Consider the following 43375-nt stretch of genomic DNA (forward strand, 5'->3'; position numbering starts at 1 on the left):
GGCTGGGACGGCGCCTGGGGGGCCGCCTGGGGGCCGCTGAGGGTGTGCACGGCGCGCCGCAGCGACTCCTCCAAATCGCGGGCCGGCGGGGCCACGACGGACAGCATCTGGTTGGCGCTGCGCGCGTGGCGGCTCTGGCTCTCCGCGGCCAGCTTGAGCTGGGTGAGGGCCTCGCTGACCAGCCGGCGGGCGTCCTCCAGCTTCTGCCGGGCCTGGTAGTAGGCCACGTCCACCATGTGCTTCTGGAGCGTCAGGCGCTGCTCCTCGGTGATGCCGGAGAGCTTTTCCGCGCGCCGGAGGTAGTAGAGGCCCTGGTCGACCCGGGCCGGCTCGTCCGACGCGATGCGCGGCCGGGCCAGGGCCTCCAGGACGGGGAACAGGGCCTGGTCCAACTCGTCCCGGTCGGTGAACTTGCGCGTCAGGAGGGCCGAGACGTCCTGGCCTTCGATGGCGACGGGCGCATAGGCGTCCGCCAGCCGCGGGTCCCCGGTCCGGTAGGGGACCGCGCCCATGGGGGCGTTGCGGCCCTTCATCACCACCAGTTGCCCGTCCTGGAGGGCCAGGGTGAAGGTGCGCGCGTTGAGCTGGGAGAGGAGGAAGACGACCACGCCGCCCAGGCCCAGGATGAGAGTGAAGACGAGGAGCCGCGTGAAGGTACGCCGCGCCCGATAGCCGAATCCCTGTTGTGCCGTTCCGTTCATGTCGCCTGCCCTCCTGACGTGCGAGCGCGAGGCCCATTTCCAGCCCCGGCGCTTAACTTGGGGCGCGCCTGCCCGGGGGTATACTCCCACTCCCGAACACACCGATGCACCACACATTCCGCCGCTTGGGGCCCAGCGAGCTGCTGCCCCGCTACATTTTCGCGGAGAGCCTCTTCGCCCGTCGACGGGTCCTGGAAGTCGATGCGGTCGCCTCCACCGGGGGCGAGAGCGCACGCTTCCTCGTGGAGAGAGGCGCGCGCGCGGTCGTGTCGTGCGACAGGGATGTAGCGGCGGTCGAGGCCGCGCAAAAGGCGCACGGCGGTCCCGTCTTGCGCTTCCGGGCCAACGTCTACGACGACTTCGAGTCAGGCAGCTTCGATGTGGTGCTGGTCGCGGACCTGGCGCCGTACGTGAAGGCGCCGGAGCTGCTGGCGGAGCTGGCGCGGCTGGTGACGAAGCAGGGCTTCCTCGTGGGCGGCCTGCGCAACGTCGCGGGGCTCGCGTTGCCCCAGTTGCTGGAGGCCGAGGAGGGCGTGCCGCCCACCTATGGTCAACTGCTGGACGCCCTGTCGGTCCACTTCGCCCAGGTGGAGGTGGCCACGCAGTCCCCGGTGCTGGGCTACCAGCTCGCCTTCGAGCGGGGCGAAGGGCTCCAGGTGGACGGCACCCTGGTGAATCACAGCGAGGCCGCCTACTTCCTGGTGGTGGCGGGGCAGGACCCGGCGCGCGTGGTGGACCCGACCTGGGTGCAGCTGCCTCCCGAGCCGCTGGCCTTCACGCGGGGCAAGCTCGATGAAGTGGTGGCGCGCGCGAAGTCCTGGGAGGAGCGCAGCGGCCGGCTGAAGGAGTCGCTGACGAAGCTCCGCGCGGAGCTGACGGACCGGGAGGCGGAGGCGGCGTCGCTGCGTCCCTCCTTGGAGACGGCCCGGGATGAGGTGGCCCGGCTCACCGCGCAGTTGGAGCAGGCGCGAGGGAGCCATGAGGCACAGCGCGAGCGGGACGACCTGTCCGGGAAGCTGCGGCGCCGCGAGCTGGAGCTCCAGGTGGCGCAGGAGCGGCTGGCCGACGCGGACCGGCGGCTGGCGGCGCAGCGGCTGGAGGTGGAGGCCGCGCAGCGTGCCCAGGCGGACGCGGGCGTGCAGGTGTTGGCGGCCCAGGAGTCGCTGCGGCTGGAGCGTGCTCGTCGTGAGGAGACGGCGGCTTCTCTAGAGGAGGCCCGCGAGCGGCTGACGCAGGCGTATACGCAGGTGCGGGACCTCCAGGAGGAGCAGGCCACGCTGCGCATCGAGCGCGAGCGGGACCGGCTGGCGGCCGAGCGCGCCGTGGAGCAGTCCGAGGACCGGCGGCGTGCCGCGGAGGCCGCGCGCGAGCGGGAGCTGCGCATCGCGGAGCAGTACTCGGCGGCCCTGGCGGCCGTGGAGCACCTGAAGGCCGAGGCGGCTCAGGCCGCGGAGACGTCCCGGGACGCGGGCGCCGCCGTCTCCATGAAGGATGCGGAGCTCGCGCGCACGGCTCGGGAGCTGGTGGACGCGCGGCAGCGGACGGCCTCGGCGGAGGGGGCTCGGAAGGACGCGGAGTCGCGGCTGGAGTCGCTCCAGGCGGAGGTCCGGGGCCTGGAGACGGAGCTGGCCGCCGCTCGCGAATCGCAGTCCCGCCTGGGCCAGGAGGTGGAGGCCCTGACGCACGCGGAGGCTTCCGCGCGGGCCACGGCGCAGAAGTGGGAGGAGTCGCTTCATCACGCCTCGCAGCGGTTGGAGGCGCTGGAGGCGGAGCGCGCTCGGACCGAGGAGCGCCTGGGGCAGGCGCTGGAGACGGAGCGGGACGCGCTCCAGTCCCGGCTGACGTCGCTGGAGCGCGAGCTGGAGGACGAGCGGGCTCGGGCGACCGCGCTGGAGCAGCAGGTCCTGGATGAGGTCTCCGCGAAGGGCGAGGTCGAGGCCCGGCGGCAGGAGCTGGCGGAGGAGCGCGCGGCCTTGGTCCGGCGCGTGGTGGAGCTGGAGTCCGAGGCTTCCTCGCACGCTCGTACGGGACGGCAGTCCTCGGAGCGCGCGGCGGAGCTGGAGTCCGCGCTGCGGACCGCTCGCGAGGAGCTGGAGTCCGCGCACCTGGAATGGCAGGCGTCGGAGGAACAGCTCGGGCGCGTTCGCGGGGAGCTGGATTCGGAGCGTGAGGCCCGGGCCGCGGTGGAGGAGGCGCTGCGGCTGGCGCGTGGGAAGCTGGAGGGCGCGGCGCAGCGGCTGACGGAGGCCGAGGCCACGCTCTCGCGGACCCGTGAGGCGTTGGACGCGGAGGTCGCTCGGCGCACCGCGCTGGAGAACTCCCTGGCGGAGGTTCGGGATTCGCTGGACTCCGAGCAGGAGGGGCGGACCCGTGCGTTGGAGGCGCTGCGTGCGCAGCTCGAGGCCGAGCAGGCGCGGCGCAGTGATGCCGAGGCGACGCTCGCGGAGACTCGGGCTGGACTGGATGAGGCTCGCCAGACGCTGAGCCAGGTTCGGGACGCGCTTGCTTCCGAAGAGGAGCGGCGCGCTCGGTGGGAAGCGGCGCTCGGGGATGCGCAGGCGCTGCTCCAGGTGGAGGGGCAAGAGCGCGCGCGGTTGGAGGTGGCGCTCACCGCGGAGTCGGAGCGACGGGCTCAGGCGGAGGACTCGCTTGTAGGGGTTCAGGCTCGCCTGGATGAGGCGCTGGCGCTGCGCGCGCGGACCGAGGCGGAGCTCGTATCGGCCCAGGAGGCGCTGGTCCGGCACGAGGCTCAAGGCCAGACGGCGCTCGCTTCCGAACGTGAGGAGCGTGAACGGCTGGCCGCGGAGCTCACCGCGATGCGGGAGCGAGCCTTCGGCGCGGACGAGGTCGTCACCCGGCTCCAGGCCGAGGCGGCTTCCGAGCGCGAGGCGCGTGCCCAGGCGCAGGAGGCGCTCGCAGCGGAGCGTGAGGCGCTTGCCCAGGTTCGTGCGGACCTGGACGTCGAACGCCAGGGGCGCGGCGATGGCGAGGCCGAGCTGGCCCGCGTGCAGGGGTTGCTTGGGGTGGAGCAGCAGGCCCGCACGGGGGCGGAGGCCGCGCTGGCTCAGCTCCGTGCGACGCTTGGGGCTGTGCAGCAGTCGCTGGCGGATACCGAAGCTTCCCTGGCCGAGGCGCGTGCTGCGCTGACTGCGGAACAGCAGACGCGCGCCGAGACCGAGGCCGTGCTGGCGCAGTCTCGCGAGGCGTTCGCGGCGGAGCAGGAGGCTCGCGCCGAGACCGAGGCCGTGCTGGCGCAGTCTCGCGAGGCGTTCGCGGCGGAGCAACAGTCTCGCGCCGAGACCGAGGCCGTGCTGGCGCAGTCTCGCGAGGCGTTCGCGGCGGAGCAGCAGGCTCGCGCGGCCATCGAAGCCGCCCTGGCCCAGGCCCGAGAGGCGCTTGCCGCGGAGCAGCAGGCTCGCGCTCAGGCTGAGTCCGCACTGGCGCAGTCGCGTGCGACGCTCGAAGCGGAGCAACAGACTCGCGCTGATGCCGGTGCCGCGCTTGGACAGACTCGCTCGGCACTGGAGTCCGAGCAGCAGGGCCGTGCAGAGGCCGAAGCCGCGTTGGCGCAGGTCCGCGCGGTGCTCGAAGCGGAGCAACTCACGCGAACCGAGGCGGAGTCCGCGCTGCAAACGCTGCGCACGGAGGCGTCCGAGCGCGACCAGGCCCGGCAGGAGCGGCTGGCTGCCGCCGAACGTGTCATGGCTGAGCAGGAGCGCGCGCTCGAAGCGCAGCGTCTGGCGGCCGAGGCTCGCGAGCAGGAGCTGCGCGATACCGTGACGCGCCTGGAGTCGGAGCGAGCGTGGGCGGAGGACACCGCGAAGGAACAGCGCTCGGCGTTGGAGTCCCGACTCTCGGAGGCGCGCGCGGCGCAGGAGTCGGATGCGGCGCGTGCGGTCGCGCTGGCTCAGTCCCTGGCGGACCTCGAGTCGGCCCGAAGCGCGGCGGATGCCCAGCTCGCCGAGCGTGCGGGAGCCATCGGGGCGCTGGAGACGCAGATCGCCCAGTTGCGTGAGCAGGTCGCGGAGCGTGAAGCGGAGGCGGGCCGTGTCAGTGATGCCGTCGCCGAGGCTCGCGAGGCGCTGACCCGACAGGAAGCCGCCGCGCAGGAGCGACTCTCCGCGGTCGAGCGTGCGCTGGACGACGCGCTCGCTCGGGCGGAGCGGCAGCACGGCGAAATCGAAGCGCTGACGGCGGAGCGAGACCGCGAACGGACGGCCTTGGCCGCGGCGCAGCAGGACCTGATGCATCTGGGCGCCGCGCGGCAGGAGAGCATGCGTCTGGGGGCACAGCTCCAGCGCGCGATGTCGGCCCTGAACGAGCGGGGCATGCACATCGCTCGGCTTGATGCCGAGTTGGTGGATGCGCAGGACCGGCTCGCGGCGCAGCGGGAGAACGCCGAGTTGCTCATGGTGCAGCTCGAGACGGCGCGGCGCTTCGCGGGCAAGGCCACCGCGATGGAGAACTCGCTCGAAGCCGAGCGCGCCGCGCTGGAGACGCTGCGGACCGAGCTGGCCCGCGCGACCGAGGCCGCCGCCACGGAGCAGGCGAGGGCGAACGCGCTGGAGGCCCAGCTCACGGACTCCGCTGATGGACTGACGCGGGCCCGTAGCGAGTTGGAGGTCCAACGCGCCGAATTCGAAGGAAAGCTCTCGGACGCCGTCTCGCGTTCCGAGGCCCTTCGCGCGGAGCTCGAAACACGACTCGCCGATGCTGTCGAACGGGCCAATGCACTCCGCGCAGAGACGGAGCAGCAGCGCGCTGGACTCGAAGCGCAGCTCGCGGAAGTCGCGGCCTCCGCAGAGGCACAGCGCGCCGAGTCGGAGACCCGGCTGGCGGACCTCAACGCCCGGTTCGAGGCACAGCAAGCGGAGCTGGCAGAGGCCAGCGACCGCGCGGCCCGGCTCTCCGACACCGCTGACCGCGCCCATGCCGACAGGGCCACACTGGAGGCCCACGTCGCCGAGCTCACGTCCCAGCTCGAGGTGCTCCGCGCCGACCTGACCGCCGCCACGGAGCGGGCGGCCACGCTTCAGTCCGCCCAGGAGCGCCTCGCCCGTGCGGACTCCGACCGCGAGCGCCTCCAGTCCGACCTGTCCGTCGCCCGCGCCGCCCGGGTCCGCCTCGAAGGCCGCGTCACCGCCCTAGAAGCCGCGTCCATGGACGCCGTCCGGATCCTCGACGCCGAGCGCGCCGAGCGCACCCGCCTGTCCCAGGCGCTCGAAGTGGCCACGCAGCAGCTCCAGCAGCACGACGGCAGCGCGGCCGGGCAGGTCGCATTGCTCCAGACCGAGCGCTCCCTGCTCGATGAACAGCTCCGGGGGCTCGAAACCCAGCTCCAGTCCCAGAAGGCCCGCGTGGACGCACTGGAGGTGGAGCGCACCGAACTCCTGTCCACCGTGGAGTCCCTCAAGGTGTCCTCCCAGCCCGAAGACGTGCTGGAGCTGGCCGCGGAGATGGAGCTCCTCCAGTCCCTGGTGGAGGACCTCCAGCAGAAGCTCGCGGACCGCGAGGCCGAACTGGCCGCGGCACGGCGGCCGGCGTCCCGCGCGGACAGCTTCGCCCCGTTGGACGCACCCGAGCCGGCCAGGAATGAGCTGGTCCCCCCCGCCGGGACGGAGCAGGGCACCAAGGCCCCGGCGCGGCGCCCCCGAGGCGCGGTGCCCGCGCTGGACCTGCCGCCAGAGAAGACGCCACTGAAGCCGGACGAGCGCGAATAGCCGCTCGCGACTAGGATTGCGCCCGTGGAAGCTCGCGAGCGCATCTTCAAGTATCAGGGCCTGGGCAATGACTTCGTCGTGCTGGACCGGCGCGGCTCCGGCGAGGACATCGACGCCGCCACGTCGCGGTGGATGTGCGACCGGCGCCTGGGCATCGGCGGGGACGGGGTGCTGGCGCTGCTGCCCTCCGAGCGTGGCGTCGCCCGCATGGTCGTGCACAACGCCGACGGCAGCATCGCGGAGATGTGTGGCAACGGCCTGCGCTGCGCGGTGAAGTTCCTGGTGGATGACTCGGGCCAGACGCCAGGCCACCTCGACGTGGAGACCGGGGCGGGCGTGCTCACCTGCTACCCCTCGTATGGCGAGGGCCGCGTGGTGGCCGTGGACATCTCCATGGGCCCCGCCCGGCTGGTCGCCCCCAACCTGCCTTCGGGCGCCACGGGGCAGCCCTTCCTGGATGCCTTGGTGCCGGGCCATCCGCCCCTGCGCGCCTACGCGGTGAGCATGGGCAATCCCCACATGGTCCTCCTGGACCAACCGCTGGAGGATGCCTCGCGCCTGGGGCCCCTGCTGGAGCACCACCCGTCCTTCCCGGACCGCACCAACGTGGAGTTCGTCCGTGTGGACTCGGACGGCCTCACCGTGGTGGTCTGGGAGCGAGGCTGCGGCCTCACCCAAGCCTGTGGGACGGGCGCCTGCGCGTCCGCCGTGGCCGCCGTGCTGGCCAAACGGCTCCCGGCCGATGCCTGGCTGCGTGTCACCCTGCCAGGGGGAGACCTGCGCATCCGCGTCCCCGCCGACCTGTCCGACATCCGCCTCCGTGGACCAGTGGCCTTCGTCTTCGAGGGCGTTGTCGCGATTCCCTCGGGCCGGTAACCTCCCGCGTTCCTCTCACCCCAGGTCAGAACGCGCCGTGGCCGGACCCATCCTCGTCGTCGACGACGACCTGTTCTTCCGTCAGCTCGCCAGCGACTTGCTCACGCATAACGGGCATCGCGTGGTGGCCGTGGAGAACGCAACGCTCGCGCTCGAAGAGGCGGCACGCACGTCGTTCGACCTGGTCATCACCGATGTGGTGATGCCGGGCGTGGACGGCTTCGCTCTCACCGCGCGCCTGCGCGAGCGGGACCCCGACCAGGAGGTCATCCTCGTCAGCCAGCGCACCGACATCCGGGGCTCGGAGGTGGCGCTGCGCTCGGGCGCGGCGGACTGTCTCTCCAAGCCGGTGAACGCCAACGACATGCTGCTCGCCGTGGACCGGGCGCTGGAGCGCGCGTCCCTGCGCCGCGAGCGGACGCAGCTTCGTGACGAGAACCTGGAGTTCGCCCGCTTCCACAACCTGCACCAGCGCTGCCTGGAGCTCCTGTCCCATCCCGACCTGGAGTGGCTCCAGGAGCGGCTCACCTCGGAGCTGGCGGCCATCTGCGACGCGCAGAGCGCCGCGCTGTGGGTGGTGGATGACCGGGGAGACCTGGTGCTGCGGGCCTACCGCGGACTGCTGGACCGGCAGTTCCTCGCGGAGAAGATGAGCCCGGAAGGGCCGCTGTCCGGCCGGCTGCGCGAGGCCCAGCCGTGGCTGGCCCGCGACGAGCGCTCGTCGGTGATGTACGTGCCCCTGGTGGCGTCGGGGGAGGTCGTCGGGTTGGCGCAGCTCTCCGACCCGCTGTCGGGAGACTTCCGGCCCGAGCATTCGCGCGATGCCCGCTTGCTGGGTGACTTCGCGGCGGTGGGCCTGAAGAACGGCCGGAAGATGCTCGCGCTCCAGCGCCTGGGCCTCAGAGACCGCGAGACGGCGGCGTACAACCTCAGCTACTTCACCGACTACGCGTCCAAGGAAATCTACAAGGCCCGGCGCTATGGGCGGACGTTCTCCCTGCTGACCTTCTCCATCGACAACCTGCCGCTGGTGCGCGTGCGCCAGGGCGCGGCGGACGCGAAGAAGGCGGTGCGCGGCATCATCAAGGCGCTCAGCAAAATCATCCGCGACTCGGACGTCATCGCGAAGGCGAGCGACCAGGAGTTCTACCTCCTGCTGCCGGAGACGGACTTCTTCGGGGCGCTGATGTTCGTGCGCCGCGCCGTGGCCGCCGTGCGCGAGGAGCCCGAGGCCATGGAGGTGGACCAGCGCCTCCCGCTGGCGATGGTGGGCGGGGCCAGCACCTTCCCCAAGGACGGCGAGGACTTCGACGAGCTGGTGCACCGCTGCCGCCGCCGCATGGACGAGCGGCGCGCGTCGTTGCAGCGCCGGCTGATGCTGGACGGGCTGCCCTTCTGGGACGAGGTGGACCTGCTGCTGGGCACGCCGAACAGCCCCCGGCTGCCGGTGGACGAGCGCTCCGAGCCGAGCCGCCGGGGCAAGGTGTCCGACGTCCTCTTCGACGAGCTCCAGGCGGAGATTGCCCGGGAGATGATGCGGGACCCTGGCTCACGCGGCCTGCTGTACGTGGGCGGGCCGGAGATTCGCACGGACCTGAACATCGCCGCCGGGCTGGAGTCCGCGCCTCCAGATCTGGCGTCGCGCATCTACCTGCTGGGCCGCCGCGTCGACCTGGAGTCACACCCCGCGCTGACGCCCGTGTTCCTGGAAGGCGACGACCGCATCGCGCGGCACGAGTTCATCCTCTGGCTCTCCGAGAACGCGGCCTACGCGCTCATCCAGCGGCGGGGCCACGGAGCGACGTGGGGGTTCCACACCTCGGACACCGCGGTGGTGGACGGGCTCATCTCCAAGCTGCAGGCCGAATACGACCTGCAGCCCTACTGACACGAAGCGGAGCGCCACCGTGGCCCCGGTCCGGAAAATCCTCATCGCCGACCCCGACCTCGAGTCCGTGCGCTCGCTGTCGCGGGCCCTGCGCACCAAGGGCTATCAGGTGCACTACGCGCCGGATGGCTCGCGGGCCCTGGAGGTGGCCGTGCTGCGCCACCCGGACCTCACGCTGTTCGACGAGGCCTGCCGGCTGCTGGACGCGCGCACCTTCATCCAGATTCTGCGCACCAACCCGCGCACCGAGGACATCCCGGTGGTGCTCACCACCGCGAGCTTCGAGTCGGACCGGCTGCGCGGCCTGCGGGACGGCTACCTGCGCAAGCCCTTCAACCTGGACGAGGTGCTCAGCCGCATCGAGCACATCTTCCGGCGCAGCGAGGCGGCCAAGGACCTCAAGAGCGAGCAGCAGGAAATCGAAGGCTCGCTCAGCCAGCTCAGCATCCCGGACCTGATGCAGTTGTTGGGCATGAACCGGCGCAGCGGCCGGCTGACGCTGGAGCGCGGCAACGACCGGGGCGAGATTTCCGTCGTCGAAGGCCGCCCGGTGAACGCGAAGCTGGGGCGCGTGGAAGGGGAGAAGGCCCTGTTCCGCCTGCTGGCGTGGGTGGACGGGACGTTCACCTTCTCGCCCGGAGGCAACACGGCACGGCCGCGCATCAACCGCGGCATGGATGACGCGCTGCTGGAGGGCATGCGCCAGTCGGACGAGGTGAACCGGCTGATGCCCGGCCTGCCGCCGCGCCACACGCGGCTGATGCTGGCGCCGGACGCGGACCTGCAAGGAGACCAGCATCCGGTGACGCAGCAGGTGGTGGACCTGCTTCGCCAGCCACGCGCCCTGGGCGAGGTGCTGGACCTGGCGCCGGCCACCGACCTGGAGGTGCTCAACGTCCTCACCACGCTCATGCAGCGGGGCGTGGCGAGGGCCGCGGACGGGGACGGCGTGGAGACCGCGTCCGGCGAGCTGCTGGGCGCGGCGGAGGTCCACGCGCTGCGCGGCCGGATTCTCCGCACGCGAGCGCCCGCGAAGGTGGCCACCGCGAAGATCTTCGTGTGCGGCAGCGGCGCGAGCGCGGCCCGGCGGGTCCTCTCGCGCATGCCCGGCATGGAGGCGCTGTCCGCCGAGCCCACCGCGGTGAAGAGCGGCTTCGGCACGCTGGGGCGACTGGTGCTCAGCGAGGTGCTGCGCCTGGACTTCTGCGTGCTGCCCCCCGCGGAGGCGGCGCGGCCGCTGTGGCGTCCCTTCACGGCGGGGGCCCTGGGCGCGCTGCTGATGGATGTGGCCGAGCCCTCCGTGCGGCTCGCGCACTACCTGGCCTGGGAGGTCCGGATGCCGGTGGTGGTGGTGGGCGCGGAGGTCCCCGCGGCGTTGCAGGGGGCTCCCGCGGGAGCCCTGGGCGCGGCGGATGACCTGGCGGACGCGCTGCGCTCGCTGCTGGTCCAGGCGCTCAACCCGGCGCCCACGCTGCCCGGCGTGCCCCAGGTGCAGCGGGCCGCCGCGTCCATCGTGTAGGGCGAGGCCGCTTCAAAGACGCGAGAGAATCTCCGCCTTCTTCTGTGCGTACTCGTCCTGCGTGATGAGCTCGTTGTCGAGCATCGACTGCAAATCCTTCAAGGCCTTCACCGGGTCTCCCGCGGAGGGCAGTCCTTGAATCACGAAGGCCTCGACAGGCGCCGTCTTGACCGCGCCGACGATGGCGACCTTGCTGGGGTCGTCCCGGTCGACCTTGACGCTCAGGCGCATCCCCTCGCCCAGCGCCCCGGCGCTCTGGTGTGGCCCCAGCCGCTTCCTCACTCGCGCCTGATACGACGCGCGCCCGCGCTGACGGACCTCCAGGAGCAGTTCGAAGACGGGGCGGCGGCTGATGCGCAATCCCGTGTCCCTCAACTCGAGCACGGTGGCCTCGGCTTCCTCGCCATGCTTGAGCACATCCCGCTCCACCATCGCGTCACGGGCGAAGCTCCCGATGACCCAGGTGGCATAGAGGAAGATGCCGCCGAAGAGGAGCGTGACGAAGATTTCGGCTGGCGTCGCTGGAATCAACACGTCCATTGGGCAGACACCCTACCATTCCTCCGCCACGCTCCGGACGGACCGGCGTATCACCCCAGCAGCCAGCGAATGACCTCCGGCAGCCGTCGCTGCCAGTCCCGCTCGTGATGCTCGCCGCCCCAGTGAGGCGCCCATCACCGCCGTCCACTCGGGCTCCTGGCGGGCGCGGTACGTGCGTTCGATTGTATGGCTTCAGTGTTTCAATGACGAACCGCGCTGAGCCACGCCTCCACCTGGTGCTCCGCCACCAGCCATTTCCGCATGAGGTTGGTGCTCCAAGTGTCGAGGCGCGCGGACTCTGGATGGCCGAACACGTTCTTCCCGTCCTGAATGGAGAGGACAGGAAAGGACCTGTCAGGTGAGGCGTCATCCGTGTCGGGTGTGTAGATGCGGACAGTGCGTGTGCGCCCCTCTTGCGGGGAGGCGAAGTCGCGAAAGAGATGGACGCATCCCATGGGGTCCGGAAGTTGGAGCCAGCGGAGGAGGAGAGGTCTCGCCCCTGCACCGGCCACTTCCCCCAACCCACGGGATTCTCACGTCGCTTCCGCGGTGGATGAACCCAGCGCTCGGGCGTCCGGAGGTGTAGGCTCAACGGGTATCCCAGGACTCACACGAATACCCATGCAGCAGAAACTCGCCGCAGACATGTCGACCACCGCGGGCCGCGCACAGGCCGGGCAGAGCCCGGTGGCGCTCTCCGTGCCCGCCTTGACGATTGTGTCCCATCCCCAGCCGCAGCGCATTGGCGAGCGGCTGTTGCTGGAGGTGCTCGCGTCCCAGGGGCGCACGGCGGCCCTGTCTCGCAACGCGCCGGACTTCTCTCGGCCCGGTGGGCTCATGGCCCTCCCGTTGGGAGACCCATTCCTCAGCCGCAAGCCGGTGGAGTTCGAGCCCGGCCCACGAGGTGGCCTCCGGATGCTGGTGCCGGAGGACGGCACCCAGGTGCGCGTGGCGAACGAGCCCGTCGTGGGCGGCCGGGAGTTCTCCCGCGAGGAGCTGTCCGCCGGGGTGCCGCTGGTGCTGGCCGACCGCGTGGTGCTCCTGCTCCACCTGGCCTCGTCCTTCCGTCAGCCGGGCGTGCTGGACCTGGGCATCGTCGGCCACGGTGAGGGCATCCACCGCGTGCGCGAGGACATCATCCGGGTGGCCGACCTGACCGTGCCGGTGCTCATCCGAGGCGAGACGGGCACCGGCAAGGAGTTGGTGGCGCGCGCCATCCACGCCAGTGGTCCTCGCCGCGCCGGCCCCTTCGTCAGCGTCAACCTGGGGGCGCTCGCCAAGGAGCTGGTCGCCGCGGAGCTCTTCGGCGCGCAGCGCGGGGCCTACACGGGCGCCAGCCGGGACCGGGAAGGCTACTTTCGCGCCGCCGAGGGCGGGACGCTCTTCCTCGATGAAGTCGGTGAGTCGCCGCCCGAGGTGCAGGCCGCGCTGCTTCGCGTGCTGGAGACGGGCGAAATCTATCCGGTGGGCGGCCATACGCCGGTGCCCGTCGACGTCCGGCTGGTCTCCGCCACGGACGCGCATCTGGAGGCCCGCATCCAGGAGCGCACCTTCAAGGCCCCGCTGCTGCACCGGCTGGCCGGCTTCGAAATCCTGGTGCCTCCCCTGCGCGAGCGCCGCGAGGACGTGGGTCTGCTCTTCCACCACTTCGCTCGCCAGGAACTGGAGGCCATGGGGGAGGGCGGTCAGCTGACGTCTTCGGACCCGCGCGCCGAGCCCTGGCTGCCCGCGGCCCTGGCCGTCCAGTTGGTGCGCCACGCGTGGACCGGCAACATCCGCCAACTGCGCAACGTCACCCGTCAGCTCGTCATTGGCAGCCGGGGCATGCCGGGGCTGCGCGCCGATGCGCGGCTGGAGCAGGTGCTGGACGCGGATGCGCAGCCAGTCCCCGGGCGTCCGTTGACCGCGCGCACGGGCGACGAGGCGGGGGACGGCGTGAAGGCGCCGCGGCGCAAGCCCGCGGACGTGGGTGAACAGGAGTTGCTGGAGGCTTTGCGCGCCTGCTCCTGGGACCTGAAGGCCACCGCGGACTGGCTGGGCATTCCCCGGCCGTCTGTCTATGTCCTCATCGACAAGAGCTCGCTCCTGCGCACCGCGCGCGATTTGAGCCCCGAGGAAATCACGCGCTGCTTCCACGAGTGCGAGGGCGACCTCGACAAGATGGTGCAGCGGCTGGAGGTCTCCAAGCGCGCGCTCCAGCGACGGGTCCGGGAGCTGGGCCTCAGTGGTGGGTAGTGTTGGCTGACACGTCAGCCCGGACCTGGTGGGTTCGGTTGACGCGTCCATTCGCCTCTCGGGGGCGCCCGGGTGGTGGTGGTCGAGAGAGGCTGCGCGCCAAATCTGGCTGGTACGGTGCCTGCAACTGACAGCCCGCAGCAATCCTTCTCATTGCCCCTTTGGGGCACGGGAGCCGCGCCCATGACCGTTGTCACCGTCACCATCAAGAAGTCGGGGAATCTGGTCTACGAGCCCAGCAACAAGGTCCGGCGTGGGCAACCCGTCCGCTTCGAGCTCGACCTGCTTGACGGCCCTTTGTGGGCGAAGGTGCATCCGCCCGCGTGCCTGGTGGCGACGAATCCCGTCACCCTGGACCGGACCTCCGCGGCGCCCCCCATCTACGAGGACCCGGTCTCCGAATCGGCCGCGTTCATGACGTATGCGTTCACCGTGGAGGTCCCTCCCGTGCCGGAGAAGCCGCACCTCGGAGGCGAGGCGGAGACGAAGAACGGCAACCTGGACGTGACGACGGATCCGCCAGAGCTCTGAGTCGGTCTGACGTGTCATTCGAACCCCATGGGTGGGGCTGACGCGTCCAGGTGCCGCTGAGGACATGTGCCGGTGGTGAGTCTTCGAGGGAGCTGTGAACCAGACCTGTCTGGTATGGTGTGTGCAAATCACAGCAGGCAGCAGTTCATCACACGCCCCAGCGGGGCACAGGAGCCACGGCCCATGGCCATCATCACTGTTCTCATCAGCAAGTCCGGGAACCTGAGCTACATCCCCAACAACAAGGTTCGGCACGGAGACACGGTCCGCTTCGCCATTGAACTGATTGGCGGCGCGTCGGACGTGACGGTGAATCCCCCCGCGTGTCTGGATTCGACGGCGTCGTTCAGCTTGAACAACACCTCTCTGTCCGCCGCCCAGCGCGAGGACCCCGTTGCCGACGGGGCCGCGGTCGGCTCGTACCCGTTCACGGTGGTGACTGGCGGCTCCCCCGAGGCGCGCAGCCACGGGCTCGAGTTGGAGACGAAGAACGGCAACCTGGACGTGACGACGGACCCGCCCAAGGAGTGCTGAGCCACGTCAGGGCGTAGGAGGGCCGGCCAGTGGCTCGCGAGCCGCGCCGAGCCGGCCACTCCATTCGGATTCCAGGTGAGGGTTGCGGGCCAGTGCTTGCCGCAACACCTCCTGGCCCTCGCCGCGCCAGGCCTGCCGTTGCTCGGAGGACGCGCGCGTCTCCGCCAGGGCGAGCAGCCCGCCGCCACGAAGCGCCTGGGCCCGCGCCCACCTGGGCCGGTCCGCCAGGACTTCCGCCACGAGCGCGAGCCCCTGGTTCAGAAGCGGCGCGGCGTCCTCGTTCCTCTGATGGCGCCACGCGGCCCAGGCGAGCTGGAATCGCGCGGTGGCCAGCCGGTAGTCATGCCGGCGTGGCTCCAGGGACAGGGCTTGCTGGAAGGCCTGTGACGCGAGCTCGAAGTCCGATTCCCGAGCGGCGCCCCGGTGTGCCAGCCAGCGGGCCTTGAGCGCGCGGGCCTCGCCCGTGTTGCGCCACGTGTGGCCCTGGCGGGGATTCAGCGTGGTGGCCCGCGCCAGCGACTCCTCGGCCTTCGCCAGCTCCGCCCGTGGGTCGCCGCCGGTCTCCAAGCTCCACGTCGCCAGCAGTGTCTGCACGCGGCCGAGGTTGGCCCAGAGGTCGGCGTCCTGGGGCTGGAGTGAGAGTGCCTGACGGTAGGCCTCCACGGCGGCGCGGCCACTCGGCTCTGGATTCTCCCTGCGCGCGGACTGGAAGGTGGCGCTCAGGGTCCACACCTCGCCCAGGTTGTTGTGGGCGTACACCTGTCTGGGCGCCAGCGTTCGGGCTTCCTCGAAGGCCGCCTGCGCCTGCTGGAGCAGGGGCTCGGGGGCGCCGCCTTCCTCCCAGCGTTGCTCGGCCTGCCACAGCAGCGCCGCGCCCAGCCCGTTGTGGAGGGGGGGGAGCTTCGCGTTGATGCCCAGCCCCTGCCGGAACAGGGCCAGCGCCTGCTCCAGGTCTGCCTCGAAGGGCTCGCCGTGGCTCCAGCGCCAGCGCGCCAACTGCTCGGAGATTTCCGCGCCGCGGAAGCTGGCCACGACGTTGCCGGGATTGAGCGCCAGCGCCTTCGCCAGTGCGTCACGGGCCCGCGTCAAATCTCCCGCGGCGTCGGTGGCGCGTGGATTCGAAGCGCGGCGGCGCAGGGCGTTGCCCAGGTTGATCCACGCGTCGGCCTGGTTCTCCCGCACGCGGATGGCCTCCAGGTACGCGTCAATCGCCTTGCCCTGGTGCTCCAGCGGGTCCACGCCGCGCTCGGCTTCCGCGTCCGCCCACACCTGGTAGGTCAGGCCCAGGTTGGCGTGGAAGGCATAGTCTCGCTCCTCGGGGCGCAGGCGCTCGAAGGCCTCGATGGACAGACGGAGCTGCTCGCTCGGGTCCTGCCCGCGCTCCTGGCGGTAGCGGGCCCACAGCCGGTGGGTGATGGCCAGCTCCAGCGCGACACGGTCGCTGGGCGGCGCCAGGGCCAGGGCCTCGCGCGCGGCGTGGATGGACTTCTCCAGCAGCGGCTCGGCGTCCTCGCGTCCCTGGCTGGTGCGCTGCTCCGCGAGCCGGCGGTGCAGGCGGGAGAGGACGACCAGCGAGCGGTGGTGATCCGGCGCGGCGGTGAGCGCGCGGGTCGCCGCCTCCACGCCGCGCTCATAGTGGGGCAGCACGTTGCCTTCGCCGTACAGCTCCATCACCAGCGCCGCCAGCTCCAGGCGCGCCAGGACGTAGTGGCCCATGGGCTGGCTCTCCGCGGTGGCGACGGCGGCGGCATAGGCGCCGCGGCCCGCGTCCAGGTCCTCCTGCGAGCCGGCCTTGTCGCCCTGGTGCCACCGCTGCGTGGCCCGCGCCAGCAGCACGTCGCCTTGCAGCAGGGGCGCTTCGTAGAACCAGGGCTGCGCGCGGCCCATGGCCTCCAGGTGGGTCAGGGCCTCCTCGTGGCGGCCCTCGTAGAAGGCGAACAGCGCCTTCACATACAGCGGTGGGACGGGGACGTCGGGGCCTTCTGCCTGGCGCAGGTAGGCCAGGGCCGGGTCCCGGTAGTTCTGCTCCAGCTCCTTGCGGCGGACCTCGCGCTGCTCCGGGCTGCGGCGCTCCACGTCCAGCAGCAGCCGCTCCTGGTAGAGGTCTCCCAGCACCTGCGCCAACGCCCAGGCCACCCGGGGCTCGCGGTAGCCCTGGGCCCACGCGGCCTCCAGGCGCTTGCGCGCGGCGTCCCGCTCATCCAACACGAGCAACGCGCGTCCCAGGGCGTACTGACCGGGGCCCAGCGCGTGGGGGCCGGCCTCGCGCACCTCGGCCTCCAGCGCGTCCATGCTGGCGCGCAGCTCGCGCCGGTCTTCACGGGTGTCGTGCAGACGGGACAGGGCGGAGTAGCGCGCGGAGGCCTCGATGCGCTCCACCCGTTCGGTGAAGCGGCGCGTGAGGCGTTCGCGCTCGGCCACCTCGCCGCGGGCGATGCCCGCCTGGATGAGCGCCAGCAACACCACCGACAGGGCCGCGGAGCCCAGCGTCAGCGCCACCCGGTGCTTGCGGGCCTTGCGGCGCAGGCGGTAGCCCAGTCCCTGGCGCGCGAGGACGGGCTCTCCTTCGAGGAACCGCTCCAGGTCCTCCGCCAGCGCCCGCGCCGAGTCGTAGCGGGCGGGCCGCTGCTTCTCCAGGCACTTGAGGACGATGGCCTCCAGGTCCGAGGGGATGTCGGCGTCGAGCGCGCGCGGCGGCGCCGGCTCTTCGTGCTGGAGCCGGGTGATGACCTCCGCCTCGGTGGCGCCGGTGAAGGGCGGCCGGCCGGTGAGGAGCGAGTAGAGCGTGGCGCCCAGCGCGTAGATGTCCGCGCGCCGGTCCAGGCGGGACACCTCGCCGCGCGCCTGCTCCGGGGCCATGTAGTGCGGGGTTCCCTGCACGGCGTTGGGCGCGGCGCCTTCCTCGCGCCAGTCGCGCGCCAGACCGAAGTCCATGACGAAGGGGGCCAGCCCGCCGTCCTCGGTGCGCTCCACCAGGATGTTGCCGGGCTTGATGTCGCGGTGGATGAGGCCCGCGCCATGGGCGGCGTGTACGCCCTCGGCGGCCTGGCGCAGCACCAGCACCTTCTGCTCCAGCGTGAGCGAGCGCGCCAGCTGTCCCAGGGGCTGGCCATCCACGAAGCGCATGGCGATGTAGCCCCGGCCGCGCACCTCGCCGACCTCGTACACCTCGCACACCCGCTCGTGTCGGACGCGGGCCTGCGCGCGGGCCTCGGAGAGGAAGCGCCGGGCCAGCTCCGGGTCGTCCCCGCGCACGAACTTCAGCGCCACGTTGCGGCGGAGCATGGGGTCATACGCCAGGAACACCCGGCCCATGCCACCCTGGCCCAGGAAGCGCACGGGCTGGTAGCGGTCCCAGTCCGGCACCGGGAAGGTGGGGCCGTCCGGCTCCACGGCGGGGGGCGGGGACACGCCCGGGGTGACGGGCGTCAGGGTGGCGGCCTCGAGCGGCCGGCCGGCGCTCGGGTCCGTGCTCTCGGAGGCGAGCTCTCCACGGAGTGCCACCAGGGAGTCCTCCGACAGCCGGCCTCGCTCCCGAAGCAGCTCCAGGGGGCCACGCCGCAGGCGGAGCGCTTCCTCACGCAGGACCGCCACCTCCTCGCCGGAGAGCAGTCCTTCGTCCATCGCGAGGAGGAGCTCCTCCTCGTACGTCTCATTCAATCGCCCCGCCACGTGCACGGCCCCAGCATACGGGCTGGCGCGTGGCGGGGGGAAAATCCGCCGGGAGGCCCACGAGGCCGGCGGAGTTGGCCTCAGAGGGAGGTGTGGACCTCCCGGCGGAAAGGTGTAGCGGTCAGCCCTTAGCCGCGCTTCCTCCGGCGGAGGCCGAGCAGGCCCAGGAGCGCCAGCCAGGACGCGGCGGGCGCCGTGCTGCAGCCGCCACCGGCGAAGGCCCGGGTGAGCTCCACCGTCCACGAGTACGCCGCGGGGGTGCTGTCCACGTTGCCCGCGCGGTCCGTGGCCCGCACGCGCAGGGTGTGCTGACCCTCGCCCACGTCATAGCTGTCCCGGCAGGGCTCGAAGGGGCCCCCGTTCAAGCTGCACTCGTAGGTGACGTCCTCCTCGGACGCGCCGTACTCGAAGGTCGCCGTCCGGTCGCCGCCGCGCGAGGGCGGCGTGCGCGGGATGCGCGTGTCGGGCTCCTGGGTGTCGATGATGAACTCGCTGGGCGCGGAGGGCTCGCTGGTGCGGCCCTCGCTGTCGGTGGCGGTGGCCGTCACCGTGTGCGGGCCATCCTCCAGCGGCTGGGCCGGCGTGCAGGTCCACGCGCCCACGTCGTTGGTGGTGGTGGTGCAGAGCACCGTGTCGCCCTCGTACACCGTCACCACCGTGCCCGGCGCCGACGTGCCGCTCAGGGGCGGCGTCGACGTGTTGAGCACCGCGCCATCGGCGGGCCCGGTGATGACCGGCGGCTCCGTCGTGGTCAGGGTGATGGTGAAGGTGACGGGCGTGGAGGTGGGGCCGGGGTTGCCGCCCGGAGGCGTGGCGGTGGCCGTCACCGTGTGCGGGCCTTCGGCCATGGGCGTGGTGGGCGTGCAGCTCCAGTTGCCCGCCGCATCGGCCGTGGTGGTGCAGAGGGCGGTTCCTCCCTCGTACACCGTCACCTCGTCACCTGGGGTCGCCGTGCCGCTCAGCACGGGCGTCTGCGTGTCCAGCACCGCGTCCGGCGCGGGGCCCGTGATGACCGGAGGCGCCGGCGGCGAGTAGTCGACGATGAAGTCCACCGACGTGGACGTCTGCGGCGCGCCCGGGAAGGTGGAGGTGATGACGGCGGTGTGCGGTCCTTCCTCCAGGTCCGTCGGCAGCGTGCAGCGCCAGTTCCCCTCCGCGTCGGCGATGACGGTGCACACCGGCGCGGGGTTGCCGTCCAGGTACACGTCCACGGTGGCGCCCGGCGTGGCGGTGCCCTCCAGTTCCTCGCCGGCGGTGCCGCCCGGCGTCGGGGACGTGACGACAGGGGCCGTCTGGCAGATGGACAGCGCGTCCACGCGGTACGTCACCGCCGTGTCGGAGTTGTTGGCCAGGTCGCAGTCGGTGTCGACCAGCGCGATGCGCACGTCACCCGTGGCCGCCGTGAAGTCGCGGGACAGGGGGAAGCCCAGGGGCATGGCCTCGGCGCGCGTGGCGGAGCCCGGACCGCCGCGGGGCGTGTAGCCCAGCGAGAAGCCCTGCACCTGCGTGCCCGCGTTGGCGCTGACGCCGATGACGCCGGGGTACCAGTTGGCGCCACCCGAGTAGCTCACCGCGCCGGCCACGTACCGGACGCGGTAGCGGCCCGGCACGCCCAGCCCGGCCTGGATGGCCGCGTCGGGCAGCACGGGGGCGTCGATGTCCGACACCTGCGTGCAGTTCGCGTTGCCCTGGCGGGTGATGAACACGCTCACGTCCGCCGTCTGGCACGCGGCGCCGCTCTCCACGGTGCACGTGGCCGAGCAGCCGTCCCCGTTGGCGGTGTTGCCGTCATCGCAGGCCTCGCTGTCCGCCTTGATGCCGTCACCACACGTCACGGCGCACACCGACGGGATGCCGGTGCAGCCGAACCCGTCCTCGATGGCGCAGGTGGCGTTGCAGCCGTCGCCCGCCGTGGTGTCGCCGTCGTCGCAGCGCTCACCCTCGTCGAGGATGCCGTTGCCGCAGACGTTGGGGCTGATGCAGGTGTTGGTGGTGGGGTTGCAGACGCCGCTCTCGCAGACGCCAGACGCATTGCAGGGCTGGCCGTCCTCCAGGAGGCAGCGCGAGGAGCAGCCGTCGCCGTTGTTGAGGTTGCCGTCGTCACACACCTCGGCGCCCGCGCGGGTGCCGTCGCCGCAGGTGGTGGCGCAGGTGCTGGGCGCGCCGCTGCACGTATAGCCGTTCTCCACGCGGCAGCTCGCGTTGCAGCCGTCGCCCGCCGTGGTGTTGCCATCGTCGCACTGCTCGCCGCTGTCCACCGTACCGTTGCCGCAGGTGAAGAAGCACTGGTTGCCAGCGCCAGGGCAGCTCCAGCCCGGCTCCACCGCGCAGGTGGCGTTGCAGCCGTCCCCGTTGGCGGTGTTGCCGTCATCACACGCCTCGGCGCCCGCGCGGGTACCGTCGCCACAGGTGGTGGCGCAGGTGCTGGGCGCGCCGCTGCACGCGTAGCCCGGCTCCACGCGGCAGCCGGAGGTGCAGCCGTCGCCGCCGGTGGTGTTGCCGTCGTCGCACGTCTCGTTCGAGTCCAGCGCGCCGTTGCCGCAGCTCTGCACGCACACGGACGGGCCGGTGGCGGGCGCGCTGCACGCGTAACCCTCCTCCACGCGGCACTCGGTGCTGCAGCCGTCCGTCGGGTTCAGGTTGCCGTCATCGCACTGCTCGCCCGGGTCGACGGTGCCGTTGCCGCAGGTGAGCACGCAGACCTGGCCCGGGGCGGGGCAGGCGTAGCCCAGCTCCAGGGTACAGGCGTTGGAGCAGCCATCACCCAGGGTGGTGTTGCCGTCGTCGCACAGCTCACCCGCGTCCATCCGGCCGTTGCCGCACAGGGGGGCGCAGGTGGACGGAGCGCCCTGGCACTCGTAGCCGCGCTCGATGCGGCACGCCGAGGAGCAACCGTCCGAGTCGTAGGCATTGCCGTCATCGCACTGCTCGCCCGGGTCGATGGCGCCGTTGCCGCACGTCATCACGCAGGCCTGGCCCGGGGTGGGGCAGGCGTAGCCGGACTCCACGCGGCAGCTCGCGTTGCAGCCGTCGCCCGCCGTGGCGTTGCCGTCGTCGCACTGCTCGCCCGGGTTCAGCGTGCCGTTGCCACACGTCTGGGCGCAGGTGCTGGGCTGGCCGGTGCAGCCGTAGCCCGCCTCGATGCCGCAGGTGGCGGAGCAGCCGTCACCGTTGGTGGCGTTGCCGTCGTCGCACTCCTCGCGCAGGGACACGGCGCCGTCGCCGCAGCGGTCGTCGTACGCGTCCACGAACAGGTAGCGGAAGGCGTTGGGCTCGGTGGCGGCGTTCTCGTTGCATAGCTCGATGCGGTTGAGGCCCGTGCGCCAGGGGGCGTTGGTGCCGAACTCGCGGAAGATGTTCTTCTGCCAGGGCTGGCCCGCCGGCTCGTTGACGACCGTGGGCGTGAAGTTCTGCCCGTTCACCCGCGCGCTGTCGAACTGGTTGTCGTTGAAGGTGGCCAGCCGCAGGCGGAACTGCGAGACGTTGGTCGTCGAGGGCACCATGAAGTCCTGGTACACGCAGACGGGGGCGCCCAGCGGCGCCTCCATGAAGCGGGCCGTCTGGATTTCCTGGGGCCAGTCGTCGGCGTTCCGCGGTCCGGTGGCCGCGCCCGTGGTGGTGCCGCTGTAGAACCAGTGCGGATCCGGGCCGACCTCCAGCCGGCGGTTGTTCTCGTCCACGCCGGTGTTGAAGACCGTCACGCCCGCGCGCACGCAGCGGCTGGGGCTGCCAGCGCAGGCGAAGCCAGGCTCCACCTCGCACAGACGGTTGCAGCCGTCGCCCTCGAAGCGGTTGCCGTCGTCACAGACTTCCTGCGCGTAGGACGGGTGGGCGCGGTTGTCGAACACGCCGTTGCCGCACAGGGACAGGTCACACGTCGCCGTGCAGTCGGAGCCGGGGGCGTTGCTGTCACACGCCTCGCCGGAGTCGACGACGTTGTTGCCGCACAGGCTCGCCAGCGAGCAGGGGCGCCCGGGCACGTGGCACAGGTAGCCTGCTTCGATGGTGCCGGTGGCGGAACAGCCGTCGCCGCTGGTGGTGTTGCCGTCGTCACATTGCTCGCCGGGCTCGAGCTGGCCGTCTCCGACGAGGGAGGCGGTCCGGCTCACGAGCACGGGCTCGGTGGGGGGCACGGCTGTCCGGGCACCGCCCGAATCACAGCCGGTCAGGGATGAGAGCAGCGCGAGACAGAGCGCCGCCGTCTTGAAGAGGACACGCGTTTTCATGGGGATGTCTGCCTCGGTTCTCAGTGGGTGTCGGGAGAGGGCTCGCCCTGCTGCGTCTGCACGCCCTCTGCGTCGCCGACGATCTTGAACTCCACGCGGCGGTTCTTCGCGCGGCCCTGGGTGGTGTTGTTGTCCGCGATGGGCTGGGTGGGACCGAAGCCCTTGGCATCCAGGCGCTCCCGGGCCACGCCCTTGCTCACCAGGTAGCGAACGACGGCGTCGGCGCGGCGCTGGGACAGGTCCAGGTTGTAGTCAGGGTTGCCGCGGTCGTCGGTGTGGCCCTCGACACGCACCTTCTCTACTTCTGGGTGGGCGATGAGGATGTTGGCCACCGTGTCGAGCAGCTTGTTGCTGCGCGCGATGATGACGTCCTTGTTGTTCTCGAAGTAGACGGCCTCGAGCAGTTGGATGCGATTCTCGCCAATCTGCGCGAGCTGCTTCTCCTTGCAGCCGTGGTTCTTCGCCGGGCCAGCCTCGGTGGGGCAGTTGTCGAGCCGGTCGACGATGCCGTCACCGTCGGTGTCCTTGTCCGGGCAGCCGCGGTTCTCCTTGGGCCCGGCCTCGTTGGGGCAGCGGTCGGCGGTGTCGAGCACGCCGTCGTTGTCGTTGTCCGGGTCGGGGCAGCCGTCCTCGTCCTGGAAGCCGTCCTTGTCCTCGGCCTGGTCCGGGCACTGGTCCTTGGCGTCGGAGATGCCGTCCCCGTCCGTGTCCGGGTCATCCGGGCAGCCGTCCTGGTCCTCGAAGCCGTTGAGGTTCTCCGCCTCCTTCGGGCAGCGATCCGCCAGGTTGGGCAGGCCGTCGCCGTCGTCGTCCCCGTCCGGGCAGCCATTCAGCTCCGACAGGCCCTCGTCGGTGGGGCAGCGGTCGGCGGCGTTCTTGATGCCGTCGCCGTCCAGGTCGAAGTCCGGACAGCGGGCGGGGTCATGCGGCTGTCCCTCCACACATGCGTTGGGCGTGGAGGCGGGGGTGCCGAAGGTGAGGCCGGCGAGCACCCGGAACGACGGCGTGCCCGGCGTGCTGCCGAAGCCAGGGCCACCCATGGCGTAGACTTCCGTGCCCGCGGGCATGGGAACGCGCACGCCCAGCAGCACTTCCATCGACTCCGGCGCATCCGCGACGGGCAGGGTGCCGCGCACCACCAACTCCTGGCGGAAGCCGAGCAGTCCGGCGGACAGGTTGACGCCGCCGTTCAGCTCCGTGCCCAGTTCATCGAGGTGCGGCTGCGTGTTGGGGGACAGCGCATACGTCTTGGTCCGCACCAGCGCGCCCAGGTCGGCGCCCACGCGCCACGTGCCACCCAACTGCTTGCCCAGGCCGAGCCGAGGCGAGAAGACGAAGCCCTGGTCCCGGGTGAGCGTCTCCGTGCTGCCAATGGGCAGGGCCGCGCCGAGGTGCAGGCCCAGGTCCATCAGCCCGCCGCGCTGCTCGGAGAGGATTCCCGCGCGCGCCTGGAGCCACGGCGTGCCCAGCGCGCTCGTGGACGGCGTGGCGACGCCCAGCGCCGCGGTGTCCGGTCCCCATTGGGACACGATGGGCACCTGCGCGCCGAGCTCCAACCAGTCGGTGATGGCATAGGCACCACTGAGGTGCACCGTCACGCGGTTGGAGACGATGACACCTTGCTGCGCTCCACCGGAGACGAGCACCAGGGGCTCCTTCTCATAGTGTCCGGTGAAGCCGAGGCGGTACTCGCCGCGGGACATGAGATCGCCGGTGGACAGCACCAGGCTGTCGCGTGCACCGGGATTGAGTTGCAGCCGCTCCAGCTCGATGCCGGGGATGCGCTGCGCCTGGGCCTGGGCCGTGACCGCCCAGAGGACGGCCAGACCTCCAAGCCACGGGTGATACGGATGTGAAGACAAGAGTTCCTCCCCCTCAACGTGGCGCCGGAAAAGCGCACGCGGGTGTGTCCGCCATGCTTGAGACGCGGGGTGTTTTGCACGCAACGCGCCACGTTTGCCACGGGGGGAACCTCAGAGGTGGGTGAGAGGGACCTGGGGAGTGGGTTGGGTTTGGACGGGGGCGGTTGACGTGTCAGCGCCGTGTCGCGCCGCCGCCTGACGCGTCAATGACGTGTCAGGCGAGGTCCCGGCACCAGATGTCAAAGGTGGGGTGGGGGGCGACCCGCGCTGTGTGATGCGTTGCGTCAGGTTGGGCCAGAAACACTGCGGCGTTCCCCGGTTGTTGTCGCCATCGGGATTCCACCAAGATTCAAGGTCCTTGGGGACGCTGACGCTCAGCGCATCACCGCTCCTGTGGGAGCAGTTCCTCGTGGGGGCACTCGACGGGGAGGCGGGGTTGCGTCCGGAGTTGCGCTCCATCCTCCCCCGCTGGCAGCGCTCACGGTCGCTGGGCGCCCCGAGCACCGGACAGCCGGACGAAGGGCCCAGCGTGGGCAGCCTGGCGCTGGTCGAGCGCCGGGCCCGGCTGGAGCCGGTGTGGCACGAACTGGGCGGCATGCTGGAGATGTTGTCGGCGGCGCCCCTTCCTTCGGGGCGGGTGGCGCTGCTCGCGGACCGCGAGGGCGTCATCCTGGCGACGCGCAGCTCGGGCGGGGACTTCACCCACCACGCGGATTACGTGCGCCTGGTGGAGGGGGCCTGCTGGGATGAGACGTCTCGCGGGACGAATGCCATTGGCACTGCCCTGGCGGAGTCCTCCGCCGTCGCGGTGGTGGGGCCGGCGCACTACGCGCAGCGGCACCATGGGCTCGTCTGCTACGCGGCGCCGGTCCATGACCCCTTTGGAGAGCTGGTGGCCGTGCTGGACGTCACGGGGCCGGCTGGCGCGGCGGATCCGCTGGTGCTGGTGGCGGTGGCCAGTGTGGCCCATGCCGCCGAGGCGCGGCTGCGCGAGGTCGCCTGGGCCCGGGTGGCCGCGGCGGCGCGGGGGGGATTGGAGTCGCGCCTGTCGCGCGAGGATGGCCCGGTGCTCGTCGTCGAGCCGATGGGGCGGGTGAGCCGCTTCAATGCGTCCGCGCGCGCGTTGCTCGGTGGGCAGGGGCCGACGGCGGTGGAGGCTGCGCTCGGTGTCTCGTGGCGGGTGCTGACGGACGCCGCGTTGCGAGGCGTGGCGCTGGAGACGCGTCTTGCTTCACAGGGGCCGGCCTGGCGCATCCATGCGGAGGCGGTGGGGACGGGGGATGGGAGCTCGGCGCTCGCGGTGCTGGTACGGCTGGAGTCTTCGGGTGTCCGGTCCCTGGGCATGACCCCTGGGAGCGCGGATTCAGGTCCGGCGGCGGAGCCTTCCCCTGAGGGGCGTGCGCCTCGCACGCTGTCCTGGGACCTGTGGGGGGCGGATACGGTGGTGCCACCTGGACCGTGGGCGGCGCTCAAGGGGAACGACCCGCAGCACTGCGCCACGTTGCGAGAAGCGGAGCGGTTCGCGCCCACGAGCTTGCCGGTGCTCCTGCTGTCGGAGACGGGCACGGGCAAGGAGCTCCTCGCTCGCGCACTGCACGCGGCCAGTACGGTCGCCACGGGGCCCTTCGTGGCGGTGAATTGCGGCGCGCTGTCGCCCGCGTTGCTGGAGAGCGAGCTGTTCGGCCATGCGCCTGGTGCCTTCACCGGCGCGCGTGTCGGCGGCGCGGAGGGAAAGCTGGCGGCGGCGGACGGCGGAACGCTCTTCCTCGATGAGCTGGCGGAGATGCCGCCCGCGCTCCAGGTGTTGCTGCTCCGGGTGCTGGAGGACGGGGCCTATTCGCGCGTGGGCGAGTCCCGTGTGCGACGCTCGCGCTTCCGCCTGGTGGGCGCCACGTGCAGGGATTTGGACGCGGCCGTGCGCACCGGCGCGTTCCGCTCCGACCTCTATTTCCGCCTCCAGGGCGCGGTGCTGCGGCTGCCGCCGTTGCGCGAGCGCAACGACCTGCCGGAACTGGCCCATGCACTCCTCCGGCGGCTGTCGGAAGATGAAGGCCTGGCCACGCCGAGCATCTCCGCCGCCGCGCTCACCCGGCTCGCGGCCCACCCCTGGCCCGGCAACGTGCGCGAGCTGAAGACCGTGCTGCGGTTGGCGCTGGTGCGCGCGGCAGGCGCCCCCGTGTTGGACGTGGACGCCCTGCCGTCAGGCCTGGGAAGCCCGCTCTCTCCCGGGGCCCAGGTGGAACCTCGGCCCGCCGCGCCGCCTGTCTCCAGTCCGCCGAGTCAACCGAGCGCGAGTGCCGCCGCCGGCCCGCTGCGCGAGCTGGAGGCCCGCGCCATCCAGGAAGCCCTGGCGCTCAGCGGCGGCAACGTGGCGCAGGCCGCCCGGCGTCTGGGCATCGCACGGAGCACGCTCTACCGGATGGCGGAGCGCTTCGGCATCACGCTGCCCTCGCGCGCCTGAACGTTCACTGGAGGACGGTGTCCATCGCGCGACGCACCTGTCGCGCTCCGCGCCATGTGTGTCCGGACAGGTGTCGCGGAGCGGGACACGACGCGCCGCAACGTCGACGGACGCGAGCACTGGCACGCGCGCTGCTCTGGGGGGCCCGGTCACCCAACCACCCAAGGAGAGCGCAGTGATCTACGCCGCCCCCAATCAGCCTGGCTCCAAGGTGCAGTTCAAGCCCCGCTACCAGAACTTCATTGGCGGGCGCTGGGTCGAACCCACGCGTGGTCAGTACTTCGAGAACATCAGCCCCGTGACGGGCAAGCCCTTCTGTGAAGTGGCCCGCTCCACGGCCGAGGACATCGAGAAGGCGCTGGATGCGGCCCACGCGGCCCGGCTCTCCTGGGGCCGCACCTCGCCGACCGCCCGAGCGAACATCCTCAACAAGATCGCCGACCGGATGGAGCAGAACCGGGAGATGCTCGCGGTCGCCGAGACGTGGGACAACGGCAAGCCCGTGCGTGAGACGCTGGCCGCGGACATCCCGCTGGCCATCGACCACTTCCGCTATTTCGCCGGGTGTATCCGCGCGCAGGAAGGCGGGGTGAGCGAGCTGGACCACGACACCGTCGCCTACCACTTCCACGAGCCACTGGGCGTCGTGGGGCAGATCATCCCCTGGAACTTCCCGCTCCTGATGGCGGCCTGGAAGCTGGCCCCGGCGCTGGCGGCGGGCAACTGCGTGGTCCTCAAGCCCGCGGAGCAGACGCCCTCCAGCATCCTCCTGTGGACCGAGCTCATCCAGGACCTGCTGCCCGAAGGTGTGCTCAACGTCGTCAACGGCTTCGGCGTCGAGGCGGGCAAACCGCTGGCCAGCAGCCCGCGCATCGCGAAGGTGGCCTTCACCGGCGAGACGAGCACGGGCCGGCTCATCATGCAGTACGCCAGTGAGAACCTCATCCCCGTCACGCTGGAGCTGGGCGGCAAGAGCCCGAACATCTTCTTCGAGGATGTGATGGCGCACGACGACGACTTCTTCGACAAGTCGTTGGAAGGCTTCGCCATGTTCGCGCTCAATCAGGGCGAGGTCTGCACCTGCCCGTCGCGCTCGCTCATCAGCGAGCGCATCTACAGCCAGTTCATGGAGAAGGCGCTCGAGCGCGTCCGCAAGGTGAAGGCGGGCAACCCGCTGGACACCGACACCATGGTCGGCGCCCAGGCGTCCAACGACCAACTAGAGAAGATCCTCAGCTACATCGACATCGGCAAGAAGGAGGGCGCCAAGGTCCTCATCGGCGGCGAGCGCGTGGCGATGTCCGGCGACCTGAAGGACGGCTACTACGTGGCGCCCACCGTGTTCCAGGGCCACAACCGGATGCGCGTCTTCCAGGAGGAGATTTTCGGCCCCGTGGTGAGCGTGGCGACCTTCAAGGACTTCGACGACGCCATCCGCCAGGCCAACGACACGCTGTACGGCCTGGGCGCCGGCGTGTGGACGCGTGACGGGAACACCGCCTACCGCGCGGGGCGCGCCATCGAGGCGGGCCGCGTGTGGACCAACTGCTACCACATCTACCCCGCGCACGCGGCGTTCGGCGGCTACAAGCAATCCGGCATCGGGCGGGAGAACCACCGGAAGATGCTGGACCACTACCAGCAGACGAAGAACCTGCTGGTCAGCTACAGCCCCAAGGCCATGGGCTTCTTCTGATGAGCGGCGCCGGTGCCGTCCCCGGCACGGGCGGACAGGACGGCGCCACGGCGGTGGCCCGGGTGGACGTGACGCCCGAGGCCGCCGCCGTCATCCGCCAGCTCCGCGCCACGCACGGGCCCTTGATGTTCCATCAGTCGGGAGGCTGCTGCGACGGCAGCGCGCCCATGTGCTACCCCGTGGGGGACTTCCGCGTGGGCCAGCGAGACGTCTTCCTGGGCGAGGTGGAAGGCTGCCCCGTCTACATTGGCGGCGCGCAGTTCGAGGTCTGGCAGCACACGCACCTCACCCTGGACGTGGTGAAGGGGCGGGGCGCTGGCTTCAGCCTGGAGTCCCCGCTGGGCGTGCGCTTCCTCACTCGCAGCCGCGTCTTCACGGACGAGGAATACGAACGGATGAAGAACGCGCCGCCGCCTCGGCGTGGACCTCCGGAGTAGCCGCTCCGGCGTCATCCCGTGGGGTGGGACGACGGGTGTCTATCTCGACTTCAACCCCCTGCCCCGCGCGGGGCAGGGGCCCAGACCGCGCGGGCATCGCGGTCTGGGCTCCTCGCGCGAGCGCTGCTCAGGCGGGCGCGGAGCCGTTCCTCTCCACGCGGTGGTAGCTGGCCACGGTGAAGGACGCGGTGACGGTGAAGGGCTCGGGCAACACGTCCGCGCGCCGCCGCAGTTCCTCCGTGGATACATGGAACGCGCTGGGCCCCATGGCCGCGATGTGGAACGCGTCGTCGCGCGTCAGCCGCAACGTCAGCTCCAGCGCTTCCCGGACGCCGGGCTCGAACGTGGCCCGCAGCCGTGTGTGGAGCCGTTCCTCCTTTCGCGCGTCGACGCTCAGCAGCCCCATGGGTTGGATGAGCTGTGTCAGGTGCTGGTCCGTGGGGGTCACGATGAGCAGCGCGCCTCGGCGCTTCAGGACGCGGTGGAGCTCCGGGATGTTGCGAGGAGCGAAGACACTGAGCGCCAGTGCAACGCTGTGATTTCGGATGGGCAACGTCCGCTCGCCGTCCGCGATGAGGGCTCCCGCCCGGGCGTGGGCCCTGGCGGCCCGGCGGGCAGCGAAGCGGGAGATGTCGATGGCGAGCCCCGTCAGCGCCGGACACCGGTCGAGTACACGGGCCAGGTAGTGCCCGGTACCCGCTCCCACATCGAGCACGCAGCCCTCGGTCGCATCGGCGCCGGTGAGCCGCGCGGCATGCTCCGCCAATCGCGCGGCCAACGGTTCGTAGTGGCCCCGCGCGAGGAATGCCTCTCGCGCGGCGACCATCGACTGGGTGTCGGCATTGCCCGGGGCGCGGTGGCCCGGCAGGAGGTTGACATAGCCCTGTCTGGCGACATCGAAGCCATGGCGCGCCACACAGCGCAGCGCCGTTGCCTCCTGACGAAGCGGTGACTGGCAGAGAGGACAGCAGAGCAGTGGAAGCAGGGGCGGAGGAAAGCGGGGCGAAGCGGACGCTGACATGCGGAAAGGGCTCCAGAGGCTCGTGGCGGCGCATGGCCGGGAACGAGTCGCGGAAGGCCCTCAGGCGCGGGGTGTCAGGACCCTGGGATGAGCGCCCGGCAGCCCGCACGCGCGTGGAAGCCGCACGCGCATGACGGAGGTCCGTCACGCACGGGGCGCACGCCAGGCGAGGCCGAGGCTCAGGAACAGGAGCGCGGCACATCGCGCCCGGGCCTTCCGCGACGCGGAAAGCGGGCACGAAGGCAGCAAAGAGACCGGGGAGGCCCTACGAGGGCACACATCGCCTGGAACGGACGCAGTGCTGCGGCGTCCGAACAGCGCGGAGCAGTCCGCTTGCTGCCGCGCTCAGCCGCGCAGGCGGCGCAGGGACACGGGGGCCAGGTGCCGACAGGAATCCATGACGAGGAGCCTATGCCGCTTCGTCGAACACTTCCAGCGCGTCGCGCACGCCGGGCAGCGCGGTGAGCAGCTCGAACTCGTCGGACTGGAGCATGGAGACGCGGCGGCCGGAGAGGCGCTCCATGAGGAGCTCGATGCGGTGTTCGCCCTTCCCAGTCGCGTGGCGGAAGATTCGCGCGCGGAAGCCCTCCGCGTGGCACGCGAGGATGTCCTTCTGGAGGCTGCGCAGCCGCCGGACGACCTTCAGCGCCGCTCGCCCCTCGGGGGTCTCGAACGTGTGGAAGTGCCGGTTCCGCGACAGCGGCTTGCTGGGGTCATGGAGCCTCTCCACGAGGCGCCGAACGAATGGGTCCATCGACGAAGGAGGATAACATCCGGTACCCTGCGCCTCAGCGATGCACCGTCTTTTTCGAGTCAGACCGTGGACCCTGGCGCTCCTTCCGCTGCTTGCTTGCAAAGAGCCGGAAGTTGCCGCCGCGGAGAACAAGGCCAAACGGGCCCAGGAAGCATTGACTGAGGCCCGCGGCCACCTGTCCAGCGGACAGGCCAACGCCGCGCTTGCCGCATTGAGCAGGGCCGCCACCGCGGCGCCTGACAATCCGGAGCCGCACCTGCTCATGGCGCAGGCCCACCGCATGGCGGGCAATGAGGGCGCCGCCATCCTGGCCTTGAAGCAGGCCGCCTCCATGTCGCCGGGCTCGGACCCCACCATCCAGCGCCAACTGGCCGACATCTACCTCCAGCAGGGCCTCACCAAGGACGCGCTCGCGGCGCTCATCACCATGCGGGACGCGGGAAACCTGCCGGACGCGGACGTGCTGCGGCTGGCCCGTATCCAGGCGCGTGAGGGCATGATTGATGCCGCGTTCAAGACGCTGGAGAACATCCTGCGGGAGAACCCGGACGACGCCGAGGCCAAGTCCGTCGAGGCCGAGGTGCTCTGGCTCAAGGGCGACGAGCTCCTGGCCGCCAACCTCATGGACCGGCTCCTCAACCAGGACCCGGCGCTGGCCTCCGCGCGGCTGCTGCGCGCGCGCTACTTCCTGGTCAGCGGCTTCCCGGACCTGGCCGAGTCCGACCTGAACGCCGTGAAGGGCGCTGACGCGGAGCGGCCGGAGGTGGTGACGCTGCGCGCGCGGGTGCTGCTGGCCCTGGGCCGGGCCGCGGACGCGGAGGAGGCCCTGCGCAAGCTGGTGGAGGCGCAGCCGCAGAACGCCGACGCGCTGGCGTGGCTGGCGGAGTCTGTGCGGGTGCAGGGCCGCCGCGCGGATGCGCAGTCCCTGGTGGACCAGGCGCTCCAGCTCAACCCCCGGCTGGCCCGGGCGCAGTACGTGCGCGGGCGCTCTCTGGAGGAGCAGGGGGACCGCCGCAGCGCGGAGGAGGCCTACCGCTTCGCGCTGTCCGCGGAGCCCCGCTTCGCGCCCGTTCACGCCCGGATGTGGCGCATCCACTTGAATGCGGACCGCATCACGGACGCGGAGACGTCGCTGGAGCTGCTGCTCAGCATGAGCGAGGCCACCATCGAGGAGAAGGCCCAGCTCGCCGCCCTCTATGCGCGGATGCAGACGAAGGTGACGCAGGGCCTCAAGCTCATCGACGAGGCCCTGAAGCGGGAGCCGGAGAACCCGGACTACCTCCGCACCCAGAAGGCGCTGAACGCGCTGCTGCCGAAGCCCAAGAAGAAGTCCTCGGGCCCGGTCATCATCCGCGGCGGCCGCTGACCACCGCCAGCGGCGCGGCCTCCGGCCCGGGAAGGCCGGGGGCATCCGCCACCACGCGCTCGAGGGCCTTGAGGCCCTTGCGCTGGCCCACCGCCACCACCGTGAGGTTCTCCCGGTTGAAGTAGCGCCGGGCCACCTCGCGCACGCGCGCGGCGGACTGTGAGTCCACCAGGTCGGCGCGGTGGCCAAACGACTCCGGCGTGCGGAACAGCTCCGTGCCGCCGAACCAGCCGGCCAGCTCGCCCGGCGAGTCCTGGGAGAACTCCAGCAGCATGCGGTGCCGGCGCTTGGCGCGCGCCAGCTCCTCTTCGCCCACCTCGTTCTCACAGAGGGTGGACAGCACGCGGAAGGCCTCGGTGATGACCGTCGCGGCCTTCTCCGGAGCGCTGGCGGCCTCAATCTCGAGGAGCCCCGCGTCGTGGTACGCGTCCAGCGACGCGCTCACGGAGTACGCCAGGCCGCGCTTCTCCACGATTTCAAACGGCAGCCGCGACGACAGACCGTCATCCAACACGCGGCGGAGAATCTGCAGCGCGGGGTAGTCCTCGTGCTGCTCGGGGACGCCGCGGAAGTTGAGGCGGAACTCTGTCTGCGACTCGTCATGGCTGACGAAGTGCAGGCGCGGGCCGGCCGGGGTGAGGGGCGGCGGCGCCTCGACGCTGGACGGGCCGCGCGGGAGCCGGGCGAAGGCCCGCTCGGTCATCTCCACGACTTCCGAGCGATTCACCCGGCCGGCGGCGGTGACGACGATGTTCCCCGCGACGTAGTGCTGGGCGAAGTGCTCCAGAATCTGCGGGTGCGTCATGTTCGTGACGGACTCGCGCGTGCCGGCGATCTTCAGGGCCAGCGGGTGTCCGGGGAAGAGCAGGTGCTTGGACAGGTTGTCCAGGTCGATGTCCCGGCCCTTCTCGTCCACCTCGTCGAGCATCTCCTCGAGGATGATCTGCCGCTCCACCTCCATGTCGGTGAGGCGGGGACGGGTGAGCATGTCGCCGATGATGTCCAGGCCCACGCGCAGGTGCGCGGGGTGGATGGGCGTGTAGTAGTACCCGTGGTCCCGGGTGGTGACGCCGTTGAGGTTGCCGCCGACCTCTTCCACCGCCGCGTTCATCTTCACGGTGTCCGGCCAGCCCTCGCTGCCGCGGAAGAAGAGGTGCTCCAGGTAGTGGCTGACGCCATTGCTGACGAGCGTCTCGTGGCGGCTGCCCGTCCGCACGTAGACGGCGAGCAGGGCGGTGTGGAGGTGGGGCGTCTCGATAGTGACGACGCGCAGCCCGGAGGGCAGCACGTCCCGGTACGTAGTGAAGCTCATGCGCGAGGAAGCCTTAACACGAAGGCCGTCCCCTGGCCGGGAATACTCTGGCAGGAGAGCGAGCCACCGTGCACCTGGAGGATTTGCTGACTGACGGCCAGGCCCAGGCCCGTGCCCCCCTCCTTGGTGGTGAAGAAGGGCTCGAAGAGGCGCTGTCGGATATCTTCCGTCATGCCCTGTCCGGTATCGCGCACCGTGACTTCCACGGCGTCTTCCGCCGGACGGGTGATGATGGTGAGGCGGCCGCCGGACGGCATGGCCTCGCGGCTGTTTCGCAACAGGTTGAGGAAGACCTGCCGCAGCTGGCCCTCGTCGGCGAGCACGTGCGGGGTATCCAGGGCGAAGTCGCGCACCACTTCCACGCCGGCGCGCTCCAACTCCTCGCGGGTGAAGTCGAGCACGGTGTCCAGCACGGCGGTGACGTCGCGCGGGTCCAGGTCGGGCCGGGGAGGGCGGGCCATGCGAAGGTACTGCTCGGTGACGTCCGCCAGGCGGTCCACCTCCTGGGTGACGGCGGAGATGAGGTCCTTCACCTCGGCCGCGTCCTCGGGGGTCGCGAAGCGGGCGGTTTCGAACCCGTCCTGGAGCAACTCCACGTTGAGGCCAATGGAGGACAGGGGGTTGCGCACCTCGTGGACGATTTGCGCGGAGATGCGGCCCACGGCGGCCAGCTGCTCCGCGCGCATGAGGGCCTCGGCCTGGGCCTTGAGCTGGGCCTCGCGCGCCTGGAGCGAGCGGGCCATCTGGTCGAACTCCCGGGCCAGGACGGCCACCTCGTCGTCGCCGCGCACGCCGAGCTGGGCGTTGTAGTCACCGCGGCCGATGCGGGACACGCCCCGGATGAGGTTGCGCATGGGGCGCAGCGTGCGGGCGGACCAGGCGGTGGCGCCCACGCCCACGGCGATGGCGGCCACGGAGAAGCCGATGATGAAGAGGCCGGTGGTGCGCTCGCGCTCCTCGGCGCCGTCCACGCGCTCGCGGATGCGGTTGGACAGGGCGGCGCGCAGCACGCGAATCTCGCGGCCGATGGCGTTCTCCTCCTGCCGCAGCTGGGCGGTGGCGACGGCGACCTGTTCCCGGTCCGGATTCTCCGTGGACAGGACGGCGAAGACGGCCTCCGCGGCGCGGCCATAGTCGCGGTAGCGGGCCTGGAGCTCGCCGAAGCGGTCCTCCAGGCCCCGGATGAAGGGCACCTCGCTGTCGGGGGCGGAGGCCAGCACCTCATGCGCCTTGGCCTGGGCGGCGGCGAGCCGCTGCGTCATGAGGGGCGAGTTGTAGGTCCGGGCCAGCCGGATGAAGGCGCGGCGGATTTCGACGTTGCCCTCTTGAATCAGGCGCTCGGTGTCCTTCTCCTGGGTGGCGTGGAAGGTCTCCAGCTCCGCGGCGTCCTGGGAGAGCTGGAGGTAGCCCTGGCTCACCAGCCGGATCTCCAGCCGGTTGCGGTGGAGCTCCGTCACGCTGAACAGGGACACCAGCCCGAAGGTGCCGAGCACCACGGCGTAGCCCAGGAAGATGCGTGTCGCGAGGGAGAGCTTCACGGGCATTCCTCGCTACGTGGCGGGCCGTCCAACCGCAAGTCTCGTCTCCAGGGGAGGGGATACCTCCAGTGGGTCTCAGCGTACTCCAGGGGGCGCACCGGTACCCGTCCGAATCCGTGCTGGTTCGAGCGGAAGGCGCGGCGCCAGGGATTGGCCGCTGGATTGGTTTTTCTTCGAACCAGGTTTTCGCCTCCCTTTCGTATGCCAATGCGAGCCCGTGATTCCTCGTGGGAGCGGGCCGGTCCGTGTCTCCCATTGGGGGGAGACGTCAGAGGGGAGCCATGATGAAGCTGAAGACGCTGGTGGGTGCCGTGGTGATGGCGATGATGACGGCCTGCGGGCCGCTGGAGGAGTCGTCCGTCGATGAGGGCGCGCAGGTGTCCACGCTCTCGGCGGAGGAGCTGGAGAAGCTCCAGTCTTCGATTCCGGTGCCGGACGCGGAGATGCTGCAGGCGCTCCAGACGGCGTGCGGTACAACGCCCGAAGGTGCCTGCATCGCCGCCGGGTACGGCGCGTGTACGGGGTGGTCGGCCATGGTGGATTGCGGCGCCATCTCTGCGTGCGACCCGGACGACACCGCGTGCAAGATCCGCGTCTGCGACCCCGAGCGCCCGGGCGACTGCGAGATGTACACGACGGGGACGCAGTACCAGGCCCGCAATCAGTACCGCGTGTGCTCCAACACGGCGGGCCAGACGTGCACCGAGTACCTCCGGAGCAGCCGCAGGATCTGCGGCTGCGGCGGCAATGGCATTCCGTTCTAATCGCTGACAGGCCTGACAACACGAGGCCCGGCCCCTCAAGTGAGGAGCCGGGCCGGGACACGTTCATGCCTGCCGCGGGACTCAGTGCGACGCGGCGGGGGTGGGCGCTGCTTCGTCCTCGCCCGTGGCCCGCTTCGCGTCGCCGCGGAGCTTCTGCATCAGCACGTAGAGGCCGGGGATGAATACGAAGTTCACCACCGTGGACACCAGCATGCCGCCGAACACCGCCGTCCCCAGGGAGTTGCGGGACGCCGCGCCGGCGCCGGAGGCCATCATCAGCGGCACCACGCCCAGGAGGAAGGCGATGGAGGTCATCAGGATGGGGCGCAGGCGGACCTCCGCCGCCTCCACCACCGCGTCGATGGCGCTCTTGCCGCCCTCCCGGAGCTGCTCGGCGAACTCCACGATGAGGATGGCGTTCTTGCTGGCCAGGCCGACCAGCATCACCAGTCCCACCTGGCAGAACACGTCGTTGGCGAACCCGCGCGCCAGCTGCAACCCCAACGCGCCCATGATGGCCAGGGGCACGGAGAAGATGATGACCAGCGGCAGGCTGAAGCTCTCGTACTGCGCCGCGAGCACCAGGAAGACGAAGAGCAGGCCCAGCGCGAAGATGATGGCCGTCTGCCCGCCGCTCTCCTTCTGCTCCAGGCTGATGCCCGTCCACTCCGCGCTCATGCCCTGAGGCAGGTGCTGTGTGGCCAGCGTTTCCATGGCCTCCAGCGCCTGTCCGGAGGACACGTCCGGCGCCGGCTGCCCGTTGATCTCCGCCGAGCGGAACAGGTTGTAGTGGCGGATGACCTGGGCGGACACGGTGGGCTCCACCTTCACCAGCGACTCCAGCGGAATCATGTCCCCGGTGTCGCTGCGCACGTAGAAGGCGCCGATGTCCGACGGGCTGTCGCGGAACTGCTGCTCCGCCTGGACGTACACCCGGTAGGTGCGGTTGGCGTAGTTGAAGTCGTTGACGTACTGGCTGCCCATGTAGACCTGCATGGTGCCGAACACCTGCTCAATCGGCACGCCGAGCGCCTTCGCCTTCTGCCGGTCCACCTCCACGTCGAGCAGCGGCGTGTCCGCGTTGAAGGTGCTGAAGGCACCGCGCAGTTGCTCGTGCTCGTTGGCCTTCGCCACCAGCATCTGCGTGGCCGCGGCCAGGTCATCCAGCGAGCTGGTGCCGTCGATGTCCTCGACGATGTACTGGAAGCCGCCCACGCTGCCGACGCCTCGGATGGCGGGCGGCTGGAAGGGCATCACGCGCGCTCCGCCGATGCGGCTCAGCGGGGCGCGCAGCCGCTCCACCATCGCGGCCACCGACTGGTCCTTGCCCTTGCGCTCCTCCCAGGGCGTCAGCGACGAGAAGATGGTGCCCATGTTGGGGCCGCTGCCCATCATGGAGAAGCCGCCAATGGCGAACATGGCGCGCACCTCGGGCTGCGCCTGCAAGACCGCCTCCGCCTCCGCCAGCACCTTCTCCGTCTGGGCGAGCGACATGCCCTCGGGGCCCTGGATGGAGATGATGAGGTAGCCCTGGTCCTCGTCGGGGATGAAGCCCGTGGGCGCGGCGCGGAAGAGCAGCACCGTGCCGCCGATGCACGCCAGGAACGCGACCAGGACCAGGACCGGATGCTTCAGCAGCTTGCGCAGGCCCCGGCCGTAGAGCGCCTTGGTCCCGTCCAGTACCTTGTCCACCCAGCGGAAGAAGACCCACTTGGGTCCCTCGTGGTGCTTCAGCATCTTCGCGCTGAGCGCCGGGGTGAGGGTGAGGGCGCAGAAGGTGGACAGCGCCACGGAGGCGGCGATGGTCAGCGCGAACTGCCGGTAGATGGCGCCGGTGGTGCCCGGGAAGAGCGCCACCGGGACGAACACCGCCACCAGCACCACGGAGATGGCGATGACCGCGCCGGTCACCTCCTTCATGCCTTCGCGCGCGGCCTGTACGGGGGACAGGCGTCGCTCCACCATCAACCGCTCGATGTTCTCGATGACGACGATGGCGTCGTCCACCACCAGGCCCGTGGCCAGCGTGAGGCCGAAGAGGGTGAGGGTGTTGATGGAGAAGCCCATCAGGTGGACGAAGGCGAAGGTGCCAATCAGGGAGACGGGGAGGGTGAAGGCGGTGATGAGCACGCTGCGCCAGCCGTGCAGGAACAGGAAGATGACGAGGATGACGAGGACGATGGCTTCCACCAGCGTCTTGATGACCTCGTTGATGGAGGCGCGGACGGCCAGGGTGGTGTCGGTGCCCGTCTGGAACTGCATGCCGGGCGGGAACTGCTTCGAGAGCCGCTCGAGCTCCGCGTACACGCCGTCGCGTACGTCCAGCGCGTTGGCGGTGGGCAGCTGGAAGATGCCCAGGCCCACGCCCGTCTTGCCGTTGAAGCGCAGGACGGAGCCGTAGTTCTCCGCGCCCAGCTCCACGCGGCCCACGTCCTTCACCCGGATGCTCGTGCCGTCCGTGTCCCGCATCAGGACGATGTCGCCGAACTCCGCCGGCTCCACCAGCCGGCCCCGGGCCCGCACGGCGATCTGGTAGGGCTGGTCCTCGGTGGACGGCGGCTGGCCAATCTGACCCGCGGCCACCTGGAGGTTCTGCTCCTGGAGCGCGCGCGTCACGTCCTGTGGCGTGAGCTTGCGGCGCGCCAGCTCCGTGGGGTCCAGCCACAGGCGCATGGAGAACTTGCGCTCGCCGAAGATGCGCACGTCACCCACGCCGGGCACGCGCTTGATGGCGTCCTTCAGGCTCACGTCGGCGTAGTTGCTGAGGAACTTGGCGTCGTAGCGGTTGTCCTCGCTGAACAGGCCCACCGTCAGCAGCATCTGGTTGGAGGCCTTGTTGACGACGATGCCTGTCTGGTTCACCTGCGAGGGCAGGCGGGCCGCGGCGCGGCTGACGCGGTTCTGCACGTCGACGGCGGCCACCTCGATGTCGCGCGTGGCCTCGAAGGTGATGGTGATCTGGCTGGTGCCGTCGTTGCTGCTGGTGGAGGTGATGTAGCGCATGCCCTCCACGCCGTTGAGCTCCTGCTCCAGCGGGATGGTGACGGCGCTCTCCACCACCTCGGCGCTCGCGCCCACGTAGGTGCTCGTCACGGTGACTTGTGGCGGCGCCAGGTCCGGGTACTGGGAGATGGGCAGCGTGGGGATGGCAATCAGCCCCACCAGCGTCAGCAGGATGGAGCAGACGATGGCGAAGACGGGCCTGCGGATGAAGAAATCGACGAACATGGTGCTCTATCCGGCCCTTCGTTCAGCGGCTCCCGCCGACAGTGCCGCCACCATTGCCAGAGGCCCGGGGCGGGCCGCTGCCAGTGGGGGCGTTGGGGGCGTTGGCCTGCTTGGGTTTCACCGCCATGCCGTCACGCAGCGCTTGCAGCGAGGACACGGCGACCTGGTCACCCGACTGGAGCCCGCTCTCCACCACGTAGGCCATCTCGCCCAGCGCGCCGAGCGTGATGGGGCGGCGCTCCACCACCGTCTTCCCGTCCTCCTTCGCCAGGACCACCAGCGCGAAGGGCTGACCGCTCTGCCGCACGATGGCGAGCGCGGGAATCTGCAGCGCATCCCGGGCCGAGTACACGAGCCGTGTGCGCACCAGCTCGCTGGGCCGCAGGCCCACGGTGTTGCGAAAGGCGGCCTTCACCTCCACCAACTGCGTTCGCGGGTCCGCCTGGGGCGCGATGTAGAACACGTTGCTGGTGAGCAGCACCTTGCCCGTGCTGTCGAGGATTTCGAGCACGGTGTCGGGCTTCATCGACCGGGCGCGCGGCGACGGCACCGACACGCTCACCTCGAGCACGTCCGCCTGCGCCACGCTGGTGAGCGGCGTCGTCATGCCCACGTAGTCACCCAGCCGCACCAGCACGTCGCCCATCGTGCCGGCGAAGGGCGCGCGCACCACGTGGTACTGGAGCTGCACCTGGCGCTGCGTCACCTGCGCTGCGGATGAGCGCGCCGCGGCCTCGGCGGCCTCCACCTGCGCGCGGCCCTGCTCCAGCTCCTGCGCGCTCGCGAGCCCTTCCTTGTAGAGCGCCTCGGTGCGCTCCAGCGTGCGGCGCGCCAGCTCCAGGCTCACCTGGGTGGAGCTGAGCTGCGCCTTCGCGCTGTCGAGCGCGGCGGTGCCTTCGCGCGCGTCCACCTCGATGAGCGCGGCGCCGGCCTCCACCTTGTCACCGGGGCGCACGTGAATCTTGCGCACGTAGCCCGCGACCTGGGGCAGCACGTTGACGTTCTGCCGCGATATCAGCGAGCCCAGGTACTCCCCCGTTTCGCGCACCTCGCGCGGGGTGAGCGTCACGACTTCCACCTCGCGGGGCGGAGGGGCCGGCGGGGCGGCCTTCTGGCCCGAGCAGCCCGCCACCACCGCCAGCAGGGTGACACCCCACATCGCCTTCATCTGATTCACCAGTCGCACCGCGCCTCCGTCAGGAATGCGTCCAGGCGCGCCTGGACGAGCTCGAATTCACGCAGCACCAGGGTCAGCTCCGCCTGGCGCAGCGCCGCTCCGCTTTGCACCAGCTCGAGGCTGCTGCCGCGGCCCACTTCAAATGAACGGCGGGTGAGGCGGTCCGTCCGGTCCGCCAGGTCGCGGGACGCCACCGCCGTCGCCACCAGGGCCTCGGCCACCTCCACGGCGCGCCGGGCCTGGGCCACCTGAATCGACACGTTGCGGCGGGTGCTCTCCAGCGTCTCCGCCGCCTGGCGCTCGAGCCCCTCTCGCTCGCGAATCAATCCGCCGCGCAGGCCGCCTTCCCAGATGGGGACGGAGAGCACCGCGGACACACTCCAGATGGCCACGCGGCCGAAGCCGGGGTCCGTGGTGAGGCCAATGGCGGTGCTCGACAGGCCCAGCGTGGGCAGGTAGCCGGCGGTGGCTTGTTGGCGGCTGTCACGCGCGGACTCCAGCTGCGCGCGCGAGGCCACGAGGTCCGTCCGCTCGTTCACGTCCTTCAAGGGCGTGCAGGACCGCTGCGTCTCGTTCACCAGCCCCTGGAGGTTGAAGTCCCGGCTGACGCCAACGGCGTTGCCGAAGCCCACCGCCAGACCCAGGGCCTCGCGGCTGCGCCGCAACTGCTCGTCTCCCGCGACGAGGGCGCTGCGCGCCACCGCCACGTCCTGCTCCACGCGCACCACGTCCAACTGGTTGCCCGCGCCCAGCTCATAGGTGCGCTGCGCGAGCGCGAAGCGCTCCAAGGCCTGCCGCAGGCCCACGCGGTTGATCTCCGCCGCCCGCTCCGCCGCCACCGTGGATACCAGCACCTGGGCCAGCCCCCGGGTGAGCAGCCGCCGCGTCTCGCTCAGCGTCGCCGCCGCGCCTTCCTCGGCGGCCACGGCCGAGGCGCGCCCGCGCCAGGCGCTGATGTCCACCAGGGATTGCGTCACGTTCGCCGTGGCGGTGAGCAACGGCGTGGAGGGACCGCGGGTGTCGCCGCCACCAAGGCCCACCAGCGGCGTACCGCCAGCGCCCACGGGGAGGTCGGGGTTGAGGAGGTCCACACCAACACTGGACGACAGGCGCGCATTGGGGAGCAGCGCGGCCAGGGCCTGCCGGGAGCGGCCAGCGGCGCGCTCCACGCCGGCTTCGGCGCTTCGGAGGTCGGTGGAGCGCTCCCGGACGAGCGCGAGCGCCTCGTCCCAGGTCGTCACCTGCCGCTGGGCGGGGGCAACGGGGGTGAGCATCGCGTCTTCCACCTTCGGCTGGAAGGGGACGGGCGCAGGAATGGACGGTGACGGCTCGGTCAGCGTCGACGCTGCGACGAGCGCCAAGAGAATGACGGAAAGGGATGCCATACGAGGAGGAGGAAATGAGGGAACTGCGTGTGGGCTGAAAACTTCCCCCCCGTTGTGACCAAACGCGTCGCGTCGATGTAATTGACAATGGTTGTAGTCTGCAACCATCTTTAGGGAGAGATGACTGTCCCGGAGCAAATGGCCTCGCTGCGGCGCGCCATCCGTCGCCTCCTCACCGAGCGGCTGGGCGAGCAGACCAGCAGACCCTTCATGCAGTTGTTGGCGCTGAACGCCATCGCCGACGGTGTGCGCAGCCAGGCCGCCATCGCGGAGCGGCTGCTCGTGGACGCACCCGCGGTGAGCCGGCTCGTCGCGCGTCTGGAAGAGGACGGACTGGTGAAGCGAAGCACCGCGGAAGATCGCCGGTGTGCGCGCCTGGAGCTGTCCCCAGCCGGTCAGGCCGAGCTGAACCTGCTGCGTGACGCGCTCCTATGGACAGACGCGGAACTGCTTCGCTACCTCACGGCGCAGGAGATGGCGGAGTTCAAGCGCCTCACGGTCAAACTCCTGACGGGCCTCCTCCAGGCCCGGGGGCCGGTGCCGCTGGAAGGTGGCTGCGGCCCGTCCGACCCTTGATGTGGAAATGACGAAGGGCCCGGCCCTGGAGGTCCTCCAGGATGCCGAGCCCTTCAAGGTGCCCATGTGAGGGCGGGTGCGTCAGGCCTGCGCGGGCTTGGACTCCGCGTCGGTCGGAGCGCTCTCAGGCAGCTGCTGCTCGGTGTCGGCCGGGGCCTCCGCCTTGGGGGTGGCCTGGGCCTCGGCCTCGGCGCGCACGCGCGACGTCTCCTCGGTGCGCTGGTCGCTGGCGGCGACCTCCTCGGGCGTCAGCTCCGTGCGGTCGGCGAGCATGCCCGTCTTCTTCTCCAGGTCCTTGATGGCCCGGCGAATCAGGTCGCGCTCCAGGAGCGTGCGGTTGAGGCGCTTCTCCAGGGCCTTGTACTTGTCGCGGCTCAGGTCCAGGTCGTGCTTGGTGGCGGCATAGACGCGCTGCTGCGTCTCGTTGCGGCCCTTCACCCGGCGCAGCTCCTTCTCCAGCTCCACCGCGCGGAGGCGGTCCTTGTTCGCCGCCTGCTCCAGCCGCTCCATCTTCTCGCGGTCGGCGTCATTCAGCTCGCGGTAGCGGCGCTGGCCACGCTCCTGCGGCACCGTCTCCGTCGCCGTGGGCACCACCGGCACCACCGCGGCGATGACGGCCTCGCCCTCCTGGGCGGGCGCGGCGACCTGCGTGGCGGGCGCGGCGATGGGGGCGGCCGGCGCGGGCTGCGGGCGGCGGCCCTTGGACTCCAACTCCGCCTTCAGCCGCTGGTTCTCCACCAGCGCGTGGGACAGCTCCTCACGGGTCCGCTCGAGCTGCGTGGAGGCGCTGCGCTCCACCTCGGCGCGCGCCTTGGCCAGCTCCTGCGCGCTCTTGTCGGACTCCTTCTGCTCGTAGAGCTTGCGCTTGGCCTGCTTCAGCTGCTCCTTCACGTCCTGAAGTTGAGTGCGCTGCTCGTCCAGCTCCTTCTGCTTGCGCTGCAGCTCCGCCTCGGCCTTGGCACGCGCCTGGGTGTCCGTCACCAACTCGGCGCGGGGCGCCGACGACGACGTGGACGACGACGGAAGCGCGGCGTGCTTGGGGCCGGCGAAGAGATTGAAATAGAGCGAGATGGCGAGCCCGACAGCAAGGGCGAGGACCAGGACCAGCACGGGAACGACCTCCACGGGGAAATGCAAAAAGCGGGGCAGCCTACCGTCAGCCCCCAGGGCGTCAAGGGTCCACTGCTAGACGTGCTTCGGTTCACTCCCTGCGTCGCCCCGGCCGGCGGCCCGGCGTGCGTCCGGGGCGCCGGCCGTCGCCTCAGTACGCGTACTCCCAGCCGCCGCGCCCACCGGTGCGGGCTCCCAGGCGAGCGCCCAGTTCCCGCAGCCGGCGGACCCGTTCGGGGATGTCTC

The 43375-nt window shown here is 70.9% G+C and carries 27 protein-coding genes; 13 read left to right on the plus strand and 14 right to left on the minus strand.

Translation table 11 applies throughout. The annotated features are described in order from the left end of the window. Positions 1-701 (minus strand): IF-2 protein (locus HNV26_RS22320; protein WP_253816905.1); only part of this gene is annotated, 701 nt, incomplete at its 3' end. Between the two features lie 125 nt (positions 702-826). Here HNV26_RS22320 and HNV26_RS22325 point away from each other — a divergent pair. From HNV26_RS22325 to HNV26_RS22340, 4 genes are read left to right on the plus strand one after another with little or no spacing between them, the layout of a single operon-like run. Continuing rightward, complete coding sequence (locus tag HNV26_RS22325) at positions 827-6421, plus strand: methyltransferase domain-containing protein (protein ID WP_253816906.1); 5595 nt, start codon at positions 827-829, stop codon at positions 6419-6421. Positions 6422-6445: 24 nt separating this feature from the next. Further along, entirely contained in the window at positions 6446-7297 is an 852-nt protein-coding gene (dapF, locus tag HNV26_RS22330; RefSeq protein WP_171443028.1) for a diaminopimelate epimerase, read from the plus strand. Between the two features lie 37 nt (positions 7298-7334). Next, on the plus strand, positions 7335-9185 hold the full coding sequence (locus HNV26_RS22335) for a GGDEF domain-containing response regulator (protein ID WP_171443029.1): 1851 nt from the start codon (positions 7335-7337) through the stop codon (positions 9183-9185). Between the two features lie 19 nt (positions 9186-9204). Then, the gene (locus tag HNV26_RS22340) at positions 9205-10704 is read left to right on the plus strand and encodes a DUF4388 domain-containing protein (RefSeq protein WP_171443030.1); all 1500 of its coding nucleotides are present in this window, start codon (positions 9205-9207) and stop codon (positions 10702-10704) included. 12 nt (positions 10705-10716) lie between these two features. Here the strand turns inward: HNV26_RS22340 and HNV26_RS22345 are convergent, their stop codons facing one another. Both HNV26_RS22345 and HNV26_RS38560 read right to left on the minus strand, forming a co-directional pair. Beyond that, on the minus strand, positions 10717-11244 hold the full coding sequence (locus tag HNV26_RS22345; RefSeq protein ID WP_171443031.1) for an SHOCT domain-containing protein: 528 nt from the start codon (positions 11242-11244) through the stop codon (positions 10717-10719). Positions 11245-11444: 200 nt separating this feature from the next. Further along, positions 11445-11699, minus strand: coding sequence for a hypothetical protein (locus tag HNV26_RS38560; protein WP_253816907.1), 255 nt, complete (start codon positions 11697-11699; stop codon positions 11445-11447). Positions 11700-11865: 166 nt separating this feature from the next. Between HNV26_RS38560 and HNV26_RS22350 the strand changes: the two genes are divergently transcribed. The 3 genes from HNV26_RS22350 to HNV26_RS22360 all read left to right on the plus strand — a co-directional run bounded on the left by HNV26_RS22350 (position 11866) and on the right by HNV26_RS22360 (position 14544). After that, positions 11866-13479, plus strand: a complete 1614-nt coding sequence (locus HNV26_RS22350; protein ID WP_171443032.1) for a sigma 54-interacting transcriptional regulator — start codon at positions 11866-11868, stop codon at positions 13477-13479. Positions 13480-13662: 183 nt separating this feature from the next. After that, positions 13663-14010, plus strand: a complete 348-nt coding sequence (locus HNV26_RS22355) for a hypothetical protein (RefSeq protein WP_171443033.1) — start codon at positions 13663-13665, stop codon at positions 14008-14010. A 114-nt stretch (positions 14011-14124) separates the two neighbouring features. Further along, positions 14125-14544 carry a hypothetical protein gene (locus tag HNV26_RS22360; RefSeq protein WP_171443034.1) on the plus strand — a complete coding sequence of 140 codons (420 nt, stop codon included), beginning with the start codon at positions 14125-14127 and terminating at the stop codon, positions 14542-14544. Positions 14545-14550: 6 nt separating this feature from the next. Here the strand turns inward: HNV26_RS22360 and HNV26_RS22365 are convergent, their stop codons facing one another. The 3 genes from HNV26_RS22365 to HNV26_RS22375 form a co-directional block, all read right to left on the minus strand. Beyond that, on the minus strand, positions 14551-18222 hold the full coding sequence (locus HNV26_RS22365; RefSeq protein ID WP_171443035.1) for a protein kinase domain-containing protein: 3672 nt from the start codon (positions 18220-18222) through the stop codon (positions 14551-14553). A gap of 122 nt (positions 18223-18344) precedes the next feature. Then, positions 18345-22442, minus strand: coding sequence for a DUF4215 domain-containing protein (locus HNV26_RS22370; RefSeq protein ID WP_171443036.1), 4098 nt, complete (start codon positions 22440-22442; stop codon positions 18345-18347). A gap of 20 nt (positions 22443-22462) precedes the next feature. After that, positions 22463-24304, minus strand: coding sequence for an OmpA family protein (locus HNV26_RS22375; RefSeq protein ID WP_436410053.1), 1842 nt, complete (start codon positions 24302-24304; stop codon positions 22463-22465). Between the two features lie 358 nt (positions 24305-24662). On the opposite strand from HNV26_RS22375, the gene HNV26_RS22380 reads away from it, so the two are divergent. The 3 genes from HNV26_RS22380 (at position 24663) to HNV26_RS22390 (ending at position 28898) form a co-directional block, all read left to right on the plus strand. Beyond that, positions 24663-26765, plus strand: coding sequence for a sigma-54-dependent Fis family transcriptional regulator (locus HNV26_RS22380; RefSeq protein ID WP_171443038.1), 2103 nt, complete (start codon positions 24663-24665; stop codon positions 26763-26765). Between the two features lie 175 nt (positions 26766-26940). Further along, complete coding sequence (gene adh, locus HNV26_RS22385) at positions 26941-28461, plus strand: aldehyde dehydrogenase (protein ID WP_171443039.1); 1521 nt, start codon at positions 26941-26943, stop codon at positions 28459-28461. Next, positions 28461-28898: a DUF779 domain-containing protein gene (locus HNV26_RS22390; RefSeq protein WP_171443040.1), complete on the plus strand. Its 438-nt coding sequence runs from the start codon at positions 28461-28463 to the stop codon at positions 28896-28898. The genes adh and HNV26_RS22390 overlap by 1 nt, the downstream gene beginning before the upstream one ends. 127 nt (positions 28899-29025) lie before the next feature. Here HNV26_RS22390 and HNV26_RS22395 read toward each other — a convergent pair whose 3' ends face one another. Together HNV26_RS22395 and HNV26_RS22400 are read right to left on the minus strand one after the other, a co-directional pair. Next, positions 29026-29919: a putative RNA methyltransferase gene (locus tag HNV26_RS22395; protein ID WP_216612605.1), complete on the minus strand. Its 894-nt coding sequence runs from the start codon at positions 29917-29919 to the stop codon at positions 29026-29028. A gap of 409 nt (positions 29920-30328) precedes the next feature. Beyond that, complete coding sequence (locus HNV26_RS22400) at positions 30329-30673, minus strand: hypothetical protein (RefSeq protein WP_011555013.1); 345 nt, start codon at positions 30671-30673, stop codon at positions 30329-30331. Between the two features lie 40 nt (positions 30674-30713). On the opposite strand from HNV26_RS22400, the gene HNV26_RS22405 reads away from it, so the two are divergent. Continuing rightward, positions 30714-32039 carry a tetratricopeptide repeat protein gene (locus HNV26_RS22405; RefSeq protein ID WP_171443041.1) on the plus strand — a complete coding sequence of 442 codons (1326 nt, stop codon included), beginning with the start codon at positions 30714-30716 and terminating at the stop codon, positions 32037-32039. Here the strand turns inward: HNV26_RS22405 and HNV26_RS22410 are convergent. Together HNV26_RS22410 and HNV26_RS22415 are read right to left on the minus strand one after the other, a co-directional pair. Continuing rightward, entirely contained in the window at positions 32020-33351 is a 1332-nt protein-coding gene (locus HNV26_RS22410) for a M16 family metallopeptidase (protein WP_171443042.1), read from the minus strand. The two genes, HNV26_RS22405 and HNV26_RS22410, sit on opposite strands and share 20 nt — an antisense overlap. Beyond that, positions 33348-34895: a sensor histidine kinase gene (locus HNV26_RS22415; RefSeq protein ID WP_171443043.1), complete on the minus strand. Its 1548-nt coding sequence runs from the start codon at positions 34893-34895 to the stop codon at positions 33348-33350. Before HNV26_RS22415 ends, HNV26_RS22410 begins: the two co-directional genes overlap by 4 nt. 275 nt (positions 34896-35170) lie before the next feature. On the opposite strand from HNV26_RS22415, the gene HNV26_RS22420 reads away from it, so the two are divergent. Next, complete coding sequence (locus tag HNV26_RS22420; protein ID WP_171443044.1) at positions 35171-35653, plus strand: hypothetical protein; 483 nt, start codon at positions 35171-35173, stop codon at positions 35651-35653. Positions 35654-35734: 81 nt separating this feature from the next. On the opposite strand, the gene HNV26_RS22425 is transcribed toward HNV26_RS22420, so the two are convergent. Genes HNV26_RS22425 through HNV26_RS22435 form a run of 3 tightly spaced genes read right to left on the minus strand, consistent with a single transcriptional unit; the run spans position 35735 to position 41443 of the window. Next, positions 35735-38881 carry an efflux RND transporter permease subunit gene (locus tag HNV26_RS22425; protein ID WP_171443045.1) on the minus strand — a complete coding sequence of 1049 codons (3147 nt, stop codon included), beginning with the start codon at positions 38879-38881 and terminating at the stop codon, positions 35735-35737. Between the two features lie 22 nt (positions 38882-38903). Further along, entirely contained in the window at positions 38904-40067 is a 1164-nt protein-coding gene (locus tag HNV26_RS22430) for an efflux RND transporter periplasmic adaptor subunit (protein WP_171443046.1), read from the minus strand. Then, a complete protein-coding gene (locus tag HNV26_RS22435; RefSeq protein WP_171443047.1) occupies positions 40055-41443 on the minus strand; it encodes a TolC family protein in 1389 nt (462 codons plus the stop codon). Before HNV26_RS22435 ends, HNV26_RS22430 begins: the two co-directional genes overlap by 13 nt. A 120-nt stretch (positions 41444-41563) precedes the next feature. On the opposite strand from HNV26_RS22435, the gene HNV26_RS22440 reads away from it, so the two are divergent. Then, positions 41564-42019: a MarR family winged helix-turn-helix transcriptional regulator gene (locus HNV26_RS22440; RefSeq protein WP_171443048.1), complete on the plus strand. Its 456-nt coding sequence runs from the start codon at positions 41564-41566 to the stop codon at positions 42017-42019. A gap of 81 nt (positions 42020-42100) precedes the next feature. Here HNV26_RS22440 and HNV26_RS22445 read toward each other — a convergent pair whose 3' ends face one another. Further along, positions 42101-43129 carry a coiled-coil domain-containing protein gene (locus tag HNV26_RS22445; protein ID WP_171443049.1) on the minus strand — a complete coding sequence of 343 codons (1029 nt, stop codon included), beginning with the start codon at positions 43127-43129 and terminating at the stop codon, positions 42101-42103. Positions 43130-43375 lie beyond the last annotated feature (246 nt).

This window comes from Myxococcus xanthus (genome assembly GCF_013116825.1).
GTDB lineage: Bacteria > Myxococcota > Myxococcia > Myxococcales > Myxococcaceae > Myxococcus > Myxococcus xanthus_B.

Bases quoted from the DNA above. Each gene is read 5' to 3' on its own strand.
- HNV26_RS22350 (WP_171443032.1), top strand. From the start codon at position 11,866: ATGCAGCAGAAACTCGCCGCAGACATGTCGACCACCGCGGGCCGCGCA.
- HNV26_RS22400 (WP_011555013.1), bottom strand. From the start codon at position 30,673: ATGGACCCATTCGTTCGGCGCCTCGTGGAGAGGCTCCATGACCCCAGC.
- HNV26_RS22345 (WP_171443031.1), bottom strand. From the start codon at position 11,244: ATGGACGTGTTGATTCCAGCGACGCCAGCCGAAATCTTCGTCACGCTC.
- HNV26_RS22370 (WP_171443036.1), bottom strand. From the start codon at position 22,442: ATGAAAACGCGTGTCCTCTTCAAGACGGCGGCGCTCTGTCTCGCGCTG.
- HNV26_RS22420 (WP_171443044.1), top strand. From the start codon at position 35,171: ATGATGAAGCTGAAGACGCTGGTGGGTGCCGTGGTGATGGCGATGATG.
- HNV26_RS22425 (WP_171443045.1), bottom strand. From the start codon at position 38,881: ATGTTCGTCGATTTCTTCATCCGCAGGCCCGTCTTCGCCATCGTCTGC.
- HNV26_RS22415 (WP_171443043.1), bottom strand. From the start codon at position 34,895: ATGCCCGTGAAGCTCTCCCTCGCGACACGCATCTTCCTGGGCTACGCC.
- HNV26_RS22395 (WP_216612605.1), bottom strand. From the start codon at position 29,919: ATGTCAGCGTCCGCTTCGCCCCGCTTTCCTCCGCCCCTGCTTCCACTG.
- HNV26_RS22440 (WP_171443048.1), top strand. From the start codon at position 41,564: ATGACTGTCCCGGAGCAAATGGCCTCGCTGCGGCGCGCCATCCGTCGC.
- HNV26_RS22390 (WP_171443040.1), top strand. From the start codon at position 28,461: ATGAGCGGCGCCGGTGCCGTCCCCGGCACGGGCGGACAGGACGGCGCC.
- HNV26_RS22360 (WP_171443034.1), top strand. From the start codon at position 14,125: ATGGTGTGTGCAAATCACAGCAGGCAGCAGTTCATCACACGCCCCAGC.
- HNV26_RS22435 (WP_171443047.1), bottom strand. From the start codon at position 41,443: ATGGCATCCCTTTCCGTCATTCTCTTGGCGCTCGTCGCAGCGTCGACG.
- HNV26_RS22405 (WP_171443041.1), top strand. From the start codon at position 30,714: ATGCACCGTCTTTTTCGAGTCAGACCGTGGACCCTGGCGCTCCTTCCG.
- HNV26_RS22410 (WP_171443042.1), bottom strand. From the start codon at position 33,351: ATGAGCTTCACTACGTACCGGGACGTGCTGCCCTCCGGGCTGCGCGTC.
- HNV26_RS22355 (WP_171443033.1), top strand. From the start codon at position 13,663: ATGACCGTTGTCACCGTCACCATCAAGAAGTCGGGGAATCTGGTCTAC.
- HNV26_RS38560 (WP_253816907.1), bottom strand. From the start codon at position 11,699: ATGGGATGCGTCCATCTCTTTCGCGACTTCGCCTCCCCGCAAGAGGGG.